Origin of the sequence: uncultured Tessaracoccus sp. (assembly GCF_947255005.1) — a bacterium.
In the GTDB taxonomy this organism is placed as follows: Bacteria; Actinomycetota; Actinomycetes; order Propionibacteriales; family Propionibacteriaceae; genus Arachnia.
On record NZ_CAMYFI010000007.1, the window covers coordinates 1 to 57,397 of the forward strand.

Consider the following 57,397-nt stretch of genomic DNA (forward strand, 5'->3'; position numbering starts at 1 on the left):
GACGAGGTCAAGCGCTCCGGCGCCGACAATGCCAGCGAAGTCGATATCAGAGAAACCCCACGCTTCTTGCAACCGAGCGCGGCGCTGGGCGGGCGGCTCGGGCAGCGTCGCGCGCAACTCCTCGATCCACTCCGGGCTGGCTGCCACGGGCAGCAGATCGGGTTCGGCGAAGTAACGGTAATCGTCTGCGTCAGACTTGGGCCTACCCGAGCTGGTGGTGCCGGACGACTCGTCGAAGTGCCGCGTCTCCTGGAACACGCTCTCGCCGGCCTCGAGCACGTCGGCCTGCCGCTCGATCTCGGAACGGATTGCCCGCTCGATGGAGCGCAGCGAGTTCACGTTCTTCGTCTCGGTGCGGGTGCCGAGCTCGTCGGTGCCCTTCCGAGCGATAGAGACGTTCGCATCGCACCTAAGCGAGCCCTGCTCCATGCGCGCATCCGAGATGTCGAGTGCCTTCACCATCTCCCTGAGGTACGCGACGTAGGCACGCGCCACCGCGGGCGCGTGTTCGCCTGCGCCCAGGATCGGGCGCGTGACGATCTCGATGAGCGGCACACCGGCTCGGTTGTAGTCGAGCAGCGAGTATTCCGACCCTTGGAGGCGTCCCGTCGAACCCTGGTGCGTCGACTTGCCTGCGTCCTCCTCCATGTGGGCACGCTCGATCTCTACGCGGAAGGTCTTCCCCTCAACCTCGACGTCCGCCCAGCCGTCGTGGCAGATGGGTTCGTCGTACTGGCTGGTCTGGAAGTTCTTCGTCATGTCCGGGTAGAAGTAGTTCTTCCGGGCCATGCGGCTGTAAGGGGCGATCTGGCAGTTCAGGGCCAGTCCCAGCCTGATTGCCGATTCGACGGCCTTGCCGTTGATGCCGGGCAGTGCGCCGGGAAGGCCCAGGCACACCGGGCAGGTGTTGGTGTTGGGCTCGGAGCCAAAGACGTTGGCGCAGCCGCAGAACATCTTCGTCTTGGTGTTCAACTCGACGTGCACCTCGAGGCCGACGGCCGGATCGAAGAGCTCAAGTGCAGAATCAAAGTCCATCTCACGCGCCTTTCGTCTCGAGCTGCGGTGCCTGGTCGAGCAGAGGACCGCCCCAACGCCGCTGCAACGCCTGCTCCAGCGCGCCGCCCACCTGGTAGAGCCGCGAATCAGCCCCCACCGGGGCAATCACCTGGATGCCGACGGGGAGCCCGTCGGCGAGACCGATCGGGAACGAGGCCGACGCGTTGCCGGCGAGGTTCGACGGCGTGGTACACAGGTCGGACATGTACATCGCGATCGGGTCCGCCGTTTTCTCTCCGAGCTTGAACGCGACGGAGGTGGTCGTCGGGGAGATCAGCACGTCGCAGTGCTCGAAGGCCGCCTCGAAATCCTTGATGATCAGCGTGCGCACTTTCTGCGCCTGCCCGTAGAACTGGTCGGCGTAGCCGGCTGAGAGCGCGTACGTGCCGATGATGATGCGCCGCTTCGCTTCCTTGCCGAACCCCTCCTCGCGGCTGAGGCTCATCACTTCCTCGGCCGAATGGGTGCCGTCGTCGCCGGCGCGCAAACCGTAACGCATGCCGTCGAAGCGAGCGAGGTTGCTCGACAGTTCGGAGGGCTGAATGAGGTAGTAGGCCGCCATCGCGTAGTCGAACTTCGGACAAGACACGGTCGTTACCGACGCGCCCAGATCCTGCAGCAGCGCCACGGCCTCGTCGAACCTGGCCTGCACCCCCTCTTGGAATCCCTCGCCGGTGAACTGCTCGACGATGCCCACGCGCAGGCCGTCGAGGGACGTGGCACGTGCCGCGTCGGCGAGCCCGTCGGTGCTGAGGTCGAGGCTGGTGGCGTCCATCTCGTCGAGGCCGCCGATAATCTCTTGCAACAGCGCGGCATCCTCCGCGGTGTTCGCGCAGGGGCCGGGCTGGTCGAGCGACGAGGCCATCGCCACGACTCCGTAGCGGGAGACGCCGCCATACGTGGGTTTGATACCGACGGTGCCCGTCACCGCCGCGGGCTGCCGGATGGAGCCGCCGGTGTCCGAGCCGAGCGCGAGCGGCACGAGCCGCGCTGCCACCGCAGCCGACGAGCCGCCGCCCGACCCGCCAGGGATGCGGTCGGTATCCCAGGGGTTGCGGCTCGGCCCGAACGCGGAGGTCTCTGTCGATGAGCCCATCGCGAACTCGTCCATGTTGGTTTTGCCGACGATCACCAGGCCGGCGTTACGTACACGCTGCACCACCGTCGCGTCGTAGGGCGGGGTCCACCCTTCCAGCATGCGGGAGCCACAGGTGGTGGGCATATCGACGGTGCAGAAGTTGTCTTTCACCGCAATGGGCACACCCGCGAGCGGGCCGAGCTTCTCACCGGCGGCGATGCGCGCGTCGATGTCGGCAGCCGTGGCGAGTGCGCCGTCGCAGTCAACGTGCAGGAACGCGTTCAGCGTTGGGTTAAGCGCTTCAATGCGCTCGAGGAATGCGGTGGTGACTTCGACGGAGGTCGCTTCCCCACCCGCGATCATTCGGCCGAGGTCAGCAGCGGTCTTGGTGGTCAGCATGTTCACTCCTCCCCCAAGATCGCCGGCACGCGGAAGCGCCCGTCCTCGGCAGCAGGGGCGCCGCTCAGCGCCTGCTCTGGTGTGAGGCTCGGGCGCACGACATCGTCGCGGAAAATGTTGGTGCGTGGCACGGCGTGCGTGGTGACGTCGACGTCGTCGCCGGAGACCTCGTCTACTTTCGCCATGGATTCCAAGATCAGGTCGATTTCGGGTGCGAGTTCGGCGCATTCCTCGGCACTCAGTTTCAACCTCGCGAGCCCTGCGAGCCGCGCGATGTCGTCGGGTGTCACAGCCACGTCGATTCTCCTTCCGCTGCCAACTCACCCCATCTTAGGGGCTTCGCAGCAACGAAAGGCACGCGCCTCACTGCCCGGTGAGCATGAGGTAAAACATCCGCCCCAGGAAGAACACGCCGACGGCGATCGCCACAGTGATGATGGGCACCAGGATGCGCACGGTACGTTTGAATTTCGTCGTGTGCACCCACTGCGGGCCTTTCCCAAATGCGGGGTGGGCGCGCAGCGGCGCGTCGCCGCTCAAATTTAGGTCGGAGAAGATCGCCATGGGTGCGAGTCTAACGGGCGCATCCGACCGCTCTCGCCGCTCAGCCGCGGTCTTGATCGAGCAGCTCGCCTGCGCGACGCAGCTCGTGCAACTGCCACATCACGTCGCCCTGATGCCATCCGGCAAGCCCACACGCCGGTGCGAGGGTGAGCCAGTCGCCGACGCCCAGTTCCCGAGTGACGCGTCTCGCCGCACGCACGAGCTCGTCCACCGGCTGGCGAGTACGCCGGGCGGTGTCGACGATACCGAGTACCACGGAATTGCTGGCGTCAACCCATTGCCCAAGCGCATCAATACCGACGAGAGTCGCGTCGGCGTAGATCGTCGTAACGCCAGCGCTCGTGGCAACATCGAGCCACTCCCCTGACGCGCAGCAGTGCAAGATGGAGTCGTTGAACGGCTTCAACGCCTCCGCGAGCTGCGGCGCATCCACGCTTCGATGCTTGGAAAACCCCGACGCGGTCGGCACCCGACCCTCACGCACAGCGACGAGCGCCGGTTCGTCAATCTGCCAGCGAATGTTCATACTGGGCAGGCGCCTTCGCAGTTTCGACGCCAACCGCTTCACACCTTCCCGCAACGCCTGGGCAACGTCGCGCCTGGCGCCGTGATCGGCGAGCAGCCGATCTCCTCTCGGACGTTCCACTGTCGATGCGAGCGTCCAAGGCCCGTCGACCGCCACCTTAAGCACGCCGTCGAAGTTTTGCAGCAGCTCCTCGACATCGTCGAGGTCGCGGCGCCATAGCGCGCGAGCTTTGCGGTGGGCGGCATCAGGGTGGCTCGTGAGACGCCAACCAGCTGGTTGGAGGTCGAAGCTGAGGTCGTCGATCAGGCCCAACGCACGCCCGATCATCTGCGATTCCACGCCGCGCTCGGGCAGTTCCGGCAGGGGGGTGAGTTCGGGTAGCGTCTCCGCCATCGCGGTGAGTGCGCCGCGGAAGTCATCGCCGGGCAGCGAACCGGCTGCGGTAATCATCATGGCTTCGTGCCCGCAATCACAGCGCTACCGACGACGCGATCGCCGTCGTAAGACACGACGGTCTGGCCAGGAGCGATGCCACGTGACGGCTGATCGAACTCCACGTCGAGGCCGGTTTCGGTAGGGCGGAACCAGGCATCAACGGGGGTGCCGTGCGCCCGGAATTGCGCCTGGCCGCGCCACGGCTCGTCGACTGCGGCAAGAGTCCACGTAGGGCGGATGCAATGCACGTGCCGTACGGCGAGTTCATCCTTCCCGCCGACGACGACGGTGTTCGAGGCAGGTTCGATGCGCAGCACATACCGAGGGTTGCCGTCGGCGGCCGGCACCCGCAGGTTCAGGCCCTTGCGCTGCCCGACGGTGTAACGGTGGTGGCCTTGGTGCTCGCCCAGCACCGCGCCGTCGGCGTCGACAATGGGCCCCGCCTCGTCACCCAGATAGCGCGACAGAAAGCCCTGCGTGTCGCCGTCGGGGATGAAGCAGATGTCGTGGCTGTCGGGTTTCTTCGCCACGCCGAGCCCCAGCGCGGCAGCTTCCTCGCGCACGACGGGTTTCTCGACGTCATTCAGGGGAAAGATGCAGTGCGCGAGCTGCTCCTGGTTCAGCATGCCGAGCACGTAGCTTTGGTCTTTTGCCTGGTCAGCTGCCCGATGCAGCGTGACGAGACCCTCTACGTCGCGGCTCAGGCGTGCATAGTGCCCGGTGGCGACCGCGTCGAATCCGAGGTGGATGGCGCGGTTCAACAATGCAGCGAATTTGATCTTCTCGTTGCACCGCAGGCAGGGGTTCGGGGTGCGTCCGGATTGGTACTCAGCGACGAAATCCTCCACCACGTCGCGGTGGAACTCCTCGGCGAAGTCCCAGATGTAAAATCCGATGCCCAGCTTGTCCGCCACTCGCCTGGCGTCGTGGGAATCCTCGAGCGAACAGCAACCGCGCGCCCCGGAGCGATAGCTCTCGGGGTTCTTGCTGAGCGCGAGGTGCACGCCCGTCACCTCGTGGCCGGCCTGCACCATACGAGCCGCCGCCACCGCAGAATCAACGCCGCCGCTCATCGCTGCCAATACCCGCATGCTCACTCCTTCCGGCGCCCCACTGTACGCGACGTCAGAAGGCGAGCTGGGCGAGCTTCAGGCAGCGGCGCAGCTCATCACACAGCAGATCGACCTCGGCGTCGGTGGTGCTCCACCCCAGCGAGAATCGCAGCGTGGACGCAGCCTCGTCCTCGCTGCGCCCCATGGCCATGAGCACTTTCGATGGCTGGTGCACACCCGCGCGGCAGGCGCTTCCCACCGACGCCTGCACACCGCGCTGGTCAAGCAAGAAGAGCAGGTCGCCGGCCCTGATCTGCGGGAACGTGACGTTGACGATATGCGGGGCGTGCGGAGCCAGCGTTGTGTTCACCGTCGCGCCGAGCGCTTCGAGCGTGTCGACAATCTGGGCTTGAAAGGTGCGCAGCCGCGCCGCCTCCTCGTCGAGCTGTGCGACGGCCACCCGCGCGGCCGCGGCAAAGGACGCCGCTAGTGCCACCATGCCCGTCCCGGAACGAACGCCCCGCTCTTGCCCACCACCGAGACCGAGTGGGGTGGGTTGGATGTTGCGACGGACGATCAGGGCACCGATCCCTACCGGGCCACCGAGCTTATGGGCGGAAATGCTCATCATGTCGACGCCCAGCTGGGCGAAGTGCAGCGGCACGTGCCCGAGCGCCTGCACAGCGTCGGTGTGCACCCAAGCCCCGTGTTTGAGGGCCAACCTGCGCACGGCGTCGACGGGTTGCTCGATGCCGGTTTCGTTGTTGACCATCATCACCGACACCACGCCGACGTGAGCATCGATCAAGGATTCGGCAGCCTCGACGTCCACTACCCCCGCCTCGGTGACCGGAACGGCCTCGGCGCCGCGTTCGACAGCCCCGAGGACCGCGTCGTGTTCGATGGCGGAGATGACGCAGCGATCGCGCCCACTGGTGTGCCAGGCGCCGAGCACTGCCATGGAATCCGCCTCCGAACCCCCAGAAGTGAAAACCACTTCGGCAGGCTGGCAGCCGACCACGTGCGCCAACTGCTCCCGTGATTCCTCTAACACGGCACGGGCACGCTGCCCGGCACGGTGCAGTGCCGACGGGTTTCCCACCACGTCGAGGTGCTCGTTCAGCGCTGCGATGGCCTCCGGACGCATCGGCGAGGTGGCGGCGTGATCCATATACGCGATGCCCACGGTAAACCTCCAGCTGGGAGCGTCGTGTAGTTCGTTCTTCCACTAAGAGTCTGGCAGAATCGCCGAGTTGCCAACATCCAACCCGGAGGTTTCATGTCCGACGTCCATGCCGAAGCTCCCCTCGGGCCACGGTTTATCCACGACGGCGTCGAGTTCTCACTGTGGGCGCCGGAAGCCACCCAGGTTGAGCTGTTGCTCGTAACGAACCACCCGCAGCCCACACTGCTGGGTATGCAGCGAGCAGCCGATGGAATTTGGCGCCTACACGTCCCCGGTGTGACCGCAGGTCAGCTCTACGGTTTCCGCGTCGATGGTCCCTGGGAGCCCCAGCGGGGGCAGCGTTTCAACCGCAATAAGGTGCTGCTCGACCCATACGCGCGCGCCATCAGCGGCGGCGTCGACTTCCGCGCTGATATCCGCGCCTTCCGTGACGATGCGCCCCATCTCATGGATGAGAACGATTCGTTGGGCTCGGTGCCGTTGGGCGTCGTCGTCGCAGACACGCCACCGCCAGCGCCCATCGCGCACCGCAAGCCTCTGGCGGAATCAGTGATCTACGAAATGCACCTGCGTGGTTTCACGAAACTGCATCCGTTTGTACCCGACCATCTGCGCGGGTCCTATCTCGGCCTGGCGTATCCCGACGTGGTGAACTACCTTGTCGATCTCGGGATCACCGCCGTGGAATTGCTCCCCATCCAGCACTTTGTCTCTGAGCCGTTTGTTGCGCTCAAGGGGTTGCGCAACTACTGGGGCTACAATACGATCGGCTTTTTCGCCCCGCACGCGATGTACAAGGCACACGGCCTCGCTGGCTCGCAAGTGGATCACTTCAAACAGATGGTGTCGACGCTGCACGAGGCGGGCATCGAAGTGCTGCTCGACGTGGTGTACAACCACACCGCCGAAGGCGGGGTTGATGGCCCTAGTTTGTCGTTCCGCGGTATCGCGCAGCAGTACTACTACCGCATGGATCGCGGCCACCACAGCGACTACGACGTGACCGGTTGCGGCAACTCCCTCGACACCTCGCATCCTATGGTGCGGCGACTCATCCAGGACTCTCTGCGCTACTGGGTGAACGAGATGGGCGTCGACGGCTTCCGATTCGACCTCGCCACCACGCTGTTTCGCGACGAGAATCATCACGTCACGCGTGACCACCCCATGCGGGCATTACTCGACGACGACCCGCTGCTGTCCGACATCAAACTCATCGCCGAGCCCTGGGATATCGGCCCGTTCGGCTACCAGGTGGGCAATTTCGGCAACCGCTGGGGGGAATGGAACGACAAGTTCCGTGATGAGACCCGCGATTTCTGGCGCGGACACGCTGGCGGCGTGAGCGGCTTCGCCACCAGGCTGGCTGGCTCCGCCGACCTCTTCGACCGCCCCGGTCGCAGCCCGGAGAGCAGCGTCAACTTCGTCACCGCCCACGACGGGTTCACGGCCCGCGATGTCGTGAGCTACGACGTCAAACACAACCAGGCCAACGGTGAGAGCAACCGAGACGGCTCTGACAACAACCGATCCTGGAACCACGGCGTTGAAGGCGAGACCGACGACGCCGACATCAACGCGCTGCGCCGTCGCCAGGTGCTCAACCTCATGGCCACGCAGCTGCTCGCCATCGGCACGCCCATGCTGCTCGCGGGCGACGAGTTCGGTCGCACCCAGCAGGGCAATAACAATGCCTATTGTCAGGATTCGCCGTTGTCATGGGTGGATTGGGATATCCCCGACGCGTGGCGAACCAACCAGCAGCGCATCCGCAGCCTGATTCATCTCCGCACGGCCAACCCCCTGCTGCGGCGCCGAGAGTACTGCTACCACGAGGAGATCGTCGATGCTTTCGGTGTGGGGCTCGAACGCATCGACCTGACGTGGGTTGACCACGACGGCCGACTCATGAGCCCGGGCGCCTGGAACGATGCGTCGCGCAAGCATCTGGGTATGTACGTCTCCAACGCCACCGACGCCTTCCTCATCTGGTTCAACGCCGACGGGCACCCGATCGAAGCCAGCATGCCCGCGCTGGAGATGGGGCGCGCGTTCGAATGCCAGTGGAGCAGTGCCGACGACCACGAACTCCCGTCTGGACCGCTCCAGGCAGGCGGCGAGTACGCCGTGCCGGCGCGGTCCGTGACAGTGTTTCGAGCCGACGTGGCTCACACCGCGGAACAGCTCGCCGGCTGGCGTGAGGAAGCAAGCGAGGGCTCCGGGCAGGACTGAACCCTCGGCAGACTGCTGCGTATCCGGGTAGGCTGGGCAGCGTGAATGCCCACAAGCGCCTCAATCGTACGCCCGGCGGCTTCGGCCGCATTCCCGTCACCGGGGTCTCCCCAGTCATCGAGAACGGGGCCTATCCAGTCAAGGCAGTTGTCCATGAACGGCTCCGCATCACCGCCAATGTGTTCCGAGAAGGCCACGACGCCGTCGCCGCATCTATCATCCTCACCTCTCCGACGGGGCGTCAGCGCCGCGTCGACATGCAGCAAATCGAGCCGATGGGCTTGGACATCTGGGAAGCCCACGTGCGCATGGCTGAGGAAGGCGAATGGACCTACCGTGTCGAGGGCTGGTCTGACCCATGGACCACCTGGGTGCATAACGCCACCAAGAAATTGCCTGCCGACGTGGATGTCGAGCTCGTACATATGGAGGGCAATGCGCTACTCACGCGTGCTGCCGAGCATGCGGAGCGCCTGGGCGTCGAGGGAGCGTCTCAGCTGTTGCGCGGCACCGCGGCGTCAATGGCTGAACCGGAGGCGACCGCGACGGAGGTCGTCGAACTGGTGACAGCGCGTCCTGTGCAGCGTGCGATGGCCCGGTTTGGCCCACGCGAACTGATCTCCCCTACCCAGGAGTACCCCATCCGCGTGGAGAGACGGCGGGCGCTGTACTCGTCGTGGTACGAGTTCTTCCCGCGTTCGCAGGGCGCCTGGCAGGACGAAGGCGGCCACTGGCATTCGGGCACGCTGGATTCCTCCCATGAGCGGCTCGAGGCTGCCGCCGCAATGGGTTTCCATGTGGTGTACCTACCACCCATTCATCCCATCGGTCAGGCGTTCAAAAAGGGGAAAAACAACAGCCTCGACGCGACTGAGGAGGATCCAGGCTCGCCGTGGGCGATTGGGTCTACCGACGGTGGACATGACGCGATCCACCCTGACTTGGGTGATTTCGACGCATTTGATCGGTTCATGGCCCGAGCGAAAGAGCTCAACTTGGAAGTGGCGATGGATTTCGCGCTACAGGCTTCTCCCGATCACCCGTGGGTGACGGAGCATCCTGAATGGTTCACGACCCGGATGGATGGCACCATCGCCTACGCGGAGAATCCGCCCAAGAAATACCAAGATATTTACCCCATCAACTTCGATAACGACCCGGTGGGCATTTACCACGAAGCACTCAGGATTCTGCGATTCTGGATCGATAAGGGCGTCACTATATTCCGTGTTGACAACCCGCACACGAAGCCCATTGATTTCTGGGACTGGCTCTTGAATGAGATTTACGAGACGAATCCCGAAGTGATTTTCCTAGCCGAGGCTTTCACCCGTCCGCAGATGATGGCCACCCTTGGAAAGGTGGGGTATCAGCAGTCGTACACCTACTTCACTTGGCGTAACACCAAGCACGAGCTCACCGAGTACCTGACGGATCTTTCGACGGAGATGGCCGCCTACTACCGGCCGAATTTCTTTGTGAATACTCCCGATATCAACCCTTTCTTCCTCCAGTCCGGTAACCCGGCGGCGTTCTCGATTCGCGCGATTCTTGCCGCTACGACATCGCCGTCATGGGGAGTGTATTCCGGGTTCGAGCTCTTCGAACACGAGGCAAATGCCCCTGGCAGGGAGGAGTATCTGGATTCAGAAAAGTACGAATACCGTCCCCGCGATTTCCAGATGCAGCCGAACCTGAATGTACTCATTGGACGACTGAACGAGATTCGGGAAAACCACCCCGCGTTGCAGCAACTGCGTGACATTCACTTCCACCATGTGCCTCACGACGAGATCATTGCGTTTTCCAAGATGGATGACCGCGACATCGTGCTCACCGTATGTTCACTGAATCCCGACCACGACGTCGTCTCCGAGCTACACCTCGATTTCGATGCGCTGGGCCTCGATCCCGATCTGCCGGTTGAAGTTACCGACGAGCTCTCGGGTGAGACGTTCCTCTGGGGCGCGTCGAACTTCGTGAAACTCTACCCGTCGCAGCCCGCGCATATTTTGAGGGTTTCGCAGTGAGGCTTGCGGAGGCTCTGTGGGAGCTCACCGCTCAGGCTCGCTGGTTCGGCGGGCGAGGTCGCAACGGCAAGCTCGCCAGGGTGCGCTCGCTCGATCCGGTAGGTGACGTGCAGTCGCTGCTACTCGAGGTGGCGTACCCCGCGAGCGCAGCAGAGACATACCACGTGCCCGTGCTGCATTCGAAGTTGCCAGGCCTCGTTGAAGCCGTCGACGAAGGATTAAGCCTGTGGCCACCTTTCGAGGGGAACGACGGCGGTTTCATGTTATTCGACGCTCTCCCCCAACCCAGCTCTGCAAGGCGTTTCAAGGGCGAGCAATCCAACACCAATGTGTTCTTCGACAACACCACCATGTTGAAGGTGCTGCGACGTGTCGAACCAGGCGGAGGCATCGAGGCTGAACTGCTCGGCGCCCTGCGAGGTTCCGGGGTGGCCCCCGAGCTGCACGGCACGTGGACGCACGACGATCTCGCACTGGGCGTCCTCGTCGAGGCGCTGCAGGATCCCGAGGACGCCTACGACGTCGCTTGCGATGCCGCCCGATCCGGCCGCGAATTCTCGTCGGAGGCTCACAGCCTGGGTAAAGACCTGGCGACGGTGCACGCGCTGCTGCGCAGTCACCTGGCAACGGGCGTTGCGGATTCAGTGGCAAAGGCAGACGCGTTTCGCGAGCGGTTTGATGCCGCGGTGCGAGAACTGCCTGCGTTGGAGGAGTTCCGCGATGGGGTGCAGGGTGTGTACGACCGTGTCGGTGCGGCACGCATCAACACGCAGCGCGTGCACGGTGATTGCCATCTCGGCCAGGTGCTACGAAGCCTTGGAGAGTGGAAGTACGTCGATTTTGAGGGCGAACCGATGAAGTCCCTCGAGGAGCGCCGGGAACTCGATACGCCACTGCGTGACGTGGCAGGCATGCTGCGCTCGTTCGCCTACGCGCGGGCCGCAGGCGATGCGCCGGAGGCGTGGCTCGACGCCTGCCGCGAGGCGTTCCTCGACGGCTACGGTGTGCGGACCGACCCGGTGCTGGATGCCTACGAGCTCGACAAGGCGGTGTACGAGGCGCTGTACGAAGCTCGCTTCCGGCCACACCTCGCTGATGTGCCCCTCGCCGCAATCCGCACCCTCACCGGCGCGTAACCCCTCGGTCAGTTCGAGGGTCAAGATAGATCAAGTTCGTGGCGTGTAGTCCAGTCACGAACTTGATCTATCTTTGTCAACTTCAGCGAGCCGCGAAGCCATGAGCTGGTGACGGATTCAGCGAGTTAGAAACCATCTAGTTGCCCCAAACGAATGTCTCCCTCGCGCCGTGCTAGCGCCCAATCGAGCACGAAACCTTTCGCAGTTTCTCGAGCCGCTTCGACTGCGCCAACCGCAACTGCCTGACTGCCAAATGTGGAACACAGCAACGTAGGCGCAGGCAGAGGCGTGAACTCGCCGATTCGCTGCTGAGCAAGGGGCAGCACCGCGCCGAGGGCTTTGGCTAGGGACCCGCAAAATACGATCATTTCGGGGTCATACGATGTCGAAAGCTGACCGCATACACGCGCTATCTGATCGGCAAGATAGTCAAGCAGTGGCCCAGTGGTTGGATCACCCGGATCTGCATGAGCGATGAGGTATTCATCGTCTGCGGCTCCTTGCATCACTTGACGCCATGGGTGATCTTCGGCCAGCGTAGTGGGCTCGACGTTGGAGCGAATCCAACGTGCCGCGATGTGCTGGAGGCCCCACGCTCCCAGCACCCCCTGAACCTGGCTCAAACCTGCCATTTCTCCGACTCCGCCGTGAGCTCCACGAACCAGGTTGCCACTTAGATATACGCCGGCTCCGAGACGCCATCCTGCCAAGAGCGTAACGAAGTTTTGTATCCCACCAGCCTGGCCCACCGCGGCTTCAGCTATCGCTGCCAATGCCGCGTCGTTTTCGATACGCACTGCCGGAAAATCGCCCTGAAAGTGAGCGGCCAAGTCAGCGTTCATAGCCTTCCAGAAGCCCTCCGGGTGTCGCGGTGAGCCGCCCCGTGCGTCCACTGGTGCTGGAACTCCGAGCGCGAGACAGACGACCTCGTCTGCAAGCACATGCGCTCGTTGCAACGCTAGCTCTAAGGCGCGGCGAGTAGCTGTTCGACGCGTCTTCGTGTCTAAGCAGATCACTTCTGTCTGCGCACCGATCGCCATGCTGTGCTCGGCGAGGACGGCGCCGAGCAAATCCGTCACTCTAACGTGGATGGTGTGTCCTCCAGCGTCGATGCCTACCACCACACCAGCGCTGCCATTCAGACGAAACGAGCGCGCCGGTCTTCCACGTCTCCCCTGAACGTGCGTCTCACGCCCCGTTTCTACAACCAAACCCACCGCAGCCAGTGCATCGACGGCTTGCAAGGCGGTAGAGCGTGTCAGGCCGAGTTCCGCAATAACGTCATCGGCCTGGAAAGCTTCACGACTCCAGGCAAGCTCCAGCACGGCTGCGGTGCTGGGCCGCCTACACACTTGGCGAAGCAAATCCATGGGACCTCCTGACATTGTGACGCGCGGTGTGTATAGTATCGAGGAGAGATTGATTTGACGATCTCATTAATTGACGTGTTCGGCTTTATCAAGGAAGATTCGAGGGAACACATGACCCGTCACACCACCGGGCAGACTTGGTCCCCAACGAGACGTGGTTTTCTCAGCACGCTCGGGGTAGCTAGCGCCGCTCTTGCCCTCCCAGCACTCCAGAGTTGCTCAAGCGGATCGAGAAGAACCATCTTGTTCTATCTGTCCAAGCGAGAGGCAGTGCCCTACTTTCGCAAGCTGCAGGCCCAGTTCGCCGCATCCCAGTCGGACTATGACGTCCTCCACGACATGTCTCCAAACCTCTCAGCCAGTTTCGTCCGGCACAGCCCTCCGGATCTGGGGATGCTCAACTACAACCTCGAGATGGCGCGCTTCATGGAGCGTGGAGCACTCAGTGATCTCTCGCATCTACCTGAGGCCGCTCGAATCCGCGACAATATCGTGCAGCTGTCCCACGCCTATCCACAGTATGAGGATCGCACGAGCGTCATTCCCTATTCGGCCATGGCAGCCTCCGTCATTTACAACCGTCGAATATTCGACGAACACAGTCTCGAAGTTCCCCGCAGGTGGGACGACTTCGTCGGGGTGTGCGAAACATTGCAAGGCCGGGGCGTGACCCCTATCTACGGCACGTTCATGGATCCGTGGACAGTCGCGCAAGGCTGGTTTGACTACCCGGTTGGCGGCATGGTGGATGTCGCAGATTTCTACGCAAAGATGAACCACATCGGTCCAGACGTCGGACCAGACTCCGAGGTTTCCTTCCAGCGTACGCTGTTGGAGCCGGTGAAGAAGATGGTCGCTTTGACCCGTTTCACCAATTCCGATGCCGCGGGGCGTACCTACGGTGACGGCAACACTGCCTTCGCTCAGAACAAGGCCGCGATGATCTTCCAAGGCCCTTGGGCGTTTAGTGAATTTGAAAAGAGCAACGCTGATCAAGATCTTGGCACATTCCCCCTCCCCGTCACGAATGATCCCAACGATCTCAAGGTGCGTGTGAATATCGATCTCGCGCTATGGATTCCAGAGATGTCCGACACCCAAGACGGAGCGAAAGATCTGTTGCAATATCTCATGCGCCCTGACATCCAACACCCATATAATGAACAGTTCCTCGGTTTTGGCACCACTAATGACGCCCCGGATGCTACCGATCAACGCATCGTAGGAATGGCCGAGTACTACGACCACGGACGATTTTACATGGGTGCCTCACAGTTTATCCCGCGCAATATTCCCTACGAGAACTACCTACAGTCCATCGTCCTCGGAGCAGACCCCGAGGCCACCCTCAAGCAACTCGATAACGACTGGGCCAGACTCGCGTTTCGGGACTAGCCTCTCACCAAGGAGAGATCAACATGGCATCCAAAGACATTCGCCCCGCCTCAGTCAGACGGGCGAACAGAAGAGCGAAAGTTGAGCCCATCTACTGGGTGTTTCTACTGCCCGCACTACTCATCTTCACCCTGCTCATCACGTACCCAGCGATTGAAGGCATCGTCATGAGCTTCACTAACTCAGTGGGATTCGGAGATTTCGACTGGGTCGGGCCACGCAACTACATTGCATTGTTCCTGGATCCAAATATACTTTCCTCCTATGGATTCACGTTCCTGTTCGCAATCACCACGGTGATACTGGTCAACGTCCTCGCATTCTTTCTGGCTTTGGCGCTCACCTCGCGCATCAAGTTTCGGACGGGACTTCGAGCAATTTACGTTATCCCTATGGTGGTTTCAGCCATCATCTATTCTTTCGTTTTCAAATTCCTCTTCAATAACTCTCTCCCCAAGCTTGGCGCCTGGCTCGGGAATGAAACACTGAGCTCGAGCCTTCTCTCTAACTCTGATTGGGCATGGTTCGCTATCGTGATCGTCACAGTCTGGGGGTCGGTTCCGAGCGCGTTACTCATCTACATCGCTGGCTTTACCACCATGCCTGCAGACGTCTATGAAGCTAGCGCTATCGACGGAGCCACCGGCTGGAGGAACCTGGTGCACATTACGCTCCCACTGGTCATGGGCTACGTCGGCATCAACTTGCTGGTCGGTTTCAAAAACTTTCTTCAGGTGTACGACCAGATCGTCGCAATGACGCAGGGTGGGCCAGGCGTTGCTACGCGCAGTGTCTCCTACACCATCTTCACTGGCTTCGCAGGCGGCGACTACGCCTATCAGATGGCCAACGCAACCGTCTTCTTCATCATTGCCCTCACCATCGCAGCAGTGCAGCTATGGGCCACGCAAAGGAACAATGCACGATGAGTACCGCAATTCTGCCCACCACATCAGCTTCGAAGCCACGCATGCGTGGCCGCGTCGGACAAGAACGCGTCAACTGGCCCCTCACCGCCCTGCTCGTGTTGGGAAGCTTGACGGTGCTGGTCCCGCTCTACGTGACGGTCACGATGGCTTTCAAGACCACAGCGCAGTCCACCGACGGGGAAGCCTTCACGCTTCCGGCGCCGTGGAGCCTGGATGGCCTGCGTCAGGCCTGGGAGCTCACCAATTTCCCCCGCGCTTTCCTCATATCTTCGATAGTGACGCTCCTAGCCGTGGCCGGGGAGATCCTGATTTCTTCCATGGCCTCCTACGCCATCGTGCGTAATTGGCACCGTAAATTCTTCAGATATTCCTTTTACTACCTTCTCGCCGCCATGTTCATACCATTTCCTGTCGTGGCACTTCCCCAAGTGCGACTGACTGGCATTTTGGGATTAGATAATTTCGTTGGCGTCGCCTTGCTTCATATCGTTTTCAGCCTGGCGTTTAATACACTACTGTTCACCACATACATACGCTCGATCCCGCTCGACCTCGAAGAATCTATGCGCATGGACGGTGCCTCGACTTGGAGGACATTTTGGAGGCTTATTTTCCCGCTTCTCGCCCCGATGGCCGCGACCGTGGGAATCTTCGCCTTCCTGTTCTCTTGGAATGATTTCATGATGCCATCGCTCATCATTGCCCAGCCAGAGTGGCAGACCATCCCCGTCGTGAACAGCATATTCCAAGACCAATTTAGCAATAACTACAATGTTGCGTTCTCCTCCTACTTGATGGCCATGGCGCCAGCCATTATTGTTTACATATTTGCGCAGCGTTGGGTGATGTCCGGACTCACACAAGGTGCGATCAAGTAGGAACCCGTTTCATCCAGTAATAACCATCGCTTACCGAAAGGCCCCAACCATGGCTTCCGATGCCACAGACATCTTTGCGACACGTCCTGCCGATTGGTGGCGCAGTGCGGTCGTCTATCAGATCTATCCGCGTTCGTTCCAGGATTCTAATAGCGATGGAATCGGTGATATCCCTGGAATTACGAGCCGCCTCGATTACCTGGATAGACTCGGCGTAGATGTTATCTGGTTGTCGCCTGTCTATCAGTCGCCGATGGTTGACAATGGTTACGATATTTCTGATTACCGCGATATCGATCCGACATTTGGCTCATTAGCCGACATGGACGAGCTCATCGCGCAAGCACACGCCCGACATATCAAGATTGTTATGGATCTTGTTGTCAATCACACCTCGGACCGGCATCCTTGGTTCCGGGAGTCTCGTGATCCCCACTCCCCGCGACGCGACTGGTACTTCTGGCGTCCGGCGAAGCCTGGGACTACCCCAGGGCTTCCGGGGTCCGAACCAGACGATTCTGGAGCTGCGTTCGAGAATCACGCTTGGCACTATGACGAACGAAGCGGCCAGTACTACTTCGCCATGTTCTCCGCAGGTCAGCCGGATTTGAACTGGGAGAATCCAGACGTTCGCGCAGCCGTGCACGACATCATGCGTTTTTGGATCGATCGAGGTGTTGATGGGTTCCGTATGGACGTCATCAACTTGATTTCAAAGCCGGCAGGGCTTACCCGAGGTGGCCCAGTTGAGCCAGGAGCAGGCAGTTGGCGTCAGGTCGCAAACGGACCACGACTCGATGAGTTCCTCGCTGAAATGAATGAGGCAGTAGGGCTTTCGCGCCTACACCTGTTGACCGTCGGGGAAATGCCCGATTCCACCATTGACGTGGCTAGGAACGTCACTGACCCCGCACGACATGAACTGAACATGGTGTTTACGTTCGAGCACATGGGCTTGGATCAGGTAGGAAGTGACAAGTGGGACTTGGCACCTTTACATTTGCCAGACCTGAAGCGCAACCTTGCTGATTGGCAGGACGGCCTAGCTGACGTCGGCTGGAATTCCTTGTACTTCAATAACCACGACCAACCCCGCGTGGTATCCCGCTTTGGGGACGACGGTGAGGAGTACCGCGTAGCTTCCGCCAAGACCCTGGCCACGGTGTTGCACCTGCACAAGGGAACGCCGTATATCTATCAAGGCGAGGAACTGGGGATGACGAATTTCCCGTTCAAGGAAATTGGTGACTACGTCGACGTCGAGTCGCTGCACGAGTACGAATATCGCACTGCGCAAGGCGTACCTAGGGAAGACATCATGCGTTCGCTCGCTAGTATGGGTCGAGACAACGCTCGCACCCCCATGCAGTGGGACGGCTCACCTCACGCAGGATTCACCACTCATGAGCCGTGGCTAGCCGTGAACCCCAATCATGTCGAGATCAACGCAGCTGCCCAATGTGAGGATCCTGCATCGGTATTCAGCCATTACCAGGCATTGATCCAGCTGAGGCACACCAACAGGACCGTGCAACTGGGAACATTCCGGCTGCTGCTCGCCGAACATCCGCAACTATGGGCGTTTACCCGCGAGTTGGATGGAGAGCGGATTCTCGTTATCGCAAACTGCTCCTCAACAGCGCTGACGCTTCCTGCCGCAGAGTTGCCAAACCTGGAAGGATCTGACCTGCTCATCGGCACTCACCCGAACACCACGTCGCAGGATCTCCAGCCTTGGGAGTCGCGCGTCGTACGGCTCTCTTCGCAGTGACACGTCGCCGCGCATCCGAAGCGGAGGCGCCGTTCGCGTCGCTGCCCCTCAGCCACCCGCATCGGCGCACCCCGAGCACACGTGACCTGTGCGGCTCTGTCCCGGAACATGTGTCACCTGCCTAGCTGCGACGAGGCGCCGTCGGGAAGCAAGTGACACATGATCCGCTCTGTTGCCGCACAGGTTGCAGGTGCTTGACGGAACCGCGACACGTGCCCGACGAGGTTCGCGCCGGGTAGGCGGGCGGCGGGCACACTCAATGGGTCACCGCACGCGCGAGACTGGATGACGGTACATTGGGGCCAGACACCGATCTTCGAGGAGAAGACATGGCACACGACAAGTTCGGCGGACTGACAGGTTGGGACTTCGAGGGGTTCCACAATGGCGGCGACACGGAGATCTGGAAGCGCCTCGGGTCGAAGGTTGTGACCGTCGACGACGATGAACGCGGGCCAATCACTGGCGTACGGTTCGCTGTGTGGGCGCCCAATGCGCGTCGGGTACTCGTCACCGGCCCCTTCAACTACTGGGAGGGCGACGACATGGAGCTCATCCCCGGCTCAGGCGTGTGGGGTCTGTTTATCGAGGGGCTCGGCGAGGAAACCCTGTACAAGTACAAGATCGAAGATCAATACGGCAACTGGCACGAGAAGGCCGACCCCGTCGCGAAGTTCTCTGAGCAGGCGCCCGCCAACGCGTCGATCGTCTACGAATCGAAGTACGTCTGGTCCGACGACGAATGGATGGCCAAGCGCCGCGAGGCCAAGCCGCACGCCGAACCGATGAGCATCTACGAGGTGCACCTGGGCGGGTGGCGTCGCGGCAAGTCGTACCTCCAGCTCGCCGAAGAGCTCGTCGAATACGTGAAGTGGCAGGGTTACACCCACGTCGAGTTCATGCCGCTGGCTGAGCATCCCTACGCGCCCAGCTGGGGCTACCAGATCACCGGCTACTTCTCCCCCACGTCGCGCTTCGGTAAACCCGACGATCTGCGCTACCTCATCGACCGTCTCCACCAGGCGGGCATCGGCGTGATCATGGACTGGGTGCCCGGCCATTTCCCCAAGGATGCCTTCGGGCTGGGCCGCTTCGACGGCACCGCCCTCTACGAGCACGCCGACCCGCGCCAGGGCGAGCACACAGACTGGGGCACCTATATTTTCAACTACGGCCGCAACGAGGTGAAGAGCTTCCTCGTTTCCAACGCGCTCTACTGGGCCCAGGAGTTCCACATCGACGGGCTCCGCGTCGACGCGGTTGCTTCCATGCTGTACCTCGATTACTCCCGCAACGAAGGCGAGTGGGTGCCCAACCAGTACGGCGGCCGGGAGAACCTCGAAGCCATCGACTTCCTCCGCTACGTCAACAGACACCTCTACGAGCGCGAGCCCGGCATCTGCATGATCGCAGAAGAGTCGACGAGCTTCCCCGGCGTCACGAAGCCCGTCGATGCAGGCGGCCTGGGGTTCGGGCTCAAGTGGAACATGGGCTGGATGAACGACACTCTGCGTTACCTGGAACTCGACCCGGTGTATCGCCAATACGAGCACAACCTGTTGACCTTCGCGATGGTCTACGCATACTCGGAGAACTACGTGCTACCGATCAGCCACGACGAGGTCGTGCACGGCAAGGGCTCCATGATCAACAAGGTGCCCCAAGACGACTGGCGCAAGTTCGCGACGCTGCGTGCCTACTACTCGTTCATGTGGAGCTTCCCCGGCAAGCAACTCATCTTCATGGGCTGCGAGTTCGGTCAGCGCCCGGAATTCAACGAAGCCGTGAGCCTCGAATGGTGGGTATCCGACATGTGGGGCCACGGCGGCCTCCAGCGCCTGTTCCGCGACCTCAACACCATCTACCGCGAACACAGCGCCTTGTGGGAGCTCGATAACGATCCCGCCGGGTTCACCTGGATCAATGCTGACGACAACAACCACAACACGCTCAGCTGGGTACGCCACGATGTGGAGGGCAACCACGTCGCGTGCATCACCAACTTCTCACCAGAGCCGCTTGTCGACTACGAAATCGGTCTGCCCGCAGGCGGCGATTGGAAGGAGATCCTCAACACCGACTCCCCCGTCTACGACGGTTCGGGCCAGTTCGGAAACCTCGGTGAAGTGCACGCTAAGGACGAACCGTGGAGCCACTTCCCGGCACGCGCAAACGTCACGATCCCACCGCTCGGCTCCATTTGGCTTGAGCGCAGCGCGCGCTGATGTCGTCGGAGTTTCGCGTCTCCGTCTCGCTCTCAGGCGACGGAACCGGCAAGCTATCGTGGTGTGAGCAAGTTGTCGACGTGGAGGTGCTCGAAAAGGGCATCAGCCTCGCCGCCGACGACGCCATCCTCGGCCACGACCTGCGTCGGCTCACCGTCGAGATCCCGGCCACCGACATCCCCGCCAAAGTGGCACTCCACCAGGCCGGGTTTCGTCGGGAAGGCCGGCTCCGCGAAGCCGTGCGCGTCCCCGACGGAGGCTTCGTCGACGTACTCGTCTACGCCCGGCTCGCCACCGACGTGGTGTACGGCCCGGTTGGTTTCTCGTCAGTGATGAACTCGGCGTTGCCCACGAAGCGCGTGATCGGGCATGCGCTGTGCACGAATCCCGACGGCGAGGTGCTCCTGCTGGAGACCAACTACAAATCCGACTGGGAGCTACCCGGCGGCGTGATCGAGCCGGGCGAATCACCAAGGCTCGGTGCCGAACGAGAGATCCTGGAAGAGCTTGGCATCGTCGTGGAGCTCGGACAGCCCGCACTGGTGGACTGGATGCCGCCGTACCTGGGCTGGTCGGACGCCATCGAGTTCCTCTGGCGCGTCCCGCCCTTCGACGCTGAGGTTGCTCGCCAGCTGCAACCATCCGATGCGGAACTGAAGGCGCTGCACTGGGTGCATCCCGACGAGGTGCCCCAGCACGTCACTGAACTATCCGCAAGGCGCATCGCGAAACTGCTCGCCGGGGAAACTGGGTACACCGAAGCCGGGCACTAGGAGCCGACCAGGCTCAACAGGCCGTTAGCTGTTGCAGGTTCAAAACAGCACGGTCGCGAGCCGCCGCCTTGCCTTCAGCACGACGGGATCCGTTCTGCCAATCACTTCGAACAGCTCCAGCACGCGCACGCGCACCGTCTCCTTATCTTCTGGTGACGCCGTCGCCGCGAAGCCGAGGAGCCGTTCTAGCGCCTGCTCGTTGGCTCCCTGGATCACCTCGAGGTCGGCCGCCTCGAGTTGTGCGGCCAAATCGTCGCTCTTTCCGGCGTTTGCCACCACCTGCGCTGGGTCAAAGTGCGTCGAGCGTTCGAGGAGGCTCGCCTGAGCTCGCCCGGCGATCACTTCAACATCGTTGGGGGTATCTTGCAGCAGCTTGTCGAACTCCTCGACGGCCTTCGCGTAGTCCCCAGCCTCGAGTGCCGCATCCGCAGCCGCAAACTTAGGGTTCGCGGGCTGCTCGTCGCCGGCGCTCGAAGCAGTCCCTCCCCCGACGGGTTCCGCCCGGCCGGTCATCCCGTTGGCGACGGCTGCCTGCGCCACCTGCGCCAACACGGCCTTGATCTCTTCTGCGCTCTTCGTGCCCTGGAACAACGGTGCCATCTGGCCCGCGATCAGCGCCACCACCGTCGGCACTGCCTGCACGCCGAGTGCCTGCGCGATGCGGGGTTGCTCATCGACGTTGACGCGCCCCAGCAGGAAGCGACCTGCCTCGGCATTCACGGCGTCGGCGAGTGCCTTCGAGACCGTCTCGCCGTTCGGGTCGCGAGGCGAGTAGAACTCGAGCACGACGGGGTGCTGTGCAGATTTAGCGGCCGCCTGCTCGAACTCGGCCTCAGTGATGGCCATGACGTAGTTGCCGCCAGCGGCTGCGCTAGGCGATTGCGACAAATGGGACAGATCGACGGCGCCGGGACGGTTGAATTGCTCGGAAGTCATGCCTCTATATTCCTAGCCCACTCGCAGTTCTTCAAACAGCCATAGGATGGAGGCATGGCACATGAACGCGCGGGCCAGTTGGCCCAGGAATCCGACCTCATCGACGTCGATGCGCTATTGAGCGCATATTACGATCTCACCCCAGACCCCAACAATCCCGATCAGCAGGTGGTGTTCGGCACCTCCGGCCACCGCGGATCCAGCCTGGACACGAAGTTCAACGAGCTCCACATCGCGGCCACGACGCAGGCCATCGTCGAGTATCGCGCATCACAGGACATCAATGGTCCGCTCTTCATCGGCAAGGACACCCATGGGCTCTCGCTGCCCGCGTGGAAAACCGCCATCGAAGTGCTCGCTGCCAACGACGTCCAGGTGCTCGCGGAGCGTGAGGACGAGTACACGCCCACACCGGCAGTCTCGCGCGCCATCATTCGCTACAACCGTGAGCATGACGCGAAGGCAGACGGCATAGTTGTGACCCCCTCGCACAACCCGCCCCGCGACGGCGGATTCAAGTACAACCCTCCACACGGCGGCCCAGCAGACACCGACGCCACCTCAGTCATTGCGGCTCGCGCCAATGAACTCATGGCAGAGCCTTCGGGAATCAAGCGAGTGCCCTACGAACAAGCGGAGGTGCAGCGCTACGACTACCGCACGCCCTACTGCGAGGAGCTGGCGCTGGCGATTGATTTCGACGCGATCAAGGCCGCTGGCCTGCGCCACGGGGCTGACCCAATGGGTGGCGCGTCGGTGCAGTACTGGCAATTCCTGGCAGAGCAGGGCTTGCCCATCGAGGTAGTGAACCCAACAGTCGACCCGACGTGGCGCTTCATGACGCTCGACACCGACGGCAAGATCCGCATGGACTGCTCCTCCCCCAATGCCATGGCCTCGCTCGTACAGCAGCGCGACAAGTTCTCCGTCGCCACCGGTAACGACGCTGACTCCGATCGTCACGGCATCGTAACCCCCGATGCCGGACTCATGAATCCCAACGCGTATCTCGCCGTGGCTATCCATTATCTGTTCTCGCACCGTCCTGGCTGGAGCGCCGATGCTGGTATCGGCAAGACCTTGGTGAGCTCGTCGCTCATCGACAAAGTGGCGAGCAAGCTCGGGCGTAAGCTCGTCGAGGTTCCCGTCGGCTTCAAGTGGTTCGTTCCTGGCCTGATGTCGGGCGCGATCGGCTTCGGTGGCGAAGAGTCAGCTGGTGCGTCGTTCCTGGACAAGCAAGGCAAGACATGGACGACCGATAAGGATGGCATCCTCTTGAGCTTGCTGGCCTCCGAAATTATCGCGGTGACGGGGCAGACTCCCAGCGAGCATTACGCGCTATTGGAGAGCGAATTCGGCAAGTCGTACTATGCGCGCGTCGACGCGGAAGCGAACCGCGAGCAGAAGGCGCGCCTGGCGAAGTTGAGTCGCGAGGACGTGACCGTTGGTGAGCTCGCCGGTGAGCCCATCACCGCCGTGTTGTCGCACGCTCCCGGCAACGACGCGGCGATCGGCGGCATCAAGGTCACCACCGAGCATGCGTGGTTCGCTGCACGCCCGTCGGGCACGGAAGACAAGTACAAGATTTACGCGGAATCACTCAAGGATGAGGCTCACCTCGCCGACGTGCAGGCAGCCGCGAAGGAAATCGTCGACGGCGCCCTTGCCTGATGCACCACGCGGCCTGCAGCACTATCCGACCCCGACCGCAATCAATTACCTCTATGTGGAAAGCTGGAGCTATGGAGAATCAAGATCTGTTTATCTGCATCGATCACGTTGGCATCGCCGTCCCCGACCTGGACGAGGCCATCAAGTACCACGCCGAGAAGTTCGGCTGGCGTGAACTCCACCGTGAAGTGAACGAGGAACAAGGCGTCGCTGAGGCCATGATCGGCACCGGCACGCAGGGCGAAGAGAACGCCAAGATTCAGCTGCTCGCACCGCTGAACGAGGAATCCACCATCGCGAAGTTCCTCGATAAGAAGGGCCCGGGCTTGCAGCAACTCGCCTACCGGGTGGCCGACATCGACCACGTCATGGAGGTGCTGAAGGAACGCGGCGTGCGTCTGCTCTACCCTGAGCCGAAGCGCGGCACCGCGGATTCCCGCATCAACTTCGTGCACCCGAAGGATGCCGGCGGCGTGCTCCTCGAGCTCGTGGAGTTGAAGAAGTAAGTTTACTGAACATCGATTCCAGAGGGTGGACATCTACAAGGGTCCACCCTCTGTTCTTGCATCGGGGTAGATATAAGCTGTCCTTGCAGCCCACACGATGCCTAAGGAGACTCACGTGGTGGATCCATCCCGCGACATGGAATCAGAAGAGACCGGCCTCAACCTCTTCGACGACAAGGCGACCGCAGCCGGCAGCTTTCCCGCCTCAGTGCTCGGTTACGAGCGCCATTCGGTAGACAGTTATGTGCGCGAAGTCGAATACCAAGTCAGCGATTTGAAACAACGCCTGCGTTCGTTGCAGCGGGAGATGACCTACATCCGGGCCGAAGTCGGCGAGACCGATTTCGAGAAACTGGGTTCCCACGCCACGGGGCTGTTGCGTGCCGCGGAAGCGCAGGCCAAGGACATCGTTGACCAGTCTGAACGCGAAGCCGAGCGTATCGTCACCGAAGCCCGGCGTTCTGCCGGTTCACTGCGCGACTCCGCGCAGCAAGAAGCCGACGATATCCGCTTGACTGGTATCGCGTCGCTGCGCGACCTGCGTACCGAGCAGTCCGCGGCGTGCCAGAAGGCTCTCGACGACGCCCGCACCAGCGCGACCAAGATCGTTGAAGACGCGGAACAGCAGCGAGACACCGTGATCACTGGCGCCCGCTCGGAGGCGAGCGGCATCATCGAAGCAGGACGCATCGAAGCGGAGCGTCTGCGTGTAGAGGCGGAACGCGACGCTGCCGCTATCCGTGAACGCGCGTATAAGGAGGCGGAGCGATCGCTGGCTGACTCCAGCGCCGCCGCCGACGCTGCTGCGAAGGCCATCGCTGAACGTCTCGCACTCCACGAATCCGAAACAAAACATGCCGCAGACGAGGTCGCCGCCGCCCGTGCCAATGCCTCGGAGATCCGTCAGAGCGCGCTCGAAGATGCCGAAGATGTCCGCGTGACGGCGCACCGTGAAGCGGAAACCATCATGACCAATGCGCGCAACAGGGCGAAGGAAGTGCTCACGAATATCGAAGAGCGCGTCGAATGGAGCAAGAAAAAGCTGCTGCGTGAGGTCGGGGTGCTCGAAGCGCGTAAGCGTAGCGCCGTGGCCCAGCTCGCCAATCTCCGTGCCTTGGCAGCCGAAGCCGATGAGGAGTTCTCCAACACCGATACCGAAGCAGTGCTGGACGACTTCGTCGAGATTCCCGACAAGATACTGCCGGAGGCCGGTCCGGAAGAGCCGACCACCGAGGTTCAGCTGAGCGACGCCACAGAAGCGGAGGAAGCCGATGCCGAGGTCACGGAGGAGACGAGCCTCGCCACGGACGACGACCCCGCAAACGATGCAGCGGACGAGGCCGAGCCTGAGACCGCTGACGAGGAGCCGGACCAGACGGACATCGAGGATCCCGTCGACGATGAACCCTCGACGACGGCATGAGCGAGGAAACGAAGCCTCCACGCAAGTCGGTGTTCAATAAGGTCCGTTCAGCCCTTGCGCCCGCGCCTGTAGCAGAGGAGCCCGAGTTGCCGGAGATCTCCGACGCCGAGCAACTTGACCACCCTCAGCCGAGTTCATTTGCGAAGGGATTCTTCGGAGCACTCGGGGTGCTCGTTGCCATTGCGCTCAGCCAAGCGATAGCAACGGTGCAGAACATCGTCGTGCTCACCATCCTTGCTTTCGTGCTGGCCCTCGGCGCGAGCCCGCTGATCATGTTCCTGCAACGCAAGATGCACAAAGTGGTGGCGATGGCCTTGGTCACCGTTGCCGTGCTAAGCATCGTCGCACTCGGCATCGTGACGGTGGTGCCGCTCCTCACACAGCAGGTAACGCTCCTGGCGCGCAACCTCCCTCGCATGCTGAATAATCTGCTCGCCAACCGGCAGATCCGAAATCTCAATGAGCAGTACGGCATCATTGACAAGGCACAGGCGGCGCTGCAAGCCAACAACATCGGGCACCAAGTCTTCAACGGCGTGCTCGGTGCCGGAGCGGTCGTGGTGAACTTCGTGTTCTCATTCATCATTACGCTAGTGCTCACGCTGTATTTCATCGGGTCGCTGGATAAAATCAAGCACCTGGTGTACAGCCTGGCCCCGGCTAGTAAGCGCGGGTCAGCTAAACGCATTGCGAATCAGATCTTCGCCGGCGTATCGGGCTACATCCAGGGCATGATCATCATCGTTCTGCTCGCCACATGCTCGGCATTTGTGTTCGTCTACTTCGCCGGCATGCGTGAGTACGCCGTCGCGTTGGCGTTCATGCATGGTCTCCTATGCTTCATCCCTGTGATTGGCCCGCCCACCGGCGCCGTCATCATCACACTCGTGGCGTTCACGGTGAACCCGACAACGGCCATCGCCGCCATTATCTTCTTTGTGCTGTACCAGCAGCTTGACGCCTACGTGATCTACCCACGCGTGATGAGTCACACGGTCAAAGTACCGGGTGTACTCGTTATACTCTCCGCACTCGTCGGAGGCATTCTCTTGGGCATCATCGGCGCACTGTTGGCGATTCCGACGGCCGCGGCGCTCATGCTCATCTTCAAGGAAGTGGTGAAGCCAGCGCTGGATCGACGCTAGTTGGGGCCGGTGCGCACAACGCTGGTACCGTAGCGAGCGTGAGATTGGTGATTGCGCAGTGTCAGGTCGACTACGTCGGACGCCTCACCGCCCACCTTCCCATGGCCAAGCGGCTCCTGCTCATCAAGGCCGACGGCTCGGTTTCCGTCCACGCCGACGACCGTGCCTACAAGCCACTCAACTGGATGAGCCCGCCGTGCACGCTCACGGTGCAAAGCCCAGACCAGACGACGGCTGAAGAGCTTGGCGTGACCGAGGAGTGGATCGTCCGTGCATCCCAGGGCGACACCCTGCACATCAAGATCGGCGAGGTATTCCTCGATACCGACCACGAACTTGGAGTAGACCCCGGGCTCGTCAAGGATGGCGTCGAGGCACATCTTCAAGCGCTCTTGGCCGAGCACCCGTCGACGTTCGGCGAGGGGTGGAATCTGGTGCAGCGCGAATTCATGACGCCCATCGGCCCGGTAGACCTTCTGTTGAAAGACGCCGAGCACCGCTACGTCGCCGTCGAGGTAAAGCGTCGCGGCGAGATCGACGGCGTGGAGCAGCTCACTCGTTACCTCGAGCTGATGAACCGAGACCCGCAGATCGCCCCCGTGCGCGGCATTTTTGCTGCCCAGCAAATCAAGCCCCAGGCCCGCACGCTCGCCCATGATCGGGGCATCGAAACCCTGCTGATTGATTATGATGCGCTGCGTGGGCTCGACAACGCAGACGAGCGGCTGTTCTGATGGGCCGCAAACGTCCATCGAAGCATCTTCGACCTCCGCGTCCGCTACGGATGGGGCAAGACGTGCGACGCTATATCGTTGATGGCTCCTCGTTCTTGAGCCGCACCATCCGTCCTGGGCAATCTTCTAAGGATTACCGCTGCCCTGGCTGCAATCAGCTGATCCGAGCAGGGCTCGGGCACGTCGTCGTTTGGCCTGAGAGTCCCCCACTGGGCGCCCGGTCTGGCGTGGAGGTGCGACGGCACTGGCACTCGAGTTGTTGGGAGCGCTCATGACCCTCTATTCCAGAACCGTCGGCGACGGCCCCATCGACGTGGTCTTCATGCATGGCCTGTTCGGCCAGGGCAAGAACTGGTTTACCGTCGCCCGTGCGCTAGAGGCGGTTGCTACTTCGCACTTGCTCGACATGCCGAACCATGGTCATAGCCCATGGACGGTGGAGTTCGATTACGACGAAATGGCCGACATCGTCGGCGATTGGATTCTCGACAACTTCGATCATCCAGTGGTCGTGGTCGGGCATTCGATGGGCGGAAAGGTCGCGATGCGTTTCGCTCTGCAGCGCCCCGAGGCAGTCGCTGGCCTGGTTGTCGTCGACATCTCCCCCGCCCGCAATGACTCGGCGCTAAACTTCACGTCGTTGGTGGCGGGCTTGAAAAGCCTCCCGTTGAACGACGTCGTAAACCGCGGATGGGCTGATCGGGTGCTGGCTGAGCGAATTCCCAACGACGACATCCGGCGCTTCCTGCTGCAGAACTTGCAGCACAAGGACGGCGCCTGGAGTTGGCTCCCCAATCTGGATTTGTTGGGCGACAATCTCCACGCCATTGCCGGGTGGAAGCCCGCTGCGGGGTGGAGCTACGAAGGCCCGACGCTGTGGGTGGCCGGTGGGCGCTCCGACTACATCAAGGAGTCCCATCAGGCAGTGATGCGAGAGCTGTTTCCCGCCGTGCGCATGATGACGGTGAAGCAGGCCGGCCACTGGGTGCACGCCGACGATCCGGACACCTTCGTGCAGACGCTCCGCCTTTTCTTGGGTGAGCTATCCGGTTAATCAGCCCAGCGTTACGCTCTTGATGCGCGCTTCGGCATTGGGTTTGGCGGGGCCTGCGTCGCCCGCGCCCGCCCTGGCGATACCGCGGATGATCTCGAGCCCGGCGTCATCCATCGTCGCGAACACGGTGTAATGCGGGGGCAATTCGGAGTCATCGAAGACGAGGAAGAACTGGGACCCGTTCGTGTCGGGACCACGGTTCGCCATGGCAACCACGCCGGATGTGTAGGTGAGGTCGTTGGTGGTCTCGTCGGCGAAGGTATAACCAGGCCCACCCAGGCCTGTGCCGGTCGGGTCGCCGCATTGCAAGATGAAGATGCCCTCGTCAACCAGGCGATGGCATTGCGTGTTGTCGTAATATTCCTGCTCTGCGAGCGAAAGGAAGCTGTTGACGGTACAGGGGGCCTTCTCGCGATCGAGCGTGAGGTTGATATCTCCTGCGGTGAGCTGCAAAGTGGCGTTCACGGTGCCCTGATTTGGCACATTCGTGCCTGGTGGTGGGTCCACCGGGCGAGCCGGTTCCGTCTGGTCGGATGGATAATCGCATTGCGTTGCCGTGCTGAGGCCGTCACCTGAACTAGACGCCGACTGGTTGGCGTCGGCACATGCCGACAATCCGAGGGCTATGGCCACGAACAAGATGCTCACCTGAGATACACGCACGTATGGCAGCCTATCCGCTACTAGGCTGGCAAGCATGGTCACACTCTCGAAGATTTATACCCGCACTGGCGACGGCGGCGAAACCCGCCTCACCGACAACTCCGTCGCTCGCAAAACTGATCTGCGCGTAGAAGCCTACGGGCAGGTGGACGAAGCCAACTCCGCCATCGGGCTCGCTGTGGCGTTCGGGCTCCCCGAGCGCATCGTGGAAATGTTCGACGTGGTGCGCAGCGAACTCTTCGACCTCGGCGCAGACCTGTCGAATCCGCTGAGCGAGCACCCCAAATGGGAGCCCCTGCGCATCGTGCAAAGCTCCATCGATCGTCTCGAGGCGTACTGCGACGAGCTGCAAGAAGGGCTGCCGGTGCTTCGGTCGTTCATCCTGCCGGGTGGCACTCCGGCGGGCGCGCAACTGCACGTCGCCCGCACGCTGGTGCGCCGTGCGGAGCGCACGGCTTGGGCGTGCGTCGACACGTACGGCACGGAACCTAGCGACGAGGAAGGCAAGGGCGGCATGAACCCGCTGGCGGTTACCTATCTGAATCGGCTGTCGGACCTGCTGTTCGTGATGGCTCGCGTCACAAACGGGACGGACCACGAGACGCTCTGGGTGCCTGGCACAGACCGAGAGAAGCCCACGCAGTAACCCGTGGCATCAACCGGCGAGGCACGCCCATCAAAGTGTGTGATCTATTGCGGAAACTCGCAACAACCCTCACACGTTGAGGGTTCTCGTCCGAGTAGGCCGTCTTGCCATGCAATGCGTCCGGAACCGAGTAGTAATCTCACGATCATCCTCCACCAGCACGCCTTGCTCAGGCTGATGCCGATACATGTGATGATCACGCACTGTCGCCGCTGTGTTACTAAGCGCCCGCTTGAGCATGGCTTGCAGGATCTGAACGTTGCCAGTGCAGCTGCGAGGTTAGACGCCGATCAGGCTGCGGGAGTTATCAGCACAACACCAACTCAAAGACCCCGCACGACGCTAAGCGCGCGAGGTCTTTGAGTAGTATCAGTAGCCTCTCTTTCTGTTCTCGTTCGCGATCCACCACGAATTGACGAGATTGCCAAGCCCTGCGGTGAATAGGAAGAGAATGATATGGACGACAAGGCTGTGGCGCTTCTTCGGAAGTCGTCCGTATCCAGACATCATCATTAGGGCGTAGACAAGAAAAACCCTGCTATGGGTTTTGTCAAGTGATCACCCGTCGTCGAACTTCAAAATCCGTACGCAGATGAGATGAAGGGCCCGATTTAAGGGTGTTTGGTTAAACTGCGTACGGATTTTGAAGTTGCTCCGTCGGTGCATCTCGATACGGCGACTGCGTCGCCTACTCGATGACCGGGGTGGGGCGCGGTCCAGTGGTGGTTGAGTAGCCCGCGAAGCAGGCGTATCGACGGTGGTTGAGTAGCGTCCGGAGGGCGCGTATCGAAACCCCATCCCGCAGGATCTACTCGGGTGTAGCTGGTCCCGACGGTGGGTACAAACCTGGAGGAGCCGCCTCCATCCAACTCATGAGTGCGGTAGCGACGTCGCGCTCCACCCCGAAGTAGTAGCTGCGCCCGCTAGCGGAATCTCGGACAGTAAGGACGCAGGAATTGTCGTACAGCAGAAATGCGTCCGCACGGCTGGGCTCCCTCGCTGCGCTGGCGTGAATCTGCCCTCGCCTCAGCCGCAGTGCTGGACGTAGCGAGAGTGAGAACGAACGGAACCACTGCAATTCTTCTCCGCGGTATCTTCCCATGCCCAGATACCAGCGCAAGGCCGGGTCTTCCCCTGCTCGTCGCATGGCGCAGTCGAAGGCGCCCCCCCGACCGGTCAGCCAGCGACGCCGGAGGTAGAGACAGAGCAAGGGCGCGACGATGAGCGCAACGAGCAGCAAGACCGCCCACACTACGTTCCACAACACGGGTGCGCTCACCTCCTTGATCGACTCAGGGCAGCCCCCACATCGTGTGAGGACCGCCCTGAGTGTTGAATACAACCGCTAATTCGATGCGTACTGCTCGGCAGCCGCGAGCTGCGCCTTCAACATGTGAATGCGATGGCGCTCGGCGTCGCTCTGCTCGCCGGCTTGGTACTTGAGCATCAGCTCATCCAGTTCCTTCTGTGCCTCGTCCGTAGAGATCTCATCGCCCAAGGAGGCCGTCTGCGCGAGGATAGAGACGCGGCCCTCTGCACACGAAATGAACCCTTCATCGACGTACAGCGATTCCTGTCTGCCATCCGCAGTGACGATCTGCACTCTGCTGGGGACGAGCAGCGCAAACACCGGCTCGTGGCCAGGCAGCATGCCCATGTCACCTTCGACGGTGCGGGCAATCACCTGCACCGCCTCGCCCGACCACACGCGTCGGCTTGCGGAAACTACTTCAACCTTCAGCGGAGGACGTGCCACGATCAGGCGTCCTTCTTCATCTTGTCGTAGTTCTCCATGACCATGTCCATGCCGCCGACGTTGAAGAACGCCTGCTCAGGAACATGGTCGACGTCGCCACGGCAAATCATCTGGAAGCCCTCGATAGTGTCCGCCAGCGGCACCGTCGAACCCTCGATGCCAGTGAACTTCTCGGCCATGTAGGTGTTCTGCGACAGGAACTGCTGGATACGACGTGCACGGTTCACCGTGATCTTGTCTTCCTCAGACAGCTCGTCAATACCGAGAATGGCGATGATGTCCTGCAACTCCTTGTTACGCTGCAGAATCTGCTTCACCTGGGAGGCGGTGTCGTAGTGTTCCTGGCCCACGTACTGCGGGTCGAGGATGCGCGAAGAAGACGTCAGCGGATCGACTGCGGGGTAGAGACCACGCGAAGCGATCTCACGCGAGAGCTCCGTCGTGGCGTCGAGGTGAGCGAATGTCGTCGCCGGTGCCGGGTCGGTGTAGTCATCAGCAGGCACGTAAATGGCCTGCATCGAGGTGATGGAATGGCCACGGGTCGATGTAATACGTTCCTGCAGCTGCCCCATCTCGTCGGCCAGGTTCGGCTGGTAACCCACCGCTGAGGGCATGCGCCCGAGCAGGGTCGACACCTCGGAGCCCGCCTGGGTGAAGCGGAAGATGTTGTCGATGAACAGCAGCACGTCCTGGTTCTGCACATCGCGGAAGTACTCCGCCATGGTCAGGCCGGTCAGCGCAATACGCAGACGCGTGCCCGGGGGCTCGTCCATCTGGCCGAAGCACAGCGCGGTGTCCTTGAGGACCCCGGCCTCCTCCATCTCGTTGATGAGGTCGTTACCCTCACGGGTGCGCTCACCAACACCGGCGAACACCGAGGTGCCACCGAAGTTGTGCGCGATGCGGTAAATCATCTCCTGGATAAGCACCGTCTTACCTACGCCGGCACCACCGAAGAGGCCGATCTTACCGCCCTTCACGTACGGAGTGAGGAGGTCAAGCACCTTGATGCCGGTCTCGAGCATCTCCGTGCGCGGTTCGAGGGCGTCGAACGGCGGCGGATCGCGGTGGATAGGCCAGCGTTCGGTGACTTCGACGGTGGCCGGGTCAGCATTGAGCACGTCGCCGGTCACGTTCCAGACGTGGCCCTTGGTGACGTCACCGACAGGAACCGAGATCGGTGCCCCGGTGTCCACCACTTCGGCGCCGCGACGCATACCGTCGGTGGGCTTCAAGGAGATAGTGCGGACGATGTTGTCCCCAACGTGGAGCGCCACCTCGAGGGTGATTGTCTGCTTGACGCCCATGACGTCGGTCTCCACCTTGAGTGCGTTGCCGATCTCAGGGAGCTGATCAGCCGCGAACTCGACGTCCACCACAGGGCCGATGACTCGGGCGACGCGCCCGGCTGCCGTGGTCTGTGCAGTAGTTGTAGTCATTTCCTACCTCATTGGTTTCAGGCTGATTCGGACAGCGCCTGTGCGCCACCCACGATTTCTGTGATTTCTTGCGTGATCTCGGCTTGTCGGGCCTGGTTTGCCTCGCGCGTGAGCTGCTCGATCAGGCTCTGCGCGTTGTCCGTCGCCGACTTCATGGCCTGCTGACGAGCCGCCAGTTCCGACGCGGCCGCGTCCAGCAGTGCGGTGTGAATGCGGTCGGTCACAAACATGGGCAGGAGCGCGTCGAGCACGGTCTGTGCGTCGGGCTCGAACTTGTAGAAGTGGTTGTCGCTCTCGTCCGGGAAATCATCCGGATCGGCGTCCACCACTTCCAACGGAAGCAAGCGCAGCGCGCTGGTCTTCTGACTAATCATGGATTCGAAGCGGGTGGTGATGATGTGAATCTCATCGACACCGCCCTCCTCCGCGGGCTTCAAGAAGGCCTCCAGCAGTACTCGAGCGATTTCCTTCGCATCCTGGTGTGAAGGACGTTCGGAGAACCCCGTCCAGCTCTGTGTAATCTCATGTTCGCGGAACTCGTGGTAAGCCACGCCCTTCTTGCCTGTGAGGTAGAGCTGCACTTCCTGACCTGCGACGGTGCGCAGATGCTCACAGACTTCCTCACCGAGGCGAATCACGTTGCTGGAGTAGGCACCCGCCAAGCCGCGGTCGCCAGTGATAACAAGCACAGCTGAGCGCTTCGGCACATCTGCGCGCTGCAAGAACGGGTGCTCGAGATCGTTGGCGCCCGCCAGCATGGACACTGCCTTCGTCAATTCGATGGTGTACGGCAGTGCTGCGCGCTGGGCCTGCTGGGCCTTCACGATGCGCGAGGACGCAATGAGTTCCATCGCCCTCGTGATCTTCTTGGTAGCCGAGACGGACTTTCGTCGCTGCCTGAGCTCCCGGAGACTGCTGCCCATGTGCCGATCAGCCCCGCTTCTTGCGGACGATCTTCTGCTGGTCGATGTCCTTCTCGTCGAGGGCATCGAAGTGTTCCACGCCGATGCTGTTGCCCTCGGAGTCCTTGAACGTGCGCTTAAAGTCCGCGAGCAGCCGGAGCGTGGCGTCCTTCTCCTCATCCTCGAACACATTGCTGTCAGCAATGTGCTGAAGCACCTCACCGTTGTGGCGGAGGTACTCGAGGAAGTCCTGTTCGAAGCGCAGGATGTCTGCCACCGGCACGTCATCCATGTGGCCCTCGTTGCCGAGCCACACCGAGACGACCTGGTCTTCCACCGGGTACGGGGCGTACTGGCCCTGCTTCAACAGCTCCGTGAGGCGAGCGCCGCGTTCAAGCTGGCGTCGGGAAGCTTCGTCGAGATCCGAGGCGAACATGGCGAAGGCCTGCATGTCGCGGTACTGCGCCAGGCCGAGCTTGAGCGTGCCAGAGACCTTCTTCATGGCCTTCACCTGCGCGGCACCACCAACACGCGACACCGAGATGCCTACGTCGATAGCAGGACGCTGGTTCGCGTTGAAGAGGTCAGACTGCAGGAAGATCTGACCGTCGGTGATCGAAATCACGTTGGTGGGGATGTAGGCCGACACGTCGTTGGCCTTCGTCTCGATGATGGGCAGGCCCGTCATCGAACCGCCGCCCAGCTCATCGGAGAGTTTCGCGCAGCGCTCCAGCAGCCGCGAGTGGAGGTAGAAAACGTCACCGGGGTAGGCCTCACGACCAGGAGGACGACGCAACAGCAGCGACATCGCGCGGTACGCCTCAGCCTGCTTGGTGAGGTCATCAAACACGATGAGGACGTGCTTGCCCTGGTACATCCAGTGCTGACCGATGGCAGAACCAGAATAGGGGGCGATGTACTTGAAACCCGCCGGGTCGGATGCCGGCGCGTGCACGATGGTGGTGTACTCCATCGCGCCGGCCTTCTCGAGTGTGCTCTTCACCTCAGCGATGGTGGAGCCCTTCTGACCAATCGCGACGTAGATGCAGCGAACCTGCTTCTTCGGATCCCCCGACTCCCAGTTCGCGCGCTGGTTGATGATGGTGTCGATCGCAATGGCCGTCTTGCCGGTCTTTCGGTCACCAATGATGAGCTGACGCTGACCGCGACCGATCGGGATCATCGCGTCGATGGCTTTGAGGCCGGTCTGCAGAGGCTCACGAACTTCCTGGCGGTCCATCACGCCCGCGGCCTGCAGCTCCAGCGCACGGCGGTCTTCAATGCCCTTGATCTCGCCAAGACCGTCGATAGGGTTACCCATCGCGTCGACGACGCGGCCGAGGTAGCCCTCGCCTACCGGCACGGAGAGCACATTTCCCGTGCCGTGCACTGTCGATCCCTCGTCGATACCTTCGGATTCACCGAGCACAACGACGCCGATCTCACGCTCGTCGAGGTTCTGCGCGATGCCGAGCGTGCCGTTCTCGAAGCGGAGGAGCTCGTTTGCCATCGCGGAGGGCAGACCTTCCACACGTGCAATACCGTCGCCCGACGTGACAACCCGGCCAACCTCAGTCTTGCTGGCACCTTCCGGCTTATACGCTGCGATGAAGTCGTTCAGCGCACCGCGGATCTCGTCTGGACTGATGGTCAGTTCAGCCATTGGGTCCTACTTTCGCTTAGGAGTGGATGAGCTGGCGCCGCACGTCCTCGAGGCGGCCAGCAACTGTGGATTCGTAAACGTCGTGCCCGATAACGACGTTGATACCCCCGAGAACCTCGGGGTCAACGCTCATCTGGACCGACACGGGACGCCCGGTCTTGGCTGCCAGCGCAGAGCGGAGACGTTCCATCCTCGCCTGGTCGAGCGGCCGGGCCACCGTGACCTTCGCGACGAGGGACTGGGAGATTTCCGCTGCCTCGTCAAGGTAGTCATCGATGGTCTTGGTGTAGCTGCGACGGTGTCCGCTCAGCGCGCGCGCGGCGAGCAACGCGGTCACCGGATGTACATCGGGCCCATGCAGCTTCGCGATCAAGCCACGCCTGGCATCCAAGCTGAACGTGTCATTGCGCAACGTGGTGGTGAGCTCTGCAGAGCTGCCCACCGCGTCGCCAATGATGTGCAGTTCGCTCGTCACCCGTGCCAGCGCGTCTTCAGCCAGTGCGCTCCGCAACGCGGCTTTGACGCCGTCGAGCTCAACTGCTCGCGTCATGTCGTCCGCGTTGCGCCACGATGCCTTGACAACCCGTTCCAAGCAATCAAGCGAAGCGTCGCTCACGCGTGATTCAAACAGCCTGCGTGCCAGCTCAGCGCGTCGCTCCGGCTTGGCGGATGGATCAGACAGCGCGCGACGCAGCATCGGCTGGCCGGCGAGCACGTCGGTCAGTTGGAAGAGTTCGTTGGCTGCGTCGAGTGAACTCATCGGGCTGCGCCTGCCCGCTCAAGCTCGGCAAGGAAGCGATCCACGGTACGCAGCGCGCGGTCATCATCGTCGAGGGACTCTTCGATGATCTTGCCTGCGAGCGTGGTGGCCATGCCGCCCACTTCACCCTTGAGCTCGTTCATGAGCTGTGCGCGCTCTGCTGCCAGCTGCTGACGGCCTGCCTCCAGGATGCGGTCTGATTCCTTTGTGGCCTTGTCGCGGGCCTCAGCGAGAATCTGAGCGCTCTGGTTCTTCGCGTCCTCACGGATTTTAGCGGCCTCTTCACGCGCTCCGGAGAGCTGATCCTGGTACTGCGCCCTGGCTGCCTCTGCTTGGGCCTCAGCGGCAGCAGCACGCTGCATACCACCCTCGATCTTCGAAGAACGTTCCTCGTACATCTTCTCGAAGGCTGGAACGATCGCCTTCGCCATGATGAACCAGAGGATCAGCAGCAGGACGATGCCCCCGATGATCTCCGAGAGGTAGTGAGGCGCCAAGGGCCCGAAATTGACCTCTTGGGGTACCCACATGGTGGAAACCATTCGTACGGCCTCAGTTCAGGACGAACGCGAGGGCGATGGCAATAATCGCAAGGGCCTCAACCACGGCGAAGCCGATGAACGCGGTGCTCATCATGGCGCCACGAGCCTCGGGCTGGCGGGCAGTGCCGTTAATCACCGAGGCGAAGATCCATGCCACACCCAGTGCCGGGGCGATGGTGGCGATGGCGTAGCCGATCATGTTGATGCTGCCGTTGATTTCGAGGAGCTCCATTTGATTACCTTTCGGATGTGTTCTTCGGTTTAGGGAAGAAGAGTTTGGGTCAGTGTTCCTCAGCGATAGAGGTGGACACATATTGGGCGGAGAGAACGGTGAAGATGTAGGCCTGCAGGGCGCCGATGAACAGCTCCAGCAGCATGATGATGAGGCTGAACAGGAAGCTGACGCCGCCGGAGATGTTGTAGAACAGGTTGTCCTGGTACGTCAGCAGGAACCCGCCGCCAACTACAAACACCATCACGACGAGGTGACCAGCGAACAAGTTGGCAAACAAACGCAGCGCAAGAGTCAGCGGACGCGTGATGAAGGTGGCGAGGAACTCAAGTGGCATCACCAGCGGCAACAGGTACCCGGGGACACCATCAGGGATGAGCGACTTCTTCAAAAAGCCGAGCACGCCCCACTTGGCCATGCCCGCCCCGACGTACACGCACCACGCGACGATAGCCAGGCCGTAGGCGAATCCCACGTTGGAGAATGTCGGGTACATGAACAAGAACAGCTGGCCGAACCAGTTGTTGAACAGCAAGAACGTGAACAGCGCAAGCAAAAAGGGAAGGAACTTGCGGTACTCCGCATGCAGGATGTCTCGCGCAATGCCGTTGCGCACAAACTCGTACGCGAACTCAAAGAAGTACTGGCGTTTGGTCGGCTGAACTTTGAGCTTGCGTGAGCCGATCCACCAGAAGATGATCACCAGCAAGCAGCCGATGATGGCCTGCGCGAGGGGCTTGTTGAACCAGTCGGGAAGCACTCCGGGCCAGATGGAGCCCCACTTGAAGTCGTCAACTCCAGGCGGCGTGTAGCCACCACCCTCCATTGGAACCAAGCCAATCGTCACTTGACGCTCCCGTAACGCTTGTAGATCAAGTAGATGCTAGCCACAAGTCCTGCAATGAGGCCAATTGGTAGCAGCCACGAGGTACCGAAAAAATGATCTCCGAGCCAACCCAAGGCACCGTAAAACACGATGCCCGCAAGGATGTAGCTGATTGCCACCATGCCATCTTCACGGCCGGTGGGAACCTGGCTTCCTGCCTTCGACGGTGACGGTGTGGTACCCATGACGAGCCCGATGCTAGCAGGAAATCTTAGGTTTGCTCATCTTCCGGATCAGCTGGTGCGATCTCGTCGTAAATGGGCACGCGTTGGCGGCTCGCTACCAGGACTACCCCGCCCACCCAGGCGAACACGGTGGCGGTCATTGAGGCGACGAGCCACCCGTCGATGATGCGAGGGGCGACGGCGTCGAGCGACAGAATGGCCCATAGCCCCGCCGCGATACCGACGACCCGCACCGCGTAACTCGCGAGCACGAGACCGAGGCCGTGCATTGGTTCCATGTCGGAGGCAATGGCTTCCAGCCACTGACCCACCCCGTAGAAAATCACCACCGTGGCGAAACCGAGCGAAGAGGTGAGCACCCCGTCGTATCCGGAGACGACCGCAGCGAGCGCGATCACAATCAGACCAGCGGCATGCCCACCGACGACGCCGCCGATCATCATCTGCCTGGCTCGCCGAGCGGCTCCGCTGACGACGCGCTCAGCGGGTGCCATCGTCGCCTATTGGAGTTCGGGTGGATTGAATAGGACGAACCGTCCAGATCAAGACGATGATGAGGAAGGCGACGATGCCCCATCCGACCAGCGCCGAGTCGCTCAGTCCGATTGCCACCAAGCCCCCAGAAACGAGGGCCGTCCAGGAGTACATGAGCAGGACGGCCCCACGAATCGAGTGCCCACGCGCGACGAGGCGATGGTGGATGTGGGAGCGGTCGGCGACGAACCAGTACTGGCCGTTCATGGTGCGGCGGATATAGGCAAGACCGAGGTCAAGCAGCGGCAACACCAGCGCAGCGAACGGAACGAGAATAGGAAGCAGCGCAGGGAGCACGTCGGCACTACCCCCGGTGAGCGCGGAAGGATCGATCTGCCCGGTGAACGAGATGGTGCTCATGGCCATCAGAAGACCGAGCAGCATGGAGCCGGCGTCGCCCATGAACATCTTCGCCGGGTGCCAGTTGTGCAGGAGGAAGCCCAAACAGATGCCAGCGGTGGCGACCGTGATGAGCGACGCCGTCGTCGCGCGCACCAGTTCGTGCTCGTAAGCGAGGAAGTAAGCGTAGGAGAAGAACGACAATGCGCCGATGGCGACGACACCCGACGCCAGCCCGTCGAGACCGTCGACGAAGTTCACGGCATTCGTGCACAGCGCGATGAAGAACATGGTGATGAGGATGCTGCTCGCATCATCGAGGGCGATGATGCGGTCGGGCAACGGAATCCAGTAGATGCGCACGCCTTGCAACACGACGATGCCCGCGACGAGCCCCTGCCCACCCAGCTTCACCAACGCGGGAAGGTCGATCTTGTCGTCGATGGCGCCGATGAGCGTGAGCACGAGGCCTGCGAGGACGACGGCGAACGCATCATGGGCGACGATGGGATGCCGCCCCAAGAACGGCATCTGCACGCCGAAAAGCAGCGCGACGGCAAGGCCGACAAACATGGCAACCCCACCCAGGTAAGGAATCGGAAGCGTGTGCATGTCACGCGCGCGCACTTGCGCGAACATGCCGATACGGATGGCGATGTGGCGCAGCAAGCTCGCGGCCAGGAATGTCACCGAGGCCGCGACGAGGAACACCAACAAATATTCACGCATCGTTCGTCGGCGGTTCCTCGGATTGGACTTCGGCTTCGACGGGTTCCGACTCTGGCCGAGACTCGTCGGGCTCCTGATCCGGGGGCACCGGCTGCTCATCCTGGGCGTCAGACTCGGAGGCTTCCGGAAGGTGAACGCTTGGCACGGCCTCCTGGAGCTGCTCGAGGGAGAGCTTCCCTAGCCGCAAGACCACTCCGTCGGGATCAGAGGAGCAGTCGACGATCGTGGAAGGTTCTGGGCCGGGTGTTGGCCCGCCATCGAGATACACGGCGACGGACTCGCCCAACTGTTCCAGCGCGTCGGCGCAGTTCGTGGCCGAGGGTTGCCCTGAGAGGTTGGCGGAGCTCACAGCGAGCGGGCCGGTGCGTCGCAGTAGTTCACGAGCACCATCGTGGTTGGGAACGCGCAGGGCTAGGGTGCCTCGGGTCTCCCCCACCTGCAAATGCACCGACTTCTGCACGTCGAGAATCAGCGTCAGCGGGCCTGGCCAGAAGGCGCGGGCGAGTTCTTTGGCGCTGTCGGGCACCTGCGCCACGAGCGCACGCATCACCGACGGCTCGGCAATGAGCACCGGCGGAGGCATGTCCTGCCCGCGATGCTTCGCGTCCAACAGCGCCTGCACCGCGTCGGCGGAAAAAGGGTCAGCCCCAATGCCGTAGACGGTGTCTGTGGGAAACACGACGGTGGCGCCATTCCCGATGGCCGTCACCGCGGCATCGAATCCAGCTTCACCAAGATCAAACGACTCACTCACGCGTACTATCCTGCCACTTGCGCTCTGCGATTGACTCAACCCATTCGGCGGTCACGAACCTGTCGCGCCCCGTGAGATCGCGGTAACCCTCGGCCGCAGCGAAACCAGCCCGTCTGAAGATCTGGATGACCTGTGCTTGATGGGACTCGTCATGTTCGACGACGAGCGTTCCGCCTGGCCGCAACAACCGTGCGGCGGTCGTCGCCACCACCGGCATGGCATCCAGACCGTCAGGCCCCGCGAACAGCGCCGCGTGCGGATCGCGACCCACCACGTCTTTGGGTAGCCAATCTCGCACGCGTTCGGGAACGTAAGGTGGGTTCACCACAACCAGGTCAACCGTGGCATCCAGTTTGGGGAAGGCGGTACTCATGCAGCCGATGTCGACGGTGACGTCAACGTCAGAAAGATTACGCCGCAACCACGGTTCGGCGTCCGTCGAACGTTCATTGGCGAACGCTTCGACTCCCCCAAGCTCGCGCACGATGGAACGGATGATGGCGCCGGAACCGGCGCAGAGCTCCACGACCCGCCGGCGATCCGGGGGGCGCGCGGCGAGCAGCTCAATGGCCTTGCCAGCGACGAGTTCCGTTTCGGGGCGGGGAATGAATACCCCCGGCCCTACGTGGAGCGTCTCGTAGCGAAAAAAGGCCTCGCCCGTGATGTGTTGCACTGGTTCCCCTTCAACGCGGCGGCGAGCCAGTGCCCGCGCGCGCTGTTGCTCGCCGGGGGTTACTTCCCAGCGAGTCAGCAACTGGCTCACGTCGGTCTCGCATGCCTCAGCGACGAGCAACCGCGCGTCGGAGCTGGGGCTAGGAAACCCGAAGGAGGCGAACTCGTCGGCAAGTTCGAAGATCAGTTCCGTTGGCCGCATCACTGGCCCACGCTGGCCAGCCGTTCGGCCAGATCTTGCTCAGCGAGCGCATCGAGTGCTGGCCCGAGCTGGCCGTCGAGCACCTGGTCGAGGTTATGAGCCTTGTACCCAATGCGGTGATCGGTGATGCGGTTCTCGGGGAAGTTGTAGGTGCGAATGCGTTCGGAACGGTCGACGGTGCGCACCTGCGACTTGCGGCTCGCCGCGGCCTCTTCGGCTGCTTGCTCCTCAGCAATCTGGATCAGTTTCGAACGCAGCATACGCATGGCCGATTCCCGGTTTTGAATCTGTGAGCGTTCGTTTTGGCAACTCACGACGGTGCCGGTGGGCAGGTGGGTGATGCGCACCGCCGAGTCGGTGGTGTTCACGCCCTGGCCGCCGGGCCCCGAGCTGCGATACACGTCGATGCGGAGGTCGTCGTCGTTGATCTCGATATCATCTGGTTCGACGTCAGGCGAGACGAGAACGCCCGCTGCCGAAGTGTGGATCCTGCCCTGCGTTTCCGTGACGGGCACACGCTGGACGCGGTGCACTCCACCTTCGAACTTGAGCCTGCCGTACGGGGCGAACTCCGACTGGGCGGTGCCCTTGACGGCCAGCGTGACGGACTTGAAGCCTCCCAAGTCCGTCTCTTGCGAGTCAAGCACCTCAATCTTCCAGCCCACCTGCTCGGCGTAGCGCTGATACATCCGGAACAGATCTCCCGCGAATAGTGCGGATTCCTCGCCCCCTTCGCCGGACTTGATCTCGAGAATGGCGTCGTTGTCGTCATTCGGGTCCCGCGGAGCGAGCAGGCGCGTGAGCTTCTCGGTCATGGCCTCGAGCCGTGCGTCGAGTTCACCTACTTCGCCGGCGAACGTCTCGTCCTCTTCGGCGAGTTCCGCAGCTGCCTCACGGTCTTCGGCGAGACGCCGATACTCCTCCACGCTCTCGACGATGGGCCGCAGCGAGGCGTAACGTCGCCCCACTCTGCGCGAGCGGGACAGATCACTCAGCACCTCGGGGTCAGCTAACTGCCCCTCGAGCTCGTGGAATTCTTCGACTAAGGGGGCTGCGTTCTCGAACATGTTGCTCCGACGTGAAAGTGGTGAAGGGGCACCGAGCTGCTTCTCAGTGCCCCTCCAAAGATGATAGGTCGGTTCGGCCATCAGATTGCTGGGAACCGAACACCCTCGGCCACGTACTGGGGAACTAACGGCACGCGGAGTACTGCGACGCTCGCACGGCGCGCAGCACGATCACTTCTTGGCGTAACGGCGCTCGAAGCGGGCCACACGGCCACCGGTGTCAAGAATCTTCTGCTTGCCGGTGTAGAACGGGTGGCAGGCCGAGCACACGTCGGCATTCAGCGAGCCAGATTCGGCCGTGCTGCGGGTGGTGAAGGTGTTCCCACACGTGCACGTGACGTTCACCTCGTGGTAAGTGGGGTGAATTCCCTGCTTCATAGTGTTCTCCTCGTGATGTGTTTCCCCGGGTCGCGAGGTGGCACCCCGCGTGAACCGGCACAGCGATCAAGTATGCCGCGAGACGTGCTCGAAACGAAATCGCCTCGCCAGTGTGGTGTTAATCGTGAGCGCCTGGCGTGGTCTTGAGCACCGACAACAGGAAATCGTGGTTGGTCGGCGTCTTGCGCATACGGCTGAGCAACGTCTCGAGTGCGCCGGAGTCATCGAGCCCGGAGAGCGCACGGCGAAGCTTCCAGATGATGGTGAGCTCGTCGCGGCCCAGCAAAAGATCTTCGCGACGGGTGCCGGACGCGTCGACGTCGATCGCAGGGAAGATGCGCTTGTCGGCAAGTTCGCGACGGAGCCGGAGCTCCATGTTGCCCGTGCCCTTGAATTCTTCGAAGATCACCTCGTCCATCTTCGAACCCGTCTCGATGAGCGCGGTAGCCAAGATGGTGAGCGAACCACCATTTTCGATGTTGCGTGCTGCGCCGAAGAACTTCTTCGGCGGATAGAGCGCGGCCGAGTCGACACCACCGGAGAGGATACGTCCCGACGCGGGAGCAGCCAGGTTGTACGCGCGCCCCAGGCGGGTGATGCCATCCAGCAACACGACGACGTCGTGGCCGAGCTCGACGAGGCGCTTGGCGCGCTCGATGGCCAGTTCAGAAATGGTGGTGTGGTCTTCGGCAGGACGGTCGAACGTCGACGCGATGACCTCGCCGGACACCGTGCGCTGGAAGTCGGTCACTTCCTCGGGGCGTTCGTCGACGAGCACCACCATGAGGTGCACCTCGGGGTTGTTGGCCGTGATCGCATTGGCGATGGCCTGCATGACCATCGTCTTACCAGCTTTGGGGGGCGAAACGATCAAACCGCGCTGACCCTTACCGATGGGCGCCACCAGGTCGATAATGCGCCCGGTGAAGCCGTTTTGTCCGTTCTCCATCTTCAAGCGCTCTTGTGGATACAACGGCGTGAGCTTCGAGAACTCGGGGCGGTTCTTCGCCTGCTCCGGCTCGAAACCGTTCACCGTGTCCAGGCGCACCAAGGGATTGTACTTCTCCTTGCGCTCGCCCTCCTTAGGCGTGCGAATGGCGCCGGTGACGACGTCGCCACGACGCAGCCCATACTTACGGACGAGGCCCATCGACAGGTACGCATCGTGTGGTCCGGGCAGGTACCCCGTGGTGCGCACGAAAGCGTAGTTATCGAGGATGTCGACGATGCCGCTGACGTTAGCGAGCACGTCGCCCTCGCGAATCTGGGGCTCGGCTTCGTTGTTACCCATCCCGCCACCGCGGTTGCGGCGGTTGTGGCGATCGCGGTTACGACGCCGCCGGCTGCGACGCGACGTACCTTGCCCGTGATCGTTGTCGTAGTCGCCTAAGGAGTTCGAATCGTTGCCCGGGCGATCATTGGAGTCATCGACGGAGCGAGATTTCGTGGTGGTCTCCCCCATCGCAGCAGCCAACAACGAGCCGACCTCTTCGTTGGTCTCTTCTTGCGCGGAGCGGTCACGCTCGGTTTTCTCCCGACGACGACGGGCACCGCGTGATTCCCCACGCTCGGCATCGCCTGAGCGCTGCGCACCGGAACCACCAGATGAGGCCCCGTCCGTGTCCGCACCGGAACGCTCGGCCTTGGGTGCGACGTCGTCGGAGCGCTCAGCCGAGGGCTGTTTGTTCGCGGCGGATCGCTGACTTGCCTGGGGTTCCCGCTGAGCGGCAGCCGGCTTCGACGAGCCGCCAGCACTCTTGGCCTCAATGGCGCGGATCAGGTCTGCCTTACGCATGCCAGAGAGCCCCTTGAGGCCCATGTCAGCCGCGATCGTTTTCAATTCGGCGAGCTTCAATGTCGCCAAGGATTCTGTCACGAAGATGTCCTTCTGGTCGCTCGACGGTGGAGCGCATACGAAAATATATGGTGTTTGATTCCCGGTTGCGTCACTCATGTGGAAGCTCGACTTGCACGCGACGCGAACTCGTCGGGAACCGAGTCGACATTAGCAGGCTCAGCAATTGGGTACAAACAATCACGTCAATCGGGTGTCGCGCAGCCTGTCAACGAACGAGCTGCACACCGTCCCCAACGGGAAGTTCCAAGCAACGAAATCCTTCCGCGGGCACCTGGAAGTCCAGCGCAAAATTGTCGGCCGTACCGATGGCGAACACCGTCGGTCCGGCGCCAGAGATCGTCGCGGGCACGCCCACGTCCCTGAGCCGTTGCATGAGCGTGAAGCTGGGTTGCATCAGGTCGGCACGGAAGCGCTGGTGCAGGTGGTCATTGGTCGAACGCAGCAGGAGCTCAGGGCGTTGCGTGAGCGCGAGCATGAGCGTTGCCGCACACGCCGCCTGGTGGACGGCGTCGCTTCGTTCGACACGCTCGGGCAGGACGGCTCGAGCGCCTTTGGTGGGCACCTCAAACGTCGGAATCCACACCTTGGTGGAGAGGTGTTCATGCAGGGCAAAGGGCTGTACATCGACGATGTCGCCGTCGATCCATCCCAGCGTCGCGCCACCGTACACAGCGGCTGCCGCATTGTCTGCATGGCCCTCGATCAGGCTTGATACTCGCGCCAGCTCACCAGCGTGCAGATCATCAGAACGGCTCAACCCCCATGCCAGCGCAAGGCCAGCGACGATGGCCGCTGCCGACGAACCAAGCCCACGCGAGTGCGGAATCACGTTGCGACACGTGATCGCACAGCCTGGCAGAACACCGTCGCCCCATTCATCGACTCCGCGCTGCATGCTGCGCACCACGAGGTGGCGCTCATCACGCGGGACCGTGTCAGCGCCTTCCCCCTCGACGTGGACGCGCACGCCCTCACCGCCCGGTGTCAGCTCAATCTCGTCGTACAAGTCGACGGCGATGCCGATGCAATCGAACCCCGAACCGACATTGGCGGTGGTAGCAGGCACTCGCACCCGCATCAGGCACCCTCGATCCGCATAAACCGCACGTCATAGCCGACGAAATCAGCCGCCTTGAGGGCCTCGACGACACTAGCCAGATCAGATTCCTTGGCTTCGTGGGTCATGAATCCAAGGCGTGCAGAGAATCCGTCATGGCGCTCAAGGCCCTCGAGGTACGACTGCTGCACGGTCTGCACGGACACGTCATGCTCGGTGAATATCTGCGCTGCCTTCGACAGCACACCCGGGCGGTCGCTGACAGCAATGGAAATGAAGTAACGCGTCGTCGATTCCCCGATCGGCGCCACTGGCCGATTGCGATAGTTCGACGAGGCCATCGCGGTGGTGCCCCGCACGAAGTGACGCGCGACGGTGACCACGTCGCCCATGACGGCCGAAGCGGTGGGCGCTCCTCCGGCGCCGGGGCCGAGGAACATAAGCTCGCCGGCTTCCCTCGTCGTGACGAACACTGCGTTGAACGCCCCGGATACGGAAGCCAGCGGATGCTTCAGCGGCACCATGGCCGGATGCACTTTGACGGCGATGGAATCGTCGTTGGCTCGGGCGACAGCCAGCAGCTTGACCGTGCAATTCATGGCCTTTGCAGCTTCGATGTCTTTCTGCGTGATGTGGGTAATGCCCTCGCAGAATACCTCGCTGCCCTTCACGTTTGTGTGGAACGCGAGTGCGGCCAGCAGCGCCGCCTTGGACGCTGCATCGTGACCTTCGACATCGGCCGTCGGGTCAGCTTCCGCATACCCCAGCGACTGGGCCTGCTGCAGGGCCTCGTCGAAGCCCATCCCGGTGGTCACCATCTTGTCGAGGATGTAGTTGGTGGTGCCGTTGACGATGCCGATCACGCTGGTCACCTCGTCGCCGACGAGGGATTCGCGAAGGGGACGAATGATGGGGATCGCACCCGCCACTGCCGCCTCGAAGTAGAGGTCAGCGTTGTTTGCGTCGGCCAGCTCCGACAACTCAATGAGTCGCTCGCCAAGCAGGGCCTTATTGGCCGTGACGACCGAGCTTCCGCGCTCGAGTGCGCGTCGCACGAGCACCTCAGTGGGTTTGAGACCGCCCATGACCTCTACCACGAGATCCGCACGGTCCACCACGGATTCGAGGTCGGTCGTCAGCAGTGCGGGGTCGATGCCTGGACGTTCTTTCTTGAGGTCGCGGACCCCGATGCCGGTGAGCTGCAGCGGGCGTCCGACGCGCTGCTCCAGTTCAGCGGCTTGGTCGATGATGATTCGGGCAACCTGCGTGCCAACGGTGCCCGCCCCGAGCAGGCCAACTTTCAGTGCTTCCATCTCACTCTCCTACATCGAGACGCATGAGGTCGTCCAAGGTTTCACGGCGCAACATCACCGACGAGACGCCGTCGCGCACACGGACGAGCGGCGGACGCGGCACCTGGTTGTAGTTGCTGGACATCGATCGCGCATAGGCGCCAGAACCCGGCACGGCAATGATGTCGCCGACTGCCAAATCGCTGGGCAGAAACACGTCTCGGATGAGGATATCGCCACCTTCGCAATGCTTCCCCACCACGCGGCATAGCAGCGGCTCTGCGTCTGAGACCCGGTTGGCCACCACCGCTGAGTATTCCGCCGCGTACAGCGCGGGTCGGATGTTGTCACTCATGCCGCCATCGACCGATACGTAGGTACGAACTTTCCCACCCTCAAGCTCGACCGGCTTGATGGTGCCGACGGTGTAGAGCGCCACCCCGGCTGGGCCACTGATGGCGCGCCCCGGCTCAATCGCCAGCGTCGGTCGGTTGAGCCCCAACGCGCGGCATTCGTGCTCGATCATCTCGTCGAAGGCGGCGGCGAGTTCACTCGTCGGCTTGGGAGAGTCGGCCTCGGTGTAGGCGATACCGAAGCCGCCACCCAGGTCGAGTGCCTGCAGTTCGACGCCGGTGGCGGTCTTGAACTGGTGCGCCAGCTTCAGCGTGCGTCGAATTGCCACCTCGAAGCCCATGGTTTCAAAGATCTGCGAACCGATGTGCGAGTCGATGCCCAGCAGTTCGATGTGCGGGGAGTGTTCGCAACGCACCAGCCCGGCCAACGCCTGGCCGCCTAAAATAGACAGCCCGAATTTCTGGTCTTCGTGCGCGGTGGCGATGTATTCGTGCGTGTGCGCTTCGACGCCGGTGGTCACCCGAACCAGGGCCTTGGCCTGCACCGCGAGCTTCTCGCACGCCGCCTCGATGCGCTCAATTTCCTGGAAGGAATCGACGATGAACTGCCCAACACCCTGCTCCAGGGCGAACTCGATTTCGTCGACGGACTTGTTGTTGCCGTGGAAGCCCAACCTGGCAGCAGGCATGCCACCCGCGAGTGCGATCTGCATCTCACCCATCGTCGTAACGTCAAGATTGAGGCCCTCTTCGCACACCCATCTGGCAACCGTTTTCGTCAGCAGCGACTTGCCGGCATAGAAGATGCTCCAACCTTTGAACGCTTCACGAAAATCCGCACAACGCTCACGGAAGTCGGCCTCGTCAATGAAGTACGCGGGGCTGCCGTGACGGGCGAGGAGCTCCGTCGACGAAGCCCCGCCCAGCATGAGCGTGCCGTTGTCGTCGCGACGAGTTCCTCGAGGCCACAGTTTCGCATCCAGCGCGTTGATGTCGTGTGGGCGGTGCAGCCACTGTGGTTGGATGCCCGAATAGTCCGCGTGAATCGACCCAGCGATGTGCATATGCGTCATAGTGCCCCCAAGCCTGCCAGAAGAAGGTCAGGAGGCTCTGACTTCGATCACTTTGTGACCACGAAACCGTACGGAGGCTGGATCCGACACCGGCTCGCCGTCGACGAGCACCTTCAGGTTGCAGCGCTTCGCCAAGCATGCGCCGTCGAATTCGACACCCCACAGCGTGAAAAAATGGGACAGCGTTGCCTGATGATTGTCTGGGCCTTCGAGCCAGACGTCGCCGCCTGCCTCGTGGGTGTGGACGATCGCCTGCTTGGCGCGCAGCCTGTCAATGCCGATCATGGCGGGAACATCGACGCGCTCACCGTCCACTTGCACAATGAGTTCAATAATCCACGGGTCGGTGCTCTCTCCGAGCGGACGCTGCTCGAGGCCAGAAGCATCGATGTACGACACCGCATCTCGCGGCGCATCCCAGGGAGGTGCACTGGTGCGCATGACCGCCGGATCGGGGTCGGGACGGGAGACACAACCCGTGCACAGCAACAGCAGCACCAGGAGAACTTTCCGCATAGCCCCAACCTATCGAACGCGCCCCACCCATTTTTTGCTAGTATCTTCCGAGGTTTCAGCCACTAGCTGAATGCCCCCGTAGCTCAGGGGATAGAGCACCGCCCTCCGGAGGCGGGAGCCGAGGTTCGAATCCTCGCGGGGGCGCTACCTGGCGTCGGTGATTGCAGGAGTGCTCTTGAAGCGGAATACCAACCTGCGGGTATGGACACCGCTACTCCTCGTCGCCGTGTTCTTTCTCACTCGCTGTGTGACGTACATGCTGTGGCTCCGTCCCGACGTGAACTTCGTAGCCAACGACGTTTCCTACTACGGCTTTCACCTCGACAGACTCGAACGCGGCGAGCCCGATGTCATGCAGGAGTACCCGCCACCGGCGGTGTGGATGCTGCATTTCCTCTACCGGCTAGGTGGAGGCTGGCAATCCTGGTTCCCCATCTTCGCGGGTTTCATGATGCTCCTCGACGCGCTCGTCGCGTTCTGCTTCTACCGAGCCCGCGGCGCACGAGCGGCGCTGTGTTGGGTGCTGTTCACGGCCGCCAACGGCGCCATCGTTTGGTTCCGATTTGATCTCATTCCGACCGCGCTCGTCGCCATTGCCTGCCTGCTTCTCACGACCAGACCATGGTGGTCCGGTGCATTCGTTGGCATGGGTGCTGCCATCAAGTTCTGGCCTGCTCTCCTCATCCTCCCCATGCTCGCGCCCAACCCTCGCGAGGGCGCGGGGCCTCGTCGGCTATTGGGCTTCCTCCTCGCGGGAGGCGGGCTCGGCGTGGTGTCGCTGCTTATCGAGGGCTGGCGTCGCAATACCGCTCCGCTCAGTTGGCAACGCGAACGTGGACTGCAAATCGAATCGGTCCCCGCCACCCCCATCATGGCGCTGCGGACATTCACGGATTCACCACATTGGAAGCTGGAATTGTCCCAGTACAACGCTATCGAGCTGTTTGGTCCAGGCGTTGGTGGCATGTTGATCGTGGCGTCGGTGTGCTCCGCGCTGGCTGCCCTCTTAGCTGTCTATCTCGCAGTCCGCCTCGTCCGACGACGCGCAGGCGCCACGGCAATCCTGCTCGCGATCCTCACCGTCGTGCTCGCCACCATCGTCGCAAACAAGACGCTCTCGCCTCAGTACATTCTGTGGCTGGGCGGGCCAATGGCTGCCCTCGTCGGGCACAACCTGAGCGCGTGGCTGCGTCCGCACGTCCAGGTGTTGGCGACGGCGCTCGTCATCGTCGGCGTGTTGACGCAGATCACCTATCCCTGGGCGACGATGGGAATCATGGCGTTACCACTTGGGTCCGGCCCTGAGACATCCGTGCTCGTGCTGCGCAATCTGCTGCTCATCGTGATGCTCTGCCATGCTGCATGGTTGACGCTAAAAACATCGCCGCGACGTGTCCCCCACAAAGGCAAACAATTGGCTAAGCTTTGATGTGCAGCCGCAGAAGTCTGCGGGAAACAACACACGAGAGGGACGTGGCCAAGCCACACGCACAGATGTCTACAGCTCAGCCCAACGACGAATTCGGTGCCAACGCGTGGTTGATTGACGAGATGCGGGATGCCTACGAGCGCGACCCGGAATCCGTCGATGCCTCCTGGCAGGCTTACTTTGCAAAGGAGCGAGGGGGCCAGCCTGCGCCACATCAACCAGCCGCCGGCAGCACACAGTCGAAGCCGCAACCCACGCCGTCGCCCAACAAGAAGGCCAAGCCCACCGCCGATGGCGCGAAACCCAAGCCTTCCACTGCTGGCACCACGGGCAGGACGAACACCTCCGGCGATCACCCGACGCCTCCGAGCGCCAACGCGCCTGCGACGGAGCAGGTGAAGACCACGAAGGAATCACCGGCTCAGCCCGGCAGCGGCGCCGGCCTGTCGGCGAACGCTCCAAGCCCCGCTATTCGGCCAAAGGTTGAGGCCAAGGATCCCTCATACACCGTGCTTCGCGGCGCGCCCATGCGCACGGCGAAGAACATGGAAGCGTCGCTCACGATGCCGACAGCGACCTCGGTGCGCTCCGTGCCGATGAAACTGGTGATCGACCAGCGCACCACCATCAATAACTTCCTGAAGAGCACGAAGGGCGGCAAGGTCTCCTTCACCCACATCATCGCCTACGCGATGATTCAGGCCATCAAGGCCGTGCCCGCCATGAACAATGGGTACGACGTCGTTGACGGCAAACCGAACCTCGTTACGAACCCGTCGATCAACCTCGGTATCGCCATCGACGTCAAGAAGGGCGACAAACGCCAGCTGCTTGTTCCCAACGTAAAGGGTTGTGAGGAACTGAACTTCGCGCAGTTCTGGTCGGCGTACGAAGAAATCGTAGCGAAGGCTCGCAACAACGAGCTCACCGTCGACGACTTCGCGAAGACGACCGCCACCATCACCAATCCCGGCGGGATCGGGACGAACCACTCCGTGCCGCGCCTCATGAATGGGCAGGGGCTTATTCTCGGTGTTGGCAGTATCGACTACCCGGCAGAGTTCCAGGGCATGTCCAGCTCCCGCATCTTGGAGCTTGGTGTCTCGAAGATGACCACGCTCACTTCCACCTACGATCACCGGATCATTCAGGGTGCCGAGTCTGGCGAATTCCTGAAGGTGCTCCACGAGCTCCTGCTGGGAAATAACGGCTTCTACGACGAGATCTTCGAGGCGCTGCGTATCCCCTACGAGCCGCTGCGTTGGGCTGCGGACGTGTCCGCGCATCGCCCGGATCAGGTGTCGAAGCAGGCTCGCGTCATCGAACTCATCAACGCCTACCGCGCGTTCGGGCACCTGGTGGCAGACACCGATCCGCTCGAATACCGTGCCCGCAGCAACGAGCAGCTCAGCCTGGAAGCCCACGGGCTCACCATCTGGGACTTGGATCGCGAGTTCCCCATCGGCACGCTCGGTGGCGAGCCGCGTCGCTACATGACGCTGCGCGACATTCTGGCGACGTTGCAGGATTCCTACTGCCGCACGCTCGCCGTCGAATACATGCACATTGCCGATAACGAGCAGCGCACCTGGTTCCAGTCTCGCCTTGAGCGGGCACGTTCTCCGCTCTCTCACGAAGAGCACATGCACGCCCTTGACAAGCTCAATGAGGCAGAGATCTTCGAAACGTTCCTCCAGACGAAGTTCGTCGGCCAGAAGCGTTTCTCGCTAGAAGGCGGCGAATCACTCATCGTGCTGCTCGACGAAGTGGCCCAACGCGCCGCGAATGACTCACTCGACGAGGTGTGCATCGGCATGCCGCACCGCGGACGCCTCAACGTGCTGGCCAACATCGTCGGCAAGAAGTACGGGCAGATTTTCCGCGAATTCGACGGTGTGGCCGACACCAAGGGCACCGGCGATGTGAAGTACCACCTCGGCAACGAAGGTGTGTTCGTAGCCCCCAACGGGAAGTCGATCAAGGCCTCGGTGGCGGCGAACCCGTCACATCTCGAGGCTGTGAACCCCGTCCTCATGGGTATCACTCGCGCGAAGCAGGACGTGCTCGGCGGTGACGATTTCCCCGTGCTGCCCATCCTTTTGCACGGCGATGCATCGTTCTCTGGGCAGGGTGTCGTCTTTGAGACGCTCCAGATGAGCCAGCTGCGCGCCTACAAGGTGGGCGGCACCATCCACGTGGTGGTGAACAACCAAGTCGGGTTCACCACCTCCCCGGTCGAGTCCCGGTCTGCCACCTACTGCACCGACGTCGCCAAGGCCATCGGGGCTCCGGTACTGCACGTCAACGGCGACGATCCAGACGCCTGCATCCGTGCCGCACGCATCGCGTTCGAGTACCGGCAGGCGTTCCACAAGGATGTCGTCATCGACCTCGTCTGCTACCGCCGTCGCGGGCACAACGAGGGCGATGATCCGAGCTTCACGCAGCCGAGGATGTACGACCTCATCGAGCAGAAACGCTCCACCAGGCGGCTCTACACCGAGTCGCTGATCGGACGCGGCGATATTTCGATGAGCGACGCCGAGGACGTCATGAACCGTTTCCGCGAACGGCTCGAGGGTGTGTTCAAGGAGATGCGGGAGAACCAGGGCGAGGTGGACGAGGAGTACCGCAAGGTGCCCTACTACCCCACCAAGCCCGACCAGCGTCTCACCGAGATCACGCCCGACTCGGTGCGCCGCATCGCCGAAGCGCACCGCACGTTCCCGGAAGGGTTCCAGGTGCACAAGAAGGTGCTCCCCCAGATGGAGCGTCGTGCGAAGTCGATCCTCGAAGGGCCCATCGACTGGGCTACCGCAGAGATGCTCGCCTTCGGGTCGCTCATGATGGAGGGGCGCCCAGTGCGCATGTCCGGGCAGGACACCCGTCGCGGCACCTTCTCGCAGCGATTCGCCGCCGTCGTTGACCGCGTCACCAATGAGGCGTACGTGCCCATGAAGCACCTCACCGACGATCAGGCACCGTTCGAGATCTACGACTCCCTTCTGTCTGAGTACGCGGTGATGGGCTTCGAATACGGTTATTCGGTGGCTCGCCCCGACGCACTTGTGCTGTGGGAGGCCCAGTTCGGTGATTTCGCCAACGGCGCGCAGATTATCGCCGACGAGTTCATCTCCTCCGCCGATGCGAAGTGGAGTCAGAAGTCGGGCGTCGTGCTGCTGCTACCGCACGGCTACGAAGGCCAGGGCCCCGACCACAGCTCAGCGCGCATCGAGCGGTGGCTGCAGTTGTGCGCCGAGGATGCGCTGGCGGTGTGCCAGCCGTCCACCCCAGCGAGCCACTTCCATTTGCTGCGCAACCACGCGTACGTGAACTACCATCGCCCGCTGGTCATCGCCACGCCGAAATCCATGCTGCGCAACAAGCTGGCCACCTCACAGCCCGACGAGTTCACATCGGGCAGGTGGCATCCCGCGCTCGACGATCCGTCGATCACGGATGCAGGCAAGGTGGAACGCGTGCTGCTGTGCTCGGGCAAGATCCGCTGGGATCTCGTCAAGGCTCGTGAGAAGCAGGGCTTGGAGGGCAAGGTGGCCATCATCAGTCTCGAACGCCTCTACCCACTTCCTGATGAGGATCTCGCCAAGATTCTGCAGCGATACGCACACGTCACCGACATCCGTTTCGTGCAGGATGAGCCCGAAAACCAGGGAGCTTGGCCGTTCATGGCCCTGCATTTGGTGGGTGCGCTGCGTAAGCACCTGCCCGATCAGGAGATCACGCTCAACCCAATCACTCGGCCGTGGTCGTCGGCGCCTTCCGTCGGTTCAGTGAAGCGGCACTTGGAGGAAGAGGCGGAACTCATGCGCCGCGCGATGGAGGTATGAGTTGTACTTCACTGACCGAGGGTTAGAAGAGCTCGTCGACCGTCGAGGCGATGAACAGGTCTCATTCGAGTGGCTCGCGGAGCACTTGCGAACGTTCGTTGACCTCAATCCTGAGTTCGAGACACCGATCGAGCGCCTCGCGTCCTGGCTTGCCAGATTGGATGATGACGACGAGTAACCGCCACTGAGCTAGTTGCCCTGCGGTGAACGCTGCAGGGCAACTCTCGTCTTCGGGAGCATCGAGAACACGCCCGTGGCGATGGCGAACACCAGCCATGACAGCGCAAGCCACCACTGACCTGCCGACTCGGTCTGCAGAAACGACGCGGCGGTGCAGGCATTAAGCAATGACACGGCGACGAGCAGGCCCCACGCCAATGGCTGTCGCGCCCACGCTAGCCAGGCTACGCCCGCGATAATGAGCCCGTAGATGAGAAGCACGATGCCGACGCTCAACCCCAGCGTTTGCGTGTGCGACACCACCGCCCACACACCGGCACCGACGATGATGGCGGCGGTGAGGGTGGTCATAACGACTGCAGCACCGTACGACCACGGGCTGAAGCGTGCGCGCAAAGGTTCAGGCATGGCCACAAGCATTCCGCATTCCTCTACTTCCTGCCACAGCCCGACCAGAAAACCCTATGCCAACGGCCTGCTCGCTTGTATGCTGGTAGCCACAAACCGTACGCGCGCCGTTGCCATGGCTGGTCGGCGCACACAATCTCAAACAATCACCCATTGAGTAGGTAAAAGGTCTTGTCCCACGGAGTGTTCCGGGGTATCTTTCAATGGTTTGGTTGTCGAAGCGACGTTGGAAGGAGCGTGTTGGATGGACTGGCGTCACAAGGCTGCGTGCCTGACTGAGGATCCCGAGCTCTTCTTCCCGGTCGGCAACACTGGCCCTGCTTTGGCTCAAGTCGAAGAGGCGAAGAAAATCTGCCATAAGTGCGAAGTCATGGACCAGTGCCTCGCCTGGGCACTCGAAGCCGGCCAAGATCATGGCGTCTGGGGCGGCATGAGCGAGGATGAACGACGGGCCATCAAGCGCCGCAACGCCCGCACCCGCTTACGCAACAGCTGACCGTCGCTAGCCCTTACCTTTACCCTTGGCGCGCATCTGCGCCACCGGCAGTGCGATGACGGCTTCCGTGCCGCGCGCGTCGGTGCGGTTACGCAGTTCGAACGTTCCGGATAGATCACCGATGAGGGTCTGGATGATCGACAAGCCCAGGCTGCGCTGATTCCCCACCGTGAAACCCTCCGGTAGCCCGGCCCCGTCGTCGCGAATGCGGATGTAGAGCGTCTCGTCGGTGCGCTCGGGTATCACCTGCACCACGCCCGACGAACTGCGCAGACCGTGTTCAATTGCGTTTTGGCACAGCTCCGTCACCACCATCGACATCGACGTGGCAACTCCGGCTGGAATGACTCCAAAGGATCCGATTCGTTCGGCCTTGACCGTGCCCGAGGCGGCGGCCAGGTCTCCAACCATGTCGAGAATCTTGTCGCAAATCTCATCGAATTCCACGTCCTCGGTGAGCGACTGGCTGAGTGTCTCGTGCACGACGGCGATAGAGCTCACGCGACGCATCGCATCACGCAGCGCCTCCTTGCCTTCTGGCGATTTCAGGCGCCTCGATTGCATCCGAAGCAGCGCCGCAACCGTCTGGAGGTTGTTCTTCACGCGGTGATGGATCTCACGGATTGTGGCATCTTTCGTGACCAGCATGCGGTCGCGACGTCGCAAATCAGTGGTGTCACGGCAGAGCACCAACATTCCGGCAGATCGTCGCTCCCGCCACAGCGGCATGAGCAAGAAACGCATGGACGCGTTGTCCCGGCTGAGCTCAAATTCTAAGCTCAGCGTGCCGTCCAGGTCCCCCTGCACCGTCTGTCCCACGCCTTCGACGCCCTCACGCAGCCCACTGGTGAGCTCGCGGAATGTTTCGCCCTCGATATCCCCCGCTGCACCCAGCCGCCGAAAGCCGGTTACCGCGTTCGGACTGGCGTAGGTGATGATGCCGTCGGGCTGCACGCGCAACAGGCCGTCGGCCACCTTCGGCGCAAGGGCCTTGTCAGCAGGCTGCAGCAGGGGGAACTCTCCACGCACGAGCATGTGGGCGAGCACGTCAGCAATCTCGAGCGAGTTTTCTTCCAATCCTCCGGTGACGCGCACGCCCATCTGGTTGGTGTGACGTTCGACGACGGCGATCACCTGCTCGCGTCGAAACACGGGGATGGCCCAGACATCGACGGGGATTCCCGCGCCGAGTGCGTTGTCGGTAGTCTCCACGATGTCGTGGGTCATCCACGCACCGAGAACGGGGTGGTCTGCCTCGTCGAAGGAGATGCGTTCTCCGATGATGTCGTGTTCGATTGCCGTGGGTCCTGTGACGGGGCGCACTTGGTTGGTGCACAGGAACTCGGAGCCCTCCTCATCAATGGGCCGCCACAGCACCAAGTCGGAGAAACTCAGGTCAGCCAGCACGTGCCACTGATCGACGAAGGCGTCCAACCATTCGGAATCTGTGAGGAGATCAGCATCAAGCATGGTCCCAACTGTGCCACAATGGACTGCTGCAACATCAAGCAAGGAGTACCAGCATGGGTAAGAGAGGTCGTAAGCGCCGCGCGCGTCGTAAGAACCAAGCCAACCACGGCAAGCGTCCCAACGCCTGACGTGACGAAAGCCCCCGCCAGCACGGTGGGGGCTTTTAGCTTCTCGGCGCCGGTGCGTGAGCGCTACCTGCGTGTAATGCGCAGCGACCGCACCCGGATGGTCAACGACTCGGGCGCCTTCGTCGCTGTCGATCGCCGGATCATCTCGTTGATGGTGCTTTCTATCTCGAACTTTTCCATACATCGCTCACAGGCGTGCAGGTGGCGGCGGATGGAGTCGGCATCTGCATCGACGAGCTCGTGGTGCAGGAACGCGTGTACTCGCTCGAGCGCGGCGACACACTCGTCGACTTCATCATGTTCGTGGGAGAAATCACTCATCGTCGCTTCTCCCCCGCATGAACCCATGCTCGGTGGCGTAGTCGGCGAGTGCCTCACGCAACTGTTTACGCCCGCGGTTGATCCTGCTCATGACAGTGCCGATCGGAGTGTCCAT

56 protein-coding genes and 1 tRNA gene (1 of these 57 cut by a window edge) are annotated in these 57,397 nt (G+C 61.9%); 22 read left to right on the forward strand and 35 right to left on the reverse strand.

Going from position 1 to position 57,397, the window contains the following annotated elements; translation table 11 throughout:
• The 7 genes from gatB to Q0X61_RS02710 form a co-directional block, all read right to left on the reverse strand.
• The coding region (gatB, locus tag Q0X61_RS02680) for an Asp-tRNA(Asn)/Glu-tRNA(Gln) amidotransferase subunit GatB (protein WP_297740080.1) at window positions 1-1,035 on the reverse strand (1,035 nt) is incomplete at its 3' end.
• A 1-nt stretch (window position 1,036) separates the two neighbouring features.
• Window positions 1,037-2,539, reverse strand: a complete 1,503-nt coding sequence (gene gatA, locus Q0X61_RS02685; protein WP_297740082.1) for an Asp-tRNA(Asn)/Glu-tRNA(Gln) amidotransferase subunit GatA — start codon at window positions 2,537-2,539, stop codon at window positions 1,037-1,039.
• Complete coding sequence (gene gatC, locus Q0X61_RS02690) at window positions 2,536-2,829, reverse strand: Asp-tRNA(Asn)/Glu-tRNA(Gln) amidotransferase subunit GatC (RefSeq protein ID WP_297740084.1); 294 nt, start codon at window positions 2,827-2,829, stop codon at window positions 2,536-2,538. The genes gatA and gatC overlap by 4 nt, the downstream gene beginning before the upstream one ends.
• 67 nt (window positions 2,830-2,896) lie before the next feature.
• Window positions 2,897-3,097, reverse strand: a complete 201-nt coding sequence (locus tag Q0X61_RS02695; RefSeq protein ID WP_297740086.1) for a hypothetical protein — start codon at window positions 3,095-3,097, stop codon at window positions 2,897-2,899.
• A 40-nt stretch (window positions 3,098-3,137) separates the two neighbouring features.
• The gene (locus Q0X61_RS02700; RefSeq protein ID WP_297740088.1) at window positions 3,138-4,076 is read right to left on the reverse strand and encodes a methionine synthase; all 939 of its coding nucleotides are present in this window, start codon (window positions 4,074-4,076) and stop codon (window positions 3,138-3,140) included.
• Window positions 4,073-5,149 carry a tRNA 2-thiouridine(34) synthase MnmA gene (gene mnmA / locus Q0X61_RS02705; protein WP_297740090.1) on the reverse strand — a complete coding sequence of 359 codons (1,077 nt, stop codon included), beginning with the start codon at window positions 5,147-5,149 and terminating at the stop codon, window positions 4,073-4,075. Before mnmA ends, Q0X61_RS02700 begins: the two co-directional genes overlap by 4 nt.
• 34 nt (window positions 5,150-5,183) lie before the next feature.
• Complete coding sequence (locus Q0X61_RS02710; RefSeq protein ID WP_297740092.1) at window positions 5,184-6,296, reverse strand: cysteine desulfurase family protein; 1,113 nt, start codon at window positions 6,294-6,296, stop codon at window positions 5,184-5,186.
• Window positions 6,297-6,389: 93 nt separating this feature from the next.
• Here Q0X61_RS02710 and glgX point away from each other — a divergent pair, with 93 nt between their 5' ends.
• From glgX to Q0X61_RS02725, 3 genes are read left to right on the forward strand one after another with little or no spacing between them, the layout of a single operon-like run.
• On the forward strand, window positions 6,390-8,528 hold the full coding sequence (gene glgX, locus Q0X61_RS02715; protein WP_297740094.1) for a glycogen debranching protein GlgX: 2,139 nt from the start codon (window positions 6,390-6,392) through the stop codon (window positions 8,526-8,528).
• A gap of 41 nt (window positions 8,529-8,569) precedes the next feature.
• A complete protein-coding gene (locus Q0X61_RS02720; RefSeq protein ID WP_297740096.1) occupies window positions 8,570-10,558 on the forward strand; it encodes an alpha-1,4-glucan--maltose-1-phosphate maltosyltransferase in 1,989 nt (662 codons plus the stop codon).
• Complete coding sequence (locus tag Q0X61_RS02725) at window positions 10,555-11,694, forward strand: phosphotransferase (RefSeq protein ID WP_297740098.1); 1,140 nt, start codon at window positions 10,555-10,557, stop codon at window positions 11,692-11,694. Before Q0X61_RS02720 ends, Q0X61_RS02725 begins: the two co-directional genes overlap by 4 nt.
• Window positions 11,695-11,819: 125 nt before the next feature.
• On the opposite strand, the gene Q0X61_RS02730 is transcribed toward Q0X61_RS02725, so the two are convergent.
• Window positions 11,820-13,064 (reverse strand): ROK family transcriptional regulator, encoded by a 1,245-nt coding sequence (locus Q0X61_RS02730; RefSeq protein WP_297740099.1) that lies wholly within the window; start codon window positions 13,062-13,064, stop codon window positions 11,820-11,822.
• 270 nt (window positions 13,065-13,334) lie between these two features.
• Between Q0X61_RS02730 and Q0X61_RS02735 the strand changes: the two genes are divergently transcribed.
• The 6 genes from Q0X61_RS02735 to Q0X61_RS02760 all read left to right on the forward strand — a co-directional run bounded on the left by Q0X61_RS02735 (window position 13,335) and on the right by Q0X61_RS02760 (window position 21,035).
• Window positions 13,335-14,459: an ABC transporter substrate-binding protein gene (locus Q0X61_RS02735; RefSeq protein WP_297740101.1), complete on the forward strand. Its 1,125-nt coding sequence runs from the start codon at window positions 13,335-13,337 to the stop codon at window positions 14,457-14,459.
• 23 nt (window positions 14,460-14,482) lie between these two features.
• A complete protein-coding gene (locus Q0X61_RS02740) occupies window positions 14,483-15,388 on the forward strand; it encodes a carbohydrate ABC transporter permease (protein WP_297740103.1) in 906 nt (301 codons plus the stop codon).
• Complete coding sequence (locus Q0X61_RS02745; protein ID WP_297740105.1) at window positions 15,385-16,266, forward strand: carbohydrate ABC transporter permease; 882 nt, start codon at window positions 15,385-15,387, stop codon at window positions 16,264-16,266. The genes Q0X61_RS02740 and Q0X61_RS02745 overlap by 4 nt, the downstream gene beginning before the upstream one ends.
• A gap of 49 nt (window positions 16,267-16,315) precedes the next feature.
• Window positions 16,316-18,037, forward strand: coding sequence for an alpha-glucosidase (locus Q0X61_RS02750; protein ID WP_297740107.1), 1,722 nt, complete (start codon window positions 16,316-16,318; stop codon window positions 18,035-18,037).
• Window positions 18,038-18,366: 329 nt separating this feature from the next.
• On the forward strand, window positions 18,367-20,262 hold the full coding sequence (gene glgB, locus Q0X61_RS02755; protein ID WP_297740109.1) for a 1,4-alpha-glucan branching protein GlgB: 1,896 nt from the start codon (window positions 18,367-18,369) through the stop codon (window positions 20,260-20,262).
• On the forward strand, window positions 20,262-21,035 hold the full coding sequence (locus Q0X61_RS02760) for an NUDIX domain-containing protein (protein ID WP_297740111.1): 774 nt from the start codon (window positions 20,262-20,264) through the stop codon (window positions 21,033-21,035). The genes glgB and Q0X61_RS02760 overlap by 1 nt, the downstream gene beginning before the upstream one ends.
• A gap of 39 nt (window positions 21,036-21,074) precedes the next feature.
• Here the strand turns inward: Q0X61_RS02760 and Q0X61_RS02765 are convergent, their stop codons facing one another.
• A complete protein-coding gene (locus Q0X61_RS02765) occupies window positions 21,075-21,971 on the reverse strand; it encodes a tetratricopeptide repeat protein (RefSeq protein WP_297740113.1) in 897 nt (298 codons plus the stop codon).
• 54 nt (window positions 21,972-22,025) lie between these two features.
• On the opposite strand from Q0X61_RS02765, the gene pgm reads away from it, so the two are divergent.
• The 6 genes from pgm (at window position 22,026) to Q0X61_RS02795 (ending at window position 28,504) form a co-directional block, all read left to right on the forward strand.
• The gene (gene pgm, locus Q0X61_RS02770) at window positions 22,026-23,642 is read left to right on the forward strand and encodes a phosphoglucomutase (alpha-D-glucose-1,6-bisphosphate-dependent) (RefSeq protein WP_297740115.1); all 1,617 of its coding nucleotides are present in this window, start codon (window positions 22,026-22,028) and stop codon (window positions 23,640-23,642) included.
• A 71-nt stretch (window positions 23,643-23,713) separates the two neighbouring features.
• Entirely contained in the window at window positions 23,714-24,148 is a 435-nt protein-coding gene (mce, locus tag Q0X61_RS02775; protein ID WP_297740117.1) for a methylmalonyl-CoA epimerase, read from the forward strand.
• Window positions 24,149-24,263: 115 nt separating this feature from the next.
• On the forward strand, window positions 24,264-25,571 hold the full coding sequence (locus Q0X61_RS02780) for a DivIVA domain-containing protein (protein ID WP_297740119.1): 1,308 nt from the start codon (window positions 24,264-24,266) through the stop codon (window positions 25,569-25,571).
• Window positions 25,568-26,716, forward strand: coding sequence for an AI-2E family transporter (locus Q0X61_RS02785; protein ID WP_297740121.1), 1,149 nt, complete (start codon window positions 25,568-25,570; stop codon window positions 26,714-26,716). Before Q0X61_RS02780 ends, Q0X61_RS02785 begins: the two co-directional genes overlap by 4 nt.
• Window positions 26,717-26,754: 38 nt before the next feature.
• Window positions 26,755-27,450 (forward strand): endonuclease NucS, encoded by a 696-nt coding sequence (gene nucS / locus Q0X61_RS02790; RefSeq protein WP_297740123.1) that lies wholly within the window; start codon window positions 26,755-26,757, stop codon window positions 27,448-27,450.
• A 271-nt stretch (window positions 27,451-27,721) separates the two neighbouring features.
• Entirely contained in the window at window positions 27,722-28,504 is a 783-nt protein-coding gene (locus Q0X61_RS02795) for an alpha/beta fold hydrolase (RefSeq protein WP_297740125.1), read from the forward strand.
• On the opposite strand, the gene Q0X61_RS02800 is transcribed toward Q0X61_RS02795, so the two are convergent.
• Window positions 28,505-29,167 carry a peptidylprolyl isomerase gene (locus tag Q0X61_RS02800; RefSeq protein ID WP_297740127.1) on the reverse strand — a complete coding sequence of 221 codons (663 nt, stop codon included), beginning with the start codon at window positions 29,165-29,167 and terminating at the stop codon, window positions 28,505-28,507.
• Window positions 29,168-29,201: 34 nt separating this feature from the next.
• On the opposite strand from Q0X61_RS02800, the gene Q0X61_RS02805 reads away from it, so the two are divergent.
• Window positions 29,202-29,813 carry a cob(I)yrinic acid a,c-diamide adenosyltransferase gene (locus Q0X61_RS02805; protein ID WP_297740129.1) on the forward strand — a complete coding sequence of 204 codons (612 nt, stop codon included), beginning with the start codon at window positions 29,202-29,204 and terminating at the stop codon, window positions 29,811-29,813.
• Between the two features lie 808 nt (window positions 29,814-30,621).
• Here Q0X61_RS02805 and Q0X61_RS02810 read toward each other — a convergent pair.
• The 21 genes from Q0X61_RS02810 to Q0X61_RS02910 all read right to left on the reverse strand — a co-directional run bounded on the left by Q0X61_RS02810 (window position 30,622) and on the right by Q0X61_RS02910 (window position 49,002).
• Window positions 30,622-31,080: a DUF2550 domain-containing protein gene (locus tag Q0X61_RS02810; protein WP_297740131.1), complete on the reverse strand. Its 459-nt coding sequence runs from the start codon at window positions 31,078-31,080 to the stop codon at window positions 30,622-30,624.
• A gap of 78 nt (window positions 31,081-31,158) precedes the next feature.
• A complete protein-coding gene (locus Q0X61_RS02815) occupies window positions 31,159-31,569 on the reverse strand; it encodes a F0F1 ATP synthase subunit epsilon (protein ID WP_297740133.1) in 411 nt (136 codons plus the stop codon).
• A 2-nt stretch (window positions 31,570-31,571) separates the two neighbouring features.
• Window positions 31,572-33,008 carry a F0F1 ATP synthase subunit beta gene (gene atpD, locus Q0X61_RS02820; RefSeq protein WP_297740135.1) on the reverse strand — a complete coding sequence of 479 codons (1,437 nt, stop codon included), beginning with the start codon at window positions 33,006-33,008 and terminating at the stop codon, window positions 31,572-31,574.
• Window positions 33,009-33,025: 17 nt separating this feature from the next.
• Window positions 33,026-33,931 carry a F0F1 ATP synthase subunit gamma gene (locus Q0X61_RS02825; RefSeq protein ID WP_297740137.1) on the reverse strand — a complete coding sequence of 302 codons (906 nt, stop codon included), beginning with the start codon at window positions 33,929-33,931 and terminating at the stop codon, window positions 33,026-33,028.
• Window positions 33,932-33,938: 7 nt separating this feature from the next.
• Window positions 33,939-35,573 carry a F0F1 ATP synthase subunit alpha gene (atpA, locus tag Q0X61_RS02830; protein WP_297740139.1) on the reverse strand — a complete coding sequence of 545 codons (1,635 nt, stop codon included), beginning with the start codon at window positions 35,571-35,573 and terminating at the stop codon, window positions 33,939-33,941.
• 16 nt (window positions 35,574-35,589) lie between these two features.
• Entirely contained in the window at window positions 35,590-36,333 is a 744-nt protein-coding gene (locus tag Q0X61_RS02835) for a F0F1 ATP synthase subunit delta (RefSeq protein ID WP_297740141.1), read from the reverse strand.
• Complete coding sequence (locus Q0X61_RS02840; RefSeq protein WP_297740143.1) at window positions 36,330-36,863, reverse strand: F0F1 ATP synthase subunit B; 534 nt, start codon at window positions 36,861-36,863, stop codon at window positions 36,330-36,332. The genes Q0X61_RS02835 and Q0X61_RS02840 overlap by 4 nt, the downstream gene beginning before the upstream one ends.
• 22 nt (window positions 36,864-36,885) lie before the next feature.
• The gene (gene atpE, locus Q0X61_RS02845; RefSeq protein ID WP_297740145.1) at window positions 36,886-37,107 is read right to left on the reverse strand and encodes an ATP synthase F0 subunit C; all 222 of its coding nucleotides are present in this window, start codon (window positions 37,105-37,107) and stop codon (window positions 36,886-36,888) included.
• A 49-nt stretch (window positions 37,108-37,156) separates the two neighbouring features.
• Window positions 37,157-37,933: a F0F1 ATP synthase subunit A gene (gene atpB / locus Q0X61_RS02850; protein ID WP_297740206.1), complete on the reverse strand. Its 777-nt coding sequence runs from the start codon at window positions 37,931-37,933 to the stop codon at window positions 37,157-37,159.
• 17 nt (window positions 37,934-37,950) lie between these two features.
• Window positions 37,951-38,178: an AtpZ/AtpI family protein gene (locus Q0X61_RS02855; RefSeq protein ID WP_297740147.1), complete on the reverse strand. Its 228-nt coding sequence runs from the start codon at window positions 38,176-38,178 to the stop codon at window positions 37,951-37,953.
• A 26-nt stretch (window positions 38,179-38,204) separates the two neighbouring features.
• Window positions 38,205-38,672 (reverse strand): hypothetical protein, encoded by a 468-nt coding sequence (locus Q0X61_RS02860; protein WP_297740149.1) that lies wholly within the window; start codon window positions 38,670-38,672, stop codon window positions 38,205-38,207.
• Window positions 38,659-39,780 (reverse strand): glycosyltransferase family 4 protein, encoded by a 1,122-nt coding sequence (locus tag Q0X61_RS02865; protein WP_297740151.1) that lies wholly within the window; start codon window positions 39,778-39,780, stop codon window positions 38,659-38,661. The genes Q0X61_RS02860 and Q0X61_RS02865 overlap by 14 nt, the downstream gene beginning before the upstream one ends.
• On the reverse strand, window positions 39,773-40,534 hold the full coding sequence (locus tag Q0X61_RS02870) for an L-threonylcarbamoyladenylate synthase (RefSeq protein ID WP_297740153.1): 762 nt from the start codon (window positions 40,532-40,534) through the stop codon (window positions 39,773-39,775). The genes Q0X61_RS02865 and Q0X61_RS02870 overlap by 8 nt, the downstream gene beginning before the upstream one ends.
• Window positions 40,527-41,408: a peptide chain release factor N(5)-glutamine methyltransferase gene (prmC, locus tag Q0X61_RS02875; protein ID WP_297740155.1), complete on the reverse strand. Its 882-nt coding sequence runs from the start codon at window positions 41,406-41,408 to the stop codon at window positions 40,527-40,529. Before prmC ends, Q0X61_RS02870 begins: the two co-directional genes overlap by 8 nt.
• Entirely contained in the window at window positions 41,408-42,475 is a 1,068-nt protein-coding gene (gene prfA / locus Q0X61_RS02880) for a peptide chain release factor 1 (RefSeq protein ID WP_297740157.1), read from the reverse strand. The genes prmC and prfA overlap by 1 nt, the downstream gene beginning before the upstream one ends.
• Before the next feature lie 171 nt (window positions 42,476-42,646).
• Window positions 42,647-42,853, reverse strand: coding sequence for a 50S ribosomal protein L31 (gene rpmE, locus Q0X61_RS02885; protein ID WP_297740159.1), 207 nt, complete (start codon window positions 42,851-42,853; stop codon window positions 42,647-42,649).
• A 118-nt stretch (window positions 42,854-42,971) separates the two neighbouring features.
• Window positions 42,972-44,729 carry a transcription termination factor Rho gene (gene rho, locus Q0X61_RS02890; RefSeq protein ID WP_297740161.1) on the reverse strand — a complete coding sequence of 586 codons (1,758 nt, stop codon included), beginning with the start codon at window positions 44,727-44,729 and terminating at the stop codon, window positions 42,972-42,974.
• A gap of 187 nt (window positions 44,730-44,916) precedes the next feature.
• Entirely contained in the window at window positions 44,917-45,789 is an 873-nt protein-coding gene (gene thrB, locus Q0X61_RS02895) for a homoserine kinase (protein WP_297740163.1), read from the reverse strand.
• Window positions 45,789-47,081 (reverse strand): homoserine dehydrogenase, encoded by a 1,293-nt coding sequence (locus Q0X61_RS02900; protein ID WP_297740165.1) that lies wholly within the window; start codon window positions 47,079-47,081, stop codon window positions 45,789-45,791. Before Q0X61_RS02900 ends, thrB begins: the two co-directional genes overlap by 1 nt.
• A 1-nt stretch (window position 47,082) precedes the next feature.
• On the reverse strand, window positions 47,083-48,486 hold the full coding sequence (lysA, locus tag Q0X61_RS02905) for a diaminopimelate decarboxylase (protein WP_297740167.1): 1,404 nt from the start codon (window positions 48,484-48,486) through the stop codon (window positions 47,083-47,085).
• A gap of 27 nt (window positions 48,487-48,513) precedes the next feature.
• Window positions 48,514-49,002, reverse strand: a complete 489-nt coding sequence (locus Q0X61_RS02910; RefSeq protein WP_297740169.1) for a hypothetical protein — start codon at window positions 49,000-49,002, stop codon at window positions 48,514-48,516.
• Window positions 49,003-49,074: 72 nt separating this feature from the next.
• On the opposite strand from Q0X61_RS02910, the gene Q0X61_RS02915 reads away from it, so the two are divergent.
• From Q0X61_RS02915 to Q0X61_RS02930, 4 genes are all read left to right on the forward strand, one after another.
• Window positions 49,075-49,146 (forward strand) — tRNA-Arg (locus tag Q0X61_RS02915).
• Between the two features lie 31 nt (window positions 49,147-49,177).
• Entirely contained in the window at window positions 49,178-50,431 is a 1,254-nt protein-coding gene (locus Q0X61_RS02920; protein WP_297740171.1) for a glycosyltransferase family 87 protein, read from the forward strand.
• A 65-nt stretch (window positions 50,432-50,496) separates the two neighbouring features.
• Window positions 50,497-54,279, forward strand: a complete 3,783-nt coding sequence (locus Q0X61_RS02925) for a multifunctional oxoglutarate decarboxylase/oxoglutarate dehydrogenase thiamine pyrophosphate-binding subunit/dihydrolipoyllysine-residue succinyltransferase subunit (RefSeq protein ID WP_297740208.1) — start codon at window positions 50,497-50,499, stop codon at window positions 54,277-54,279.
• Window position 54,280: 1 nt separating this feature from the next.
• Window positions 54,281-54,457: a DUF6104 family protein gene (locus Q0X61_RS02930; protein WP_297740173.1), complete on the forward strand. Its 177-nt coding sequence runs from the start codon at window positions 54,281-54,283 to the stop codon at window positions 54,455-54,457.
• Window positions 54,458-54,468: 11 nt separating this feature from the next.
• On the opposite strand, the gene Q0X61_RS02935 is transcribed toward Q0X61_RS02930, so the two are convergent.
• Window positions 54,469-54,867: a hypothetical protein gene (locus Q0X61_RS02935; RefSeq protein WP_297740175.1), complete on the reverse strand. Its 399-nt coding sequence runs from the start codon at window positions 54,865-54,867 to the stop codon at window positions 54,469-54,471.
• A gap of 244 nt (window positions 54,868-55,111) precedes the next feature.
• On the opposite strand from Q0X61_RS02935, the gene Q0X61_RS02940 reads away from it, so the two are divergent.
• Window positions 55,112-55,363: a WhiB family transcriptional regulator gene (locus Q0X61_RS02940; RefSeq protein WP_297740177.1), complete on the forward strand. Its 252-nt coding sequence runs from the start codon at window positions 55,112-55,114 to the stop codon at window positions 55,361-55,363.
• A 6-nt stretch (window positions 55,364-55,369) separates the two neighbouring features.
• Here the strand turns inward: Q0X61_RS02940 and Q0X61_RS02945 are convergent, their stop codons facing one another.
• Together Q0X61_RS02945 and Q0X61_RS02950 are read right to left on the reverse strand one after the other, a co-directional pair.
• The gene (locus Q0X61_RS02945; protein ID WP_297740179.1) at window positions 55,370-56,833 is read right to left on the reverse strand and encodes a sensor histidine kinase; all 1,464 of its coding nucleotides are present in this window, start codon (window positions 56,831-56,833) and stop codon (window positions 55,370-55,372) included.
• Between the two features lie 191 nt (window positions 56,834-57,024).
• Window positions 57,025-57,210: a hypothetical protein gene (locus Q0X61_RS02950; protein WP_297740210.1), complete on the reverse strand. Its 186-nt coding sequence runs from the start codon at window positions 57,208-57,210 to the stop codon at window positions 57,025-57,027.
• Here Q0X61_RS02950 and Q0X61_RS02955 point away from each other — a divergent pair.
• Window positions 57,163-57,303, forward strand: a complete 141-nt coding sequence (locus tag Q0X61_RS02955) for a hypothetical protein (protein WP_297740212.1) — start codon at window positions 57,163-57,165, stop codon at window positions 57,301-57,303. The genes Q0X61_RS02950 and Q0X61_RS02955 overlap by 48 nt on opposite strands.
• Here the strand turns inward: Q0X61_RS02955 and Q0X61_RS02960 are convergent.
• Window positions 57,275-57,397 carry the 3' portion of a sigma-70 family RNA polymerase sigma factor gene (locus Q0X61_RS02960; protein WP_297740181.1) on the reverse strand. Its footprint extends 474 nt past the window's final position, so only the last 123 of its 597 coding nucleotides appear in the window; the start codon falls outside the window, past its right edge; it ends in the stop codon at window positions 57,275-57,277. The two genes, Q0X61_RS02955 and Q0X61_RS02960, sit on opposite strands and share 29 nt — an antisense overlap.

Bases quoted from the DNA above. Each gene is read 5' to 3' on its own strand.
- glgX (WP_297740094.1), top strand. From the start codon at position 6,390: ATGTCCGACGTCCATGCCGAAGCTCCCCTCGGGCCACGGTTTATCCAC.
- Q0X61_RS02795 (WP_297740125.1), top strand. From the start codon at position 27,722: ATGACCCTCTATTCCAGAACCGTCGGCGACGGCCCCATCGACGTGGTC.
- pgm (WP_297740115.1), top strand. From the start codon at position 22,026: ATGGCACATGAACGCGCGGGCCAGTTGGCCCAGGAATCCGACCTCATC.
- Q0X61_RS02935 (WP_297740175.1), bottom strand. From the start codon at position 54,867: ATGCCTGAACCTTTGCGCGCACGCTTCAGCCCGTGGTCGTACGGTGCT.
- Q0X61_RS02910 (WP_297740169.1), bottom strand. From the start codon at position 49,002: ATGCGGAAAGTTCTCCTGGTGCTGCTGTTGCTGTGCACGGGTTGTGTC.
- prfA (WP_297740157.1), bottom strand. From the start codon at position 42,475: ATGTTCGAGAACGCAGCCCCCTTAGTCGAAGAATTCCACGAGCTCGAG.
- atpE (WP_297740145.1), bottom strand. From the start codon at position 37,107: ATGGAGCTCCTCGAAATCAACGGCAGCATCAACATGATCGGCTACGCC.
- prmC (WP_297740155.1), bottom strand. From the start codon at position 41,408: ATGCGGCCAACGGAACTGATCTTCGAACTTGCCGACGAGTTCGCCTCC.
- Q0X61_RS02900 (WP_297740165.1), bottom strand. From the start codon at position 47,081: ATGGAAGCACTGAAAGTTGGCCTGCTCGGGGCGGGCACCGTTGGCACG.
- Q0X61_RS02835 (WP_297740141.1), bottom strand. From the start codon at position 36,333: ATGAGTTCACTCGACGCAGCCAACGAACTCTTCCAACTGACCGACGTG.
- Q0X61_RS02700 (WP_297740088.1), bottom strand. From the start codon at position 4,076: ATGATGATTACCGCAGCCGGTTCGCTGCCCGGCGATGACTTCCGCGGC.
- Q0X61_RS02695 (WP_297740086.1), bottom strand. From the start codon at position 3,097: ATGGCGATCTTCTCCGACCTAAATTTGAGCGGCGACGCGCCGCTGCGC.
- Q0X61_RS02945 (WP_297740179.1), bottom strand. From the start codon at position 56,833: ATGCTTGATGCTGATCTCCTCACAGATTCCGAATGGTTGGACGCCTTC.
- Q0X61_RS02750 (WP_297740107.1), top strand. From the start codon at position 16,316: ATGGCTTCCGATGCCACAGACATCTTTGCGACACGTCCTGCCGATTGG.
- Q0X61_RS02840 (WP_297740143.1), bottom strand. From the start codon at position 36,863: ATGTGGGTACCCCAAGAGGTCAATTTCGGGCCCTTGGCGCCTCACTAC.
- Q0X61_RS02745 (WP_297740105.1), top strand. From the start codon at position 15,385: ATGAGTACCGCAATTCTGCCCACCACATCAGCTTCGAAGCCACGCATG.
- rpmE (WP_297740159.1), bottom strand. From the start codon at position 42,853: ATGAAGCAGGGAATTCACCCCACTTACCACGAGGTGAACGTCACGTGC.
- atpA (WP_297740139.1), bottom strand. From the start codon at position 35,573: ATGGCTGAACTGACCATCAGTCCAGACGAGATCCGCGGTGCGCTGAAC.
- Q0X61_RS02855 (WP_297740147.1), bottom strand. From the start codon at position 38,178: ATGGGTACCACACCGTCACCGTCGAAGGCAGGAAGCCAGGTTCCCACC.
- Q0X61_RS02805 (WP_297740129.1), top strand. From the start codon at position 29,202: ATGGTCACACTCTCGAAGATTTATACCCGCACTGGCGACGGCGGCGAA.
- Q0X61_RS02925 (WP_297740208.1), top strand. From the start codon at position 50,497: ATGTCTACAGCTCAGCCCAACGACGAATTCGGTGCCAACGCGTGGTTG.
- Q0X61_RS02765 (WP_297740113.1), bottom strand. From the start codon at position 21,971: ATGACTTCCGAGCAATTCAACCGTCCCGGCGCCGTCGATCTGTCCCAT.
- thrB (WP_297740163.1), bottom strand. From the start codon at position 45,789: ATGCGGGTGCGAGTGCCTGCTACCACCGCCAATGTCGGTTCGGGGTTC.
- glgB (WP_297740109.1), top strand. From the start codon at position 18,367: ATGGCACACGACAAGTTCGGCGGACTGACAGGTTGGGACTTCGAGGGG.
- mnmA (WP_297740090.1), bottom strand. From the start codon at position 5,149: ATGCGGGTATTGGCAGCGATGAGCGGCGGCGTTGATTCTGCGGTGGCG.
- Q0X61_RS02940 (WP_297740177.1), top strand. From the start codon at position 55,112: ATGGACTGGCGTCACAAGGCTGCGTGCCTGACTGAGGATCCCGAGCTC.
- lysA (WP_297740167.1), bottom strand. From the start codon at position 48,486: ATGACGCATATGCACATCGCTGGGTCGATTCACGCGGACTATTCGGGC.
- mce (WP_297740117.1), top strand. From the start codon at position 23,714: ATGGAGAATCAAGATCTGTTTATCTGCATCGATCACGTTGGCATCGCC.
- Q0X61_RS02825 (WP_297740137.1), bottom strand. From the start codon at position 33,931: ATGGGCAGCAGTCTCCGGGAGCTCAGGCAGCGACGAAAGTCCGTCTCG.
- Q0X61_RS02740 (WP_297740103.1), top strand. From the start codon at position 14,483: ATGGCATCCAAAGACATTCGCCCCGCCTCAGTCAGACGGGCGAACAGA.
- Q0X61_RS02865 (WP_297740151.1), bottom strand. From the start codon at position 39,780: ATGCGTGAATATTTGTTGGTGTTCCTCGTCGCGGCCTCGGTGACATTC.
- atpD (WP_297740135.1), bottom strand. From the start codon at position 33,008: ATGACTACAACTACTGCACAGACCACGGCAGCCGGGCGCGTCGCCCGA.
- Q0X61_RS02785 (WP_297740121.1), top strand. From the start codon at position 25,568: ATGAGCGAGGAAACGAAGCCTCCACGCAAGTCGGTGTTCAATAAGGTC.
- Q0X61_RS02760 (WP_297740111.1), top strand. From the start codon at position 20,262: ATGTCGTCGGAGTTTCGCGTCTCCGTCTCGCTCTCAGGCGACGGAACC.
- Q0X61_RS02730 (WP_297740099.1), bottom strand. From the start codon at position 13,064: ATGGATTTGCTTCGCCAAGTGTGTAGGCGGCCCAGCACCGCAGCCGTG.
- Q0X61_RS02860 (WP_297740149.1), bottom strand. From the start codon at position 38,672: ATGGCACCCGCTGAGCGCGTCGTCAGCGGAGCCGCTCGGCGAGCCAGG.
- atpB (WP_297740206.1), bottom strand. From the start codon at position 37,933: ATGGAGGGTGGTGGCTACACGCCGCCTGGAGTTGACGACTTCAAGTGG.